45 protein-coding genes and 1 pseudogene (1 of these 46 running past the window's edge) are annotated in these 57,671 nt (G+C 75.4%); 32 read left to right on the top strand and 14 right to left on the bottom strand.

The features are described from left to right. Positions 1 to 1,434, bottom strand: partial view of a tetratricopeptide repeat protein gene (locus tag ACFXAM_RS04685; protein WP_380287539.1) — the beginning only. It extends 4,665 nt beyond the left edge of the window; 1,434 of the gene's 6,099 nt are visible here — the first part of the coding sequence; the start codon lies at positions 1,432 to 1,434; its stop codon lies off the left edge, out of view. A 483-nt stretch (positions 1,435 to 1,917) separates the two neighbouring features. Then, positions 1,918 to 3,786, bottom strand: a complete 1,869-nt coding sequence (locus ACFXAM_RS04680; RefSeq protein ID WP_380287538.1) for a CocE/NonD family hydrolase — start codon at positions 3,784 to 3,786, stop codon at positions 1,918 to 1,920. A gap of 322 nt (positions 3,787 to 4,108) precedes the next feature. On the opposite strand from ACFXAM_RS04680, the gene ACFXAM_RS04675 reads away from it, so the two are divergent. From ACFXAM_RS04675 to ACFXAM_RS04645, 7 genes are all read left to right on the top strand, one after another. Further along, positions 4,109 to 4,972 carry an S-adenosyl-l-methionine hydroxide adenosyltransferase family protein gene (locus ACFXAM_RS04675; protein ID WP_380287537.1) on the top strand — a complete coding sequence of 288 codons (864 nt, stop codon included), beginning with the start codon at positions 4,109 to 4,111 and terminating at the stop codon, positions 4,970 to 4,972. A 7-nt stretch (positions 4,973 to 4,979) separates the two neighbouring features. Continuing rightward, the gene (locus tag ACFXAM_RS04670) at positions 4,980 to 5,999 is read left to right on the top strand and encodes a DMT family transporter (RefSeq protein WP_380287536.1); all 1,020 of its coding nucleotides are present in this window, start codon (positions 4,980 to 4,982) and stop codon (positions 5,997 to 5,999) included. Continuing rightward, positions 5,996 to 6,967, top strand: coding sequence for a quinone oxidoreductase family protein (locus tag ACFXAM_RS04665; RefSeq protein WP_380287535.1), 972 nt, complete (start codon positions 5,996 to 5,998; stop codon positions 6,965 to 6,967). The genes ACFXAM_RS04670 and ACFXAM_RS04665 overlap by 4 nt, the downstream gene beginning before the upstream one ends. A 149-nt stretch (positions 6,968 to 7,116) precedes the next feature. Then, positions 7,117 to 9,129, top strand: coding sequence for an FAD/NAD(P)-binding protein (locus ACFXAM_RS04660; protein ID WP_380287534.1), 2,013 nt, complete (start codon positions 7,117 to 7,119; stop codon positions 9,127 to 9,129). Between the two features lie 347 nt (positions 9,130 to 9,476). Further along, on the top strand, positions 9,477 to 11,345 hold the full coding sequence (locus ACFXAM_RS04655) for an amidohydrolase (protein ID WP_380287557.1): 1,869 nt from the start codon (positions 9,477 to 9,479) through the stop codon (positions 11,343 to 11,345). Between the two features lie 134 nt (positions 11,346 to 11,479). Beyond that, positions 11,480 to 12,004 (top strand): DoxX family protein, encoded by a 525-nt coding sequence (locus ACFXAM_RS04650; protein WP_380287533.1) that lies wholly within the window; start codon positions 11,480 to 11,482, stop codon positions 12,002 to 12,004. Continuing rightward, positions 11,985 to 12,713 carry a YoaK family protein gene (locus tag ACFXAM_RS04645; protein WP_380287532.1) on the top strand — a complete coding sequence of 243 codons (729 nt, stop codon included), beginning with the start codon at positions 11,985 to 11,987 and terminating at the stop codon, positions 12,711 to 12,713. The genes ACFXAM_RS04650 and ACFXAM_RS04645 overlap by 20 nt, the downstream gene beginning before the upstream one ends. A 56-nt stretch (positions 12,714 to 12,769) precedes the next feature. Here the strand turns inward: ACFXAM_RS04645 and ACFXAM_RS04640 are convergent, their stop codons facing one another. From ACFXAM_RS04640 to ACFXAM_RS04630, 3 genes are all read right to left on the bottom strand, one after another. Next, the gene (locus ACFXAM_RS04640; RefSeq protein WP_380287531.1) at positions 12,770 to 13,768 is read right to left on the bottom strand and encodes an alpha/beta hydrolase; all 999 of its coding nucleotides are present in this window, start codon (positions 13,766 to 13,768) and stop codon (positions 12,770 to 12,772) included. A 38-nt stretch (positions 13,769 to 13,806) separates the two neighbouring features. Further along, positions 13,807 to 14,784, bottom strand: coding sequence for a helix-turn-helix domain-containing protein (locus tag ACFXAM_RS04635; RefSeq protein WP_380287530.1), 978 nt, complete (start codon positions 14,782 to 14,784; stop codon positions 13,807 to 13,809). 108 nt (positions 14,785 to 14,892) lie between these two features. Beyond that, positions 14,893 to 17,640 (bottom strand): AAA family ATPase, encoded by a 2,748-nt coding sequence (locus ACFXAM_RS04630; RefSeq protein WP_380287529.1) that lies wholly within the window; start codon positions 17,638 to 17,640, stop codon positions 14,893 to 14,895. A gap of 567 nt (positions 17,641 to 18,207) precedes the next feature. On the opposite strand from ACFXAM_RS04630, the gene ACFXAM_RS04625 reads away from it, so the two are divergent. Further along, positions 18,208 to 18,831 (top strand): hypothetical protein, encoded by a 624-nt coding sequence (locus ACFXAM_RS04625; RefSeq protein WP_380287528.1) that lies wholly within the window; start codon positions 18,208 to 18,210, stop codon positions 18,829 to 18,831. A 422-nt stretch (positions 18,832 to 19,253) separates the two neighbouring features. On the opposite strand, the gene ACFXAM_RS04620 is transcribed toward ACFXAM_RS04625, so the two are convergent. The 3 genes from ACFXAM_RS04620 to ACFXAM_RS04610 form a co-directional block, all read right to left on the bottom strand. Continuing rightward, positions 19,254 to 19,568 carry a cupin domain-containing protein gene (locus tag ACFXAM_RS04620; protein WP_380287527.1) on the bottom strand — a complete coding sequence of 105 codons (315 nt, stop codon included), beginning with the start codon at positions 19,566 to 19,568 and terminating at the stop codon, positions 19,254 to 19,256. 113 nt (positions 19,569 to 19,681) lie between these two features. Beyond that, positions 19,682 to 20,353, bottom strand: coding sequence for a response regulator (locus ACFXAM_RS04615; RefSeq protein WP_380287526.1), 672 nt, complete (start codon positions 20,351 to 20,353; stop codon positions 19,682 to 19,684). Beyond that, positions 20,350 to 21,603, bottom strand: a complete 1,254-nt coding sequence (locus tag ACFXAM_RS04610) for a sensor histidine kinase (protein ID WP_380287525.1) — start codon at positions 21,601 to 21,603, stop codon at positions 20,350 to 20,352. The genes ACFXAM_RS04615 and ACFXAM_RS04610 overlap by 4 nt, the downstream gene beginning before the upstream one ends. Before the next feature lie 131 nt (positions 21,604 to 21,734). Here ACFXAM_RS04610 and ACFXAM_RS04605 point away from each other — a divergent pair, with 131 nt between their 5' ends. Continuing rightward, positions 21,735 to 22,958 (top strand): alpha/beta hydrolase family protein, encoded by a 1,224-nt coding sequence (locus tag ACFXAM_RS04605; RefSeq protein ID WP_380287524.1) that lies wholly within the window; start codon positions 21,735 to 21,737, stop codon positions 22,956 to 22,958. 93 nt (positions 22,959 to 23,051) lie between these two features. Here the strand turns inward: ACFXAM_RS04605 and ACFXAM_RS04600 are convergent, their stop codons facing one another. Then, complete coding sequence (locus ACFXAM_RS04600; RefSeq protein ID WP_380287523.1) at positions 23,052 to 24,551, bottom strand: alpha/beta hydrolase; 1,500 nt, start codon at positions 24,549 to 24,551, stop codon at positions 23,052 to 23,054. 52 nt (positions 24,552 to 24,603) lie between these two features. Next, positions 24,604 to 25,725 (bottom strand): serine hydrolase domain-containing protein, encoded by a 1,122-nt coding sequence (locus tag ACFXAM_RS04595; RefSeq protein WP_380287556.1) that lies wholly within the window; start codon positions 25,723 to 25,725, stop codon positions 24,604 to 24,606. A gap of 499 nt (positions 25,726 to 26,224) precedes the next feature. Between ACFXAM_RS04595 and ACFXAM_RS04590 the strand changes: the two genes are divergently transcribed. The 5 genes from ACFXAM_RS04590 to ACFXAM_RS04570 all read left to right on the top strand — a co-directional run bounded on the left by ACFXAM_RS04590 (position 26,225) and on the right by ACFXAM_RS04570 (position 29,912). After that, positions 26,225 to 26,515 carry a hypothetical protein gene (locus ACFXAM_RS04590; RefSeq protein ID WP_380287522.1) on the top strand — a complete coding sequence of 97 codons (291 nt, stop codon included), beginning with the start codon at positions 26,225 to 26,227 and terminating at the stop codon, positions 26,513 to 26,515. Between the two features lie 275 nt (positions 26,516 to 26,790). Beyond that, the gene (locus ACFXAM_RS04585; RefSeq protein WP_380287521.1) at positions 26,791 to 27,246 is read left to right on the top strand and encodes a septum formation family protein; all 456 of its coding nucleotides are present in this window, start codon (positions 26,791 to 26,793) and stop codon (positions 27,244 to 27,246) included. Next, positions 27,243 to 28,175, top strand: a complete 933-nt coding sequence (locus ACFXAM_RS04580) for an ABC transporter ATP-binding protein (RefSeq protein ID WP_380287520.1) — start codon at positions 27,243 to 27,245, stop codon at positions 28,173 to 28,175. The genes ACFXAM_RS04585 and ACFXAM_RS04580 overlap by 4 nt, the downstream gene beginning before the upstream one ends. 2 nt (positions 28,176 to 28,177) lie before the next feature. Next, positions 28,178 to 29,125 carry a hypothetical protein gene (locus tag ACFXAM_RS04575; RefSeq protein WP_380287519.1) on the top strand — a complete coding sequence of 316 codons (948 nt, stop codon included), beginning with the start codon at positions 28,178 to 28,180 and terminating at the stop codon, positions 29,123 to 29,125. 319 nt (positions 29,126 to 29,444) lie between these two features. Next, positions 29,445 to 29,912, top strand: a complete 468-nt coding sequence (locus ACFXAM_RS04570; protein ID WP_380287518.1) for a hypothetical protein — start codon at positions 29,445 to 29,447, stop codon at positions 29,910 to 29,912. A gap of 122 nt (positions 29,913 to 30,034) precedes the next feature. Here ACFXAM_RS04570 and ACFXAM_RS04565 read toward each other — a convergent pair whose 3' ends face one another. Then, positions 30,035 to 30,652 carry an RICIN domain-containing protein gene (locus ACFXAM_RS04565; protein WP_380287517.1) on the bottom strand — a complete coding sequence of 206 codons (618 nt, stop codon included), beginning with the start codon at positions 30,650 to 30,652 and terminating at the stop codon, positions 30,035 to 30,037. A gap of 35 nt (positions 30,653 to 30,687) precedes the next feature. After that, positions 30,688 to 31,326, bottom strand: coding sequence for a hypothetical protein (locus ACFXAM_RS04560; protein WP_380287516.1), 639 nt, complete (start codon positions 31,324 to 31,326; stop codon positions 30,688 to 30,690). A gap of 329 nt (positions 31,327 to 31,655) precedes the next feature. On the opposite strand from ACFXAM_RS04560, the gene ACFXAM_RS04555 reads away from it, so the two are divergent. The 17 genes from ACFXAM_RS04555 (at position 31,656) to ACFXAM_RS04475 (ending at position 54,030) form a co-directional block, all read left to right on the top strand. Continuing rightward, positions 31,656 to 32,861: a sensor histidine kinase gene (locus ACFXAM_RS04555; protein WP_380287515.1), complete on the top strand. Its 1,206-nt coding sequence runs from the start codon at positions 31,656 to 31,658 to the stop codon at positions 32,859 to 32,861. Beyond that, the gene (locus ACFXAM_RS04550) at positions 32,858 to 33,460 is read left to right on the top strand and encodes a DNA-binding response regulator (protein ID WP_380287514.1); all 603 of its coding nucleotides are present in this window, start codon (positions 32,858 to 32,860) and stop codon (positions 33,458 to 33,460) included. Before ACFXAM_RS04555 ends, ACFXAM_RS04550 begins: the two co-directional genes overlap by 4 nt. A gap of 109 nt (positions 33,461 to 33,569) precedes the next feature. Beyond that, positions 33,570 to 35,552, top strand: coding sequence for a LamG-like jellyroll fold domain-containing protein (locus tag ACFXAM_RS04545; RefSeq protein WP_380287513.1), 1,983 nt, complete (start codon positions 33,570 to 33,572; stop codon positions 35,550 to 35,552). 852 nt (positions 35,553 to 36,404) lie between these two features. Next, the gene (locus ACFXAM_RS04540; RefSeq protein WP_380287512.1) at positions 36,405 to 37,175 is read left to right on the top strand and encodes a hypothetical protein; all 771 of its coding nucleotides are present in this window, start codon (positions 36,405 to 36,407) and stop codon (positions 37,173 to 37,175) included. Then, the gene (locus ACFXAM_RS04535) at positions 37,175 to 38,746 is read left to right on the top strand and encodes a hypothetical protein (protein ID WP_380287511.1); all 1,572 of its coding nucleotides are present in this window, start codon (positions 37,175 to 37,177) and stop codon (positions 38,744 to 38,746) included. The genes ACFXAM_RS04540 and ACFXAM_RS04535 overlap by 1 nt, the downstream gene beginning before the upstream one ends. Then, positions 38,743 to 40,323, top strand: coding sequence for a S41 family peptidase (locus ACFXAM_RS04530; RefSeq protein ID WP_380287510.1), 1,581 nt, complete (start codon positions 38,743 to 38,745; stop codon positions 40,321 to 40,323). Before ACFXAM_RS04535 ends, ACFXAM_RS04530 begins: the two co-directional genes overlap by 4 nt. 183 nt (positions 40,324 to 40,506) lie before the next feature. Beyond that, positions 40,507 to 41,223 (top strand): chitinase, encoded by a 717-nt coding sequence (locus ACFXAM_RS04525; protein ID WP_380287509.1) that lies wholly within the window; start codon positions 40,507 to 40,509, stop codon positions 41,221 to 41,223. 522 nt (positions 41,224 to 41,745) lie between these two features. Continuing rightward, positions 41,746 to 43,278 (top strand): amino acid adenylation domain-containing protein, encoded by a 1,533-nt coding sequence (locus tag ACFXAM_RS04520; protein WP_380287508.1) that lies wholly within the window; start codon positions 41,746 to 41,748, stop codon positions 43,276 to 43,278. Between the two features lie 123 nt (positions 43,279 to 43,401). Continuing rightward, the gene (locus ACFXAM_RS04515) at positions 43,402 to 43,644 is read left to right on the top strand and encodes an acyl carrier protein (RefSeq protein ID WP_380287507.1); all 243 of its coding nucleotides are present in this window, start codon (positions 43,402 to 43,404) and stop codon (positions 43,642 to 43,644) included. Continuing rightward, positions 43,641 to 45,044, top strand: a complete 1,404-nt coding sequence (locus ACFXAM_RS04510; RefSeq protein WP_380287506.1) for a flavin monoamine oxidase family protein — start codon at positions 43,641 to 43,643, stop codon at positions 45,042 to 45,044. Before ACFXAM_RS04515 ends, ACFXAM_RS04510 begins: the two co-directional genes overlap by 4 nt. Positions 45,045 to 45,142: 98 nt before the next feature. Then, the gene (locus ACFXAM_RS04505) at positions 45,143 to 46,879 is read left to right on the top strand and encodes a class I adenylate-forming enzyme family protein (protein ID WP_380287505.1); all 1,737 of its coding nucleotides are present in this window, start codon (positions 45,143 to 45,145) and stop codon (positions 46,877 to 46,879) included. Positions 46,880 to 46,886: 7 nt separating this feature from the next. After that, positions 46,887 to 48,323: a KamA family radical SAM protein gene (locus ACFXAM_RS04500; protein WP_380287504.1), complete on the top strand. Its 1,437-nt coding sequence runs from the start codon at positions 46,887 to 46,889 to the stop codon at positions 48,321 to 48,323. Then, positions 48,320 to 49,351: a RimK family alpha-L-glutamate ligase gene (locus tag ACFXAM_RS04495; protein WP_380287503.1), complete on the top strand. Its 1,032-nt coding sequence runs from the start codon at positions 48,320 to 48,322 to the stop codon at positions 49,349 to 49,351. The genes ACFXAM_RS04500 and ACFXAM_RS04495 overlap by 4 nt, the downstream gene beginning before the upstream one ends. Continuing rightward, a complete protein-coding gene (locus ACFXAM_RS04490) occupies positions 49,348 to 50,598 on the top strand; it encodes a phenylacetate--CoA ligase family protein (protein ID WP_380287502.1) in 1,251 nt (416 codons plus the stop codon). The genes ACFXAM_RS04495 and ACFXAM_RS04490 overlap by 4 nt, the downstream gene beginning before the upstream one ends. Continuing rightward, a complete protein-coding gene (locus ACFXAM_RS04485; RefSeq protein WP_380287501.1) occupies positions 50,595 to 51,890 on the top strand; it encodes an MFS transporter in 1,296 nt (431 codons plus the stop codon). The genes ACFXAM_RS04490 and ACFXAM_RS04485 overlap by 4 nt, the downstream gene beginning before the upstream one ends. Next, positions 51,887 to 52,756: an SDR family NAD(P)-dependent oxidoreductase gene (locus ACFXAM_RS04480; protein WP_380287500.1), complete on the top strand. Its 870-nt coding sequence runs from the start codon at positions 51,887 to 51,889 to the stop codon at positions 52,754 to 52,756. Before ACFXAM_RS04485 ends, ACFXAM_RS04480 begins: the two co-directional genes overlap by 4 nt. Before the next feature lie 20 nt (positions 52,757 to 52,776). After that, positions 52,777 to 54,030, top strand: coding sequence for a phenylacetate--CoA ligase family protein (locus ACFXAM_RS04475; RefSeq protein WP_380287499.1), 1,254 nt, complete (start codon positions 52,777 to 52,779; stop codon positions 54,028 to 54,030). 39 nt (positions 54,031 to 54,069) lie between these two features. Here ACFXAM_RS04475 and paaI read toward each other — a convergent pair whose 3' ends face one another. Further along, on the bottom strand, positions 54,070 to 54,465 hold the full coding sequence (paaI, locus tag ACFXAM_RS04470; protein WP_380287555.1) for a hydroxyphenylacetyl-CoA thioesterase PaaI: 396 nt from the start codon (positions 54,463 to 54,465) through the stop codon (positions 54,070 to 54,072). 202 nt (positions 54,466 to 54,667) lie between these two features. Continuing rightward, positions 54,668 to 56,119: a WGR domain-containing protein gene (locus ACFXAM_RS04465; protein WP_380287498.1), complete on the bottom strand. Its 1,452-nt coding sequence runs from the start codon at positions 56,117 to 56,119 to the stop codon at positions 54,668 to 54,670. 236 nt (positions 56,120 to 56,355) lie between these two features. On the opposite strand from ACFXAM_RS04465, the pseudogene ACFXAM_RS04460 reads away from it, so the two are divergent. After that, a pseudogene (locus tag ACFXAM_RS04460) lies at positions 56,356 to 57,671 on the top strand (hypothetical protein); the annotation flags it as partial.

Here is a 57,671-nt window from a genome sequence, read left to right as displayed (position 1 = left end):
CAGCCGGCGCTGTCCCTCCACCACCGCCGTCACCAGCGGGATCACGAAGACCCGCTGCTCCGGCGCGGCGAGTTCGGCCGCGGCCAGCCGGTAGAGGTCGACCGTCTCCGGGGTGGGGTCCGGCGAGGTGCGGCCGGCCGTCGTCAGCTCCCGCACGTGCGGCAGCAGGGCCCGGCGGACCGCCTGGTCCGCCTGCGGCCAGAGCCGTGCCACCGCGCCGGCGAGGTTGCGTTCCGCCCGCGCCCACACCCTCCGGTCCTCGTCGCCGGCCCGCAGGGTGCTGCGCAGCAGGCGGTGGACGGCCACCGTGCGCGGGCCGAGGGTGACGAGGCTGTAGTCGGCCAGCACCTTCAGGGCGGTGTCCACCTCGTCCGGGCGCCGGGAGCCGAACGGCAGCAGCGCCTCGCGCGGCAGCGCCTCGGGCGCGTACCAGGCCAGCGTGCGCAGCAGCTCGACGGCGAACGGGGCGGTCTCCTGGACGGTGCGCAGCGTGGTGCGCCAGAGCCGGGACACCGTGTCGAGGGCGCTCGGCATGGCGCCGGACGTCGACGGCGCCACGGTGCGCAGCAGCTCCCGGAAGGCGCGGAAGGTGGTTCCGGTCTGCCGGATGTGGGCGCCGGCCTGGGCGAGCGCGATCGGCAGGTGGCCGAGTTCGTCGGCGAGGGCCCGGGCCTCGTCGCACTCGGACGCGTCGATCGCCCCGTCGGTCTCCTCGCCGCGCCCGGCGGCCCGGTGCAGCAGCCGGACGGCGAGCGGGGCGTCGAGCACGTCGATGCGGATCGGCCGCATGCCCTCGTGCCAGCCGTCGGCGCGGCGGCTGGTGACCAGGTGGTGCCCGCGTCCGAGCAGCCTTCCCAGATAGGGCGTCAGGTGGACCGGGTCCTCGACGTTGTCGAACACCAGCAGCCACCGCTCGTGCGCCCGGAGCCAGGCCAGCGCCCAGGCGACCTGCCGGTTGGGCGACTCGGCGAGCGCCCAGTCCCGGTGCAGGTGGACGGCGAGGTCGGCGAAGGCCTCGGCGAGCTGCTCGGGCGACTCGGCGGTGATCCACCACACCAGGTCGTAGTCGTCCAGGTGCGCGTAGGCGTAGTGCAGGGCCAGGGCGGTCTTCCCGACGCCGCCGAGCCCGTGCAGGGTCGTCGCCTGGGTGACGAGTCCTCCGCCGCCGTCCAGTGCGGCGCCGACCGCCGCCAACGCGTCGGTGCGGCCGACCAGTTCGGCGGTCGGGGCGGGCGGGAGGCGGTGCGATCCGGCCGGGGCCGCGGTGCGCCGGGCGGCCGTTTCCTCCTCGGCGGTGAGCACGACCGTCCGCTGCTCGGTGTGCGGGTTGCCTCCGCCGGCCACCGGCGAGGCCTTCTGGGGGCGCTGGGCGAAGGGCTCCTGCTCCGGCATTCCCGCGTCCGGACGGGCGTTCACCGTCATGGACATACTCATGGCCATGTCCCACCCCCCGGGTCGTCCGACTGCCCGACCGACCGTAGCCGCCCGGTGGCGTGTTGTCCCCGTCTTCGGCCGATTGCGGCGATCGGTGTCGCAACGGTGACCTTCCGGCGGCGATGCCCTTCCGGCCGCACGGCCCCGCCGCACGCGTGCGCGACGGGCGAACGGTCGTGCCGCCGGGGGGGGTCGTCCACCGAATGGGGCGGCCGGCGCGGACCCGCCCGCCCCACCCGGCTCGCTGGTCATGCCCGCTCGCAGGCGGGCGGGCGGGCGCCGCCCGTCCCTCCACCGCGAGCGGGTGGCCGTCCGCGAACCCGGCCTCCCGGCCTGCGCGGAAGCCGACCATCGGGCCGCAGCCAATCACGCCGCGGCGCCCACCCGCAACTTGCCGGCCGCGGTGTCGGACGATCTGTCATATGCGTGTCGTTCCTTCGGTGTTCGCCGCCGAGTCGGTGCCTGCCCGCCTCGGGCGCCTCCTCAGCCGACCACGGGGAGGTCGAGGTACGACGCGCTGATGCCGCCGTGGGTGATCAGGTAGGCGGGGGTACCGGTGGCGGGGCGGGTTTCGAAGGAGGACGGGTTGGCGGGGGCGAGGGTGAGGCGGATCCGGTCGCCGGGGCGCAGCAGGACGGAGGTGGGCAGCAGGTCGATGGTGAGGCGCTGGGGGGTGTCCCGGGGGAAGGGGGTGGCGACGGGGGCGGCGTAGCTGCGGGGGGTGCGCAGACGGCGCCAGTCGGGGGCGGTGGAGGCGACGGCGCGGTCGGTGAGGGCGAGTTGGCCCTCGGTGAGGTAGGTGGAGCGGCCGTCCGGGGCGACGTGCTCCAGGTAGGCGTGGAGGGCGCCGTCGGCGGTGCCGGACAGGCCGGTGACGTCGAGGGTGACCCGGCCGAGGCCGGTGATGCGGGTGTCCCGGGTGACGGGCTCGCCCGTGTAGCCGAGCAGGGCGCGGTCGGCGGCGGCCCGGTCGGGGTAGCTGACCGGGTCGCCGGTCAGGTTGGTGTTCCAGCGGTCGAGCGCCCCGGTGCCGGGGACCGTGGCGGGGTCGGCGGACAGGAGGTCGGCGGCGGGGGTGGGCGAGGGCCGGGCGGCGAGGGTGCCGCCGGGGCCGAGGTGGAGGCGCCGGGTCCGGGTGCCGGGGACGGGCCAGCGGGTGGTGGTGCGCCAGGTGCCCTCGTTGAACGTGTAGTAGTGCAGCCGGCGGGTGCCGTCCGGGCGGCCGGGGTGTTTGACGTAGCGGTCGAAGAACGCGTAGGAGCGCTCGGCGAGTTCGCGGCGTTCGTCGCCGGTGAGCGGGCGGCTGGGGAGGAACGGGTCGGCGAGGTGGAGGCGGCCGTGGCTCCACGGGCCGATCCAGTCGTCCTGGGTGTTGGTGAGGCCCGCGAACTGGGAGAGCACGCCGTTCGCCGTGCCCGCGTCGAGCCAGCCGGCCTCGGTGAGGACGGGGACGCCGCCGGCGGAGATCGCGGCGGCGTGGTCGCCGACGCTGCCGGCCGTCCAGCTCTGCGCGCCGTCCGTCCAGTCGCGGTGGACGCCGGCGCGGCCCTGGTCGACCAGGTTGACGTTGGCGTCGTGTTCGGCGCGGGCGGCGGCGAGCAGGGCCGGTCCGTCGGGGCCGTCGACGGGCTTCGGCGAGGCGCCGGTGAGCCCGGCCTCGGCGCACAGCGCCCGGGTCTCCTCGTCGGTGTCGCAGGTGGTGCCGCCGGCCGCGTCGAGGATGCGCAGCAGCTGGGCGTAGGGGGCGAGCCGGGGCTCGATGAGCAGGCCGCCGGGGCGGACCAGGTCCTCGTAGGGGTCGAAGTCGTAGGAGAGCGGGATCGCGGCGGTGATGTGGGGGTTGCGCAGGCCGAGCGCGAGCATCGCGGTGTCGCCGCCGTAGGAGACGCCGGTGGTGCCGATCCGGCCGTTGGACCAGGGGCGGGCGGCGATCCAGTCGGCGAGGGCGCCGCTGTCGGCGATCAGGTCGGCGGCCAACTCGCCGCGCAGGGTGCCGAAGGAGGCGCCGGTGCCGCGCAGGTCGGCGAGGACGAGGGCGTAGCCGTGCTCGTTCCAGGCGGTGGCGCTGCCGTAGCGGGGGTCGTTCTCGATGCCGCCGGAGTGGGCCCGGGAGCGCCAGTAGCGCTCGGTCTCCAGGACGGTGGGCAGCCGGTCGCCGGCCCGGGTGCCGGCCGGGAGCCAGACGTCGACGGCGAGCCGGACGCCGTCGGGCATCGGCACGTACAGCGACTGCAGGCGGGGCAGCACGGGGCCGCGGCCGGCGGCCACCGCGGCCGGCGCCAGGGCGGTGCCGAGGACGGCGAGGACGGTCAGCAGCACGGCGAGCAGGGCGCGCCGGGGACGTGGTGGCATCCGGGACCTCCGGGGGCGGATGGGAGTCGGTGTCCCCATGGCTGCCCCGGCCCCCGACGGTTCATGCCCGGACCATTTCCGCCCGCGGCCCGGCGCGGCACGCCCGCCGGGCATATTCCGGCAAACGGGCGGTATCGTTCCACTTCTTCAAATTGACTTCATACAGCCGCAACAGCACAAGCTTTCTTCGCGGCCGACCGGATGCTAGCCTCACTTCAATCTCGGCCGTTTGAACCGTCCTTTACCCGGGCGATTCACCGCCGCAAAAATCCCGGACCGTCATGCACGCCACCCCGTTTCGGTAATCCTGAAAGGGTTCAGCATGTCCGCTCCCGCCAGCACCCCCGCCCCGTCCACCGGCCCCGGCCTGCTCGCCGCCCGGCCGATCGTCGGGCTGCTCACCGACTTCGGACTCGTCGACGACGCCGTCGGCATCTGCAAGGGCATGGTGCTCAGCATCGCCCCCCACGCCAACATCGTCGACGTCACGCACGACGTCACCCCGTTCGACATCTACGAGGCCGGCCTGTACATCCGCGACTCGTTCCGCTACTTCCCGGCGGACGCGGTCTTCGCCTGCGTCACCTTCCCGCACACCGGCGTCCAGGACAACGCGATCGGGCTGCGCACCCCCCAGGGGCACACCTACTTCGCCCCCAACAACGGCCTGCTGACCCGGATCGTCAAGGAGGCGGGCGTCGCCGAGGTCCGCCGGATCACCGCCGACAAGGTCCGCCGGCCCGTCATCGACCCGACGTTCTACGGGCGCGACATCGTGATTTCGGCGGCCGCGCACATCGCCAACGGAGTACCTTTCAGCGAAATCGGCGAGGAAATCGAGGCGGCCGACATCGTCCTTCTCGACGTCGCCCAGCCGGTCGTCGAGGGCGACTGGATAATCGGCGAGGTGGCGATTCTCGACAAGAACTACGGGAACGTCTGGACGAGCATCACCCGGGAATTCCTGGACGCCCGGGGCATCGCGTTCGACGCCGAGCTGGAGATCGAGATCGGCGGCACCCGGATCACCACCCCGCTGCGCCGCACCTTCGGCGAGACCGGCGAGGGCGAGCCGCTCGCCTACATCGCCAGCCGCGACCAGCTCGGACTCGCCCTCAACCAGGGCGACTTCGCCGCCCGGTACGGGGTCGAGCGCGGGCACGCGGTCCGCGTGAAGGCGCGCTGAGCCCACCGTGCGCACGCAGGGGTACGCGTTCGCGCTGCTGACCGCCGCCTTCTTCGGCGCCGGCGCCGTGCTGGCCAACCGGGTCACCCGCGAGATCGACCCGCTGCTGACCACCGAGCTCAACCTGTCGATCGGCGCCGTGCTGCTGGCCGGACGGCTTGCGGTGCGGCGCCGGCCGCTGGTCCCGTCCGGGCTCGGCGGGCGGGACTGGCTGCGGCTGGGCTTCGTCTCGGTGGTCGGCACCGGTCTCTCGCTCGCCCTGGTGATCAGCGGGCTGAGCCGGACCAGCCCGGTCAACGGCGGCTTCCTCATCCAGCTCCAGGGCCCGACGGCCGTGCTGGCCTCGGTGCTGCTGCTCGGCGACCGGCTGCGCGCACGGCAGTCGGCCGGGCTCGCGGTGACCCTGGCCGGCGGGGTGCTGGTGGTGCTGCGCGACCCCGGTGCGGGCTTCACCGGGGTCGGCAGCGGGGACGCGCTGGTGCTGGCGGGCGCGGTGCTGGCCGGTCTCGCCTTCCTGCCCGCCAAGGCCCTGATGGCCACGGTGCCGGCGCCGCTCCTGGCGCTGTGGCGGCTGGTCCCGGCGGCGGTGGTGCTGCTGCCGGTCCTGCTGCTGGCGCCCGGCCCGCTGCGCTGGCACCCGACGGCCGGCACCCTCGGCCTCCAACTCCTGCTCGCCGTCACCAACTTCTGCCTCGCCTACGTCACCCTGCACCTGGCGCTGGAGCGGCTGCGGCCGTGGGAGACCGCGAGCGTGCTCCAGCTGGAACCGGCCTTCACGGTGCTCGTCGCCCTGCTGGCGCTCGGCCTCGCGCCGACGGCGCTGCAACTGCTGGGCGGGGCACTGATGATCGGCGGCGGCCTGCTCGCCAACCGGCCCGCGCCGGCGACGGCGACGGCAGCACCACCGGCCGCACCACCGGCCGCGGCCCCGGCGCCCGCGCCGGCCCAAGACCCGGGCGGCGGCACCCCGCCGCCGCCCGTTCCCACCCGACCCGCCTACCAGAACAGCCGAGGTACCACCCCATGAAGGCGATCCGCGTCCACGCCCCCGGCGGCCCCGAGCAGCTCCAGGTCGACGACGTGCCGGTGACCGAACCCGCCGCGGGCGAGATCCGCATCCGCACCGAGGTCATCGGCGTCAACTACGTCGACGTCTACCACCGCCAGGGCGTCTTCCCGGTCGCCCTGCCCTTCGTCCCGGGCATGGACGCCGTCGGCACGGTCGACGCGGTCGGCCCCGGCGTCACCGAACTCGCCGTCGGCGACCGCGTCGCCTACGGCGAACTCCCGGGCGCCTACGCCGAGTTCGTCACCGTCCCGGTGCGGCTGGCGACCACCGTGCCGGACGGCCTGGACTCCGGCACGGCCGCCGCCGCGATGCTCCAGGGCCTCACCGCGCACTACCTGGCGCACGACTCGCACCCGGTCGCCAAGGGCCAGGTGGTCGTGGTGCACGCCGCCGCCGGCGGGGTCGGGCAGTTCCTGGTCCAGTTCGCCAAGCGGGCCGGGGCGTACGTCATCGGCACCGTCTCCACCGACGAGAAGGCCGCGCTGGTCCACGAGTTGGGCGCCGACGCGGTCGTCCGCTACGACCGGGAGAACTTCCGCGAGGCGGTCCGCCGGATCACCGACGGCGCGGGCGCCGACGCCGTCTACGACTCGGTCGGCAAGGACACCTTCGCCGACAGCCTCGACTCGCTGCGCCCGCGCGGCACCCTGGTCGTCTACGGCCGCGCCAGCGGCAAGCCCGACCCGATCGACCCGTTCACGCTGGTCCAGAAGGGCTCGCTGAAGCTCACCTGGCCCAGCCTCACCCACCACGTGCTCACCCGCGAGGAGTTCACCGCCCGCACCGGCGCGCTCTTCGCCGGACTGCTCGACGGCACCCTGCGGGCCAGGATCGACCGCACCTACGACTTCGCCGACGCCCCCGCCGCGCACGCCCGGCTGGAGGGCCGGCAGAGCCTCGGCAAGATCCTGCTGCGCCACCCGTAGCGTCCACGACCCGCACCGTCCACGACCCGCAACGCCCCCCGGCCGACGCCCCGCCGGACTCCGCCTTCGTCCGGCGGGGCGTCACTCCGACGAACGGCCCCGACGGCCCGAACGGCCCGCGGGGCCCGAAGCACGGGAGGACATCACCCATGGCTCCCCACTCCCCCGGCCCGACCACCGCCCGCCACCGCCGGATCGCCGTGGTCGGCGCCGGCCCGCGCGGCCTGTCCGTCCTCGAACGGCTGCTGGCCAACGAGCGCTCCCGCCCGTCGGCCGCCGCCCTCACCGTCCACCTCGTCGACCCCTACCCGCCCGGCGCCGGCCGGGTCTGGCGCACCAACCAGTCCCGGCTGCTGCTGATGAACACCGTGGCCTCCCAGGTCACCGTCTACACCGATCCGAGCGTCACCATCGACGGCCCGGTCGAGGAGGGCCCCAGCCTCTACGAATGGGCCAAGTCGGCCGTCCCGCAGGGCGCTCCGGGCGAGTACGACGAGCAGGTGCGGGCCGAGGCCCGCGCGCTCACCCCCGACACCTACCCGACCCGCGCCTTCTACGGCCGCTACCTGCGCGACGTCCACCGCCGGGTGCGCGCCACCGCCCCGGCCCACTGCCGGATCGTCGAGCACCGCACCCGCGCCGTGCGGCTGACCGACACCGACCCGCTGCCCGGCGCCGCCCAGGTGCTGGTCCTCGCCAACGGCCGCCGGATCGCCGACCTGGACGCGGTGGTGCTGGCACTCGGCCACCTGGCGACCGGCCCGACCGCCGCCGAACGCTCCCTGGCCCGCAGCGCCGCCACGCACGGCCTGGTCCACCTGCCGCCCGCCAACCCGGCCGACCTCGACCTCGCCGCCGTGCTGCCCGGCCGCCCGGTCCTGGTCCGCGGCCTCGGCCTCAACTTCTTCGACCACCTCGCCCTGCTCACCCGCGGACGCGGCGGCCGGTTCGCCGAGCGCGGCGGCCGGCTGGTCTACCACCCGTCCGGGCAGGAGCCGCTGATCCTCGCCGGCTCCCGGCGCGGCGTGCCGTACCACGCACGCGGCGAGAACGAGAAGGGCGCGCACGGCCGCCACCACCCCCGGCTGCTCACCGAGTCGTACGCGGCCCGGCTGCGCGAACGGGCCGCCGCCGGCGAGCCGGTGCGCTTCGCCCGCGACCTGTGGCCGCTGGTCGCCCGCGAGGTCGAGGCCGTCTACTACGCCGCCCTGCTCGCCGCCGCCGGCCGCCCGGAGGACGGCGAGCGGCTCGCCGAGGAGTACCTGGCCGCCCCCGGCCCCGGCCGCGCCACCGGCCTCCTCGACCGCTACGGGGTCCGCGCCGCACAGCGCTGGGACTGGAACGCGCTCGCCCACCCCTACGCGGGCCGGCGCTTCACCTCGCGCGCCGAGCACCGGGAGTGGATCGTCGAGCGCCTGGAGCGCGACGTGCGCGACGCCCGGGCCGGGAACGTCAACGGCCCGCTCAAGGCCGCCCTGGACGTGCTGCGCGACCTGCGCAACGAGATCCGGCTCGCCGTCGACCACGGCGGCATCGAGGGCTCCTCCTACCGCGACGACCTGGAGTCCTGGTACACCCCGCTGAACGCCTTCCTGTCCATCGGCCCGCCGGCCTCCCGGATCGACGAACTGCGCGCCCTGATCGAGGCCGGGGTGGTCGACCTGCTCGGCCCGGACGTGCGGATCACCCTCGACCCGCGCGGCGGCCGCCCCGCCTTCACCGCCCACTCCCCCGCGATCGACGCACCGCCGCTGCGCGCCGCCGTCCTGGTCGAGGCCCGGCTGCCCGAGCCCGACCTGCGGCGCACCGGCGACCGTCTGCTGCGCGGGCTGCTGGACGACGGGCAGGCCCGCACCTACCGGATCCCGGACGCCGCCGGTCCCGGGTACGAGACGGGCGGGCTGGCGGTCACCGAGCGCCCCTACCGCCTGCTGGACGCCGCCGGGCGGGCGCACCCGCGCCGCTTCGCCTACGGCGTCCCCACCGAGGCGGTGCACTGGGTCACCGCGGCCGGCATCCGCCCGGGCGTCAACTCGGTGACCCTGGGCGACTCCGACGCCATCGCCCGGGCCGTCCTCGCCCTGCGTCCGCTGCGCCCGGCCGTCACCGTCGTCCCCGCACCGCGCCGCCCCGCCCCCCGCACCCCGGTCCGCCCCGGCTGACCGGGCCGTGCCCCGCCCGGTCCCGGCCGGCGGCACGGCGATCGCGGCCCCGCCCTCCTCCGTCTCCCCCAGAGCGGAGGAGGGCGGGGCTTCGCCGTTCCCGGGCGGGCGCCGCCGGGGTGCGGCGGCGGGAGACGCGGCGACGGGAGACGCACCGGTGGAGGTGCGCTGGCGGGACGGTGACGGTGCGCTGTGGGCCAACTCGGCCCCGGGCGCCCGGCCTACCGTCGGGGAGTCGGTGGGAGGAGCGGGCCCGGCCCCCCGGGCCCGTTCGGCCGCCCACCCCGCCGCCGCCCGCTCCGGACGGCGGCCGCACCCCAGCACAGGAGGCTTTCGAGGTGTCTGTCATGCCGGTCGGCGGGATCGTCCCCCGCACGGGGGAGGACGCGGCCGCGAACGCCGCCGACGTCGTCGTCCGCAACGCGAAGATCCACACCGGGGACGCCCGCCGTCCGCAGGCCGGCGCCCTCGCGATCCGGGACGGCGTGATCACCGCCGTCGGGGACGACGCCGACGTCGCCCGGTTCGTCGGACCGTCCACCACCGTCGTCGACGCGCTCGGCCGGCGCGTGGTGCCCGGCCTCAACGACGCGCACCTGCACGTCATCCGGGGCGGCCTCAGCTACGTGCTGGAGCTGCGCTGGGACGGCGTGCGCTCGCTGCGCCAGGCGCTGGCGATGCTGCGCGAACAGGCCGCCCGCACGCCCCGGGGCCAGTGGGTGCGCGTGGTCGGCGGCTGGTCGGCCGAGCAGTTCGCCGAGCGCCGGCTGCCGACGCCCGCCGAACTGAACGAGGCCGCGCCGGACACCCCGGTGTTCGTCCTCCACCTCTACCAGTCGGCGATCCTCAACCGCGCCGCGCTGAAGGCCGTCGGCTACGACGCCACCACCCCCGACCCCAGGGGCGGCCAGATCGTCCGGGGCCGCAACGGCGAGCCCAACGGCATGCTGCTGGCCGCCCCCAGCGCCCTGGTCCTCTACTCCACCCTCGCCAAGGCCCCCGCCCTGCCGCCCGAGGACCGCAAGTCCTCCACCCGGCACTTCCTGCGCGAGCTGAACCGCTTCGGCCTGACCTCCGCGATCGACGCCGCCGGCGGGTTCCAGAACTTCCCGGAGAACTACGCGACGGTCACCGAACTCGCCCGGGAGGGCCTGCTCTCGCTGCGCATCGCCTACCACCTGTTCCCGCAGACCGGCGGGCAGGAGCTGGACGACCTCAAGCGCTGGATCGAGATGGTCCGCCCCGAGGACGGCGATGCGTGGCTGCGGCTCAACGGCGCCGGCGAGAACCTCACCTGGGCCGCCGCGGACTTCGAGAACTTCGCCGAGCCGCGCCCCGAACTCGGCTCCTACGAGGGCGAGTTCGAGAAGGCCGTCCGGCTGCTCATGGAGAACGGCTGGGGCTTCCGGCTGCACGCCACCTACGACGAGACGATCCGCCGCGACCTCGCCGTCTTCGAGAAGCTCGCCGCCGAGGGGCTCTTCCCGCAGGGCAACCGCTGGCTGTTCGACCACGCCGAGACCGTCTCCGGGGAGAGCCTGGACCGGATCGCCCGGCTCGGCGGCGCGCTCTCCGTGCAGAACCGCCTCTCCTTCCAGGGCGAGACCTTCACCCGCCGCTACGGCGTCGGCGCCGCCGCCGAGGCGCCGCCGATCCGCGCGATGCTGGACCGCGGCCTGAACGTCGCCGCCGGCACCGACGCCACCCGGGTCTCCTCCTACAACCCGTGGGTCGCCCTGCACTGGCTGGTCTCCGGCCGCACGGTCGGCGGCCTGGCGATGCGCCCGCCGCAGAACCGGGTGGACCGGGCGACCGCGCTCGCGATGTACACCTCGGCGGGCGCCGCCCTCACCGGCGAGCAGGACGTCAAGGGCGTGCTGCGGCCCGGGTACTACGGCGACCTCGCGGTGCTGTCCGCCGACTTCCTCACCGTGCCCGAGCCGGAGATCCCGGACATCGAGTCCGTGCTGACCGTCGTCGGCGGCCGGATCGTGCACGCCGCCGCCGAGTACGAGGGCCTGGACGAGGAGCTCCCGCCGGTCAGCCCCGCGTGGAGCCCGGTCGCCCGCTTCGGCGGCTACCAGTCCGCCGGCGCCCGCCAGGCGGAACTGCTCGGCGAGGTCGTCGCCGAGTCCGAGCTGCACCGCGCCTGGCGCGTCTCGCGCGGCCGGGACGTCGAGCGGGAGCTGCCGTTCGACCCCTGCTTCGTCCTCTGACGCCCCGCCGGCCCCGGCCCGCACACCGCGGGCCGGGGCCGGGGCCGGGGCCGGGGCGCCTTCGACCGACCACGGGCCGGCCACGCACCGGCCACGGACACCATGACCACGACCAGGGACAGGAACAGAACACGATGGATACCGGACTGCTGATCATCCGGGTGGTGGTGGGCCTGCTCATCGCCGGGCACGGCGTGCAGAAGGTGAGCCACCGCCTCGGCGGCAACGGCCTCGCCGGCGGGACCGCGGAGTTCCGGCACGACGGGTTCCGGGGCGGGACGCTCACCGCGCTCGCCGCGGGCGCCGGGCAGATCGGCTCGGGCCTGTTCCTGGCGCTGGGCGCGCTCACCCCGCTGGCGGCCATGGTCGCCATGGGCGTGATGACGGTGGCGATCACCGTCAAGGTGCCGCACGGGCTCTGGGTGCAGAACGACGGCTACGAGTACCCGCTGGTGCTGGTCGTGGTCACCGGCTCGCTCGCGCTCACCGGCGCGGGCCGCTGGTCCGTCGACCACGCCGTCGGACTGACCTCCTGGCCGCTCTGGCTGGTGCTCGCCGCCGTGGCGTCCGGGCCGGTCAGCGGCCTGCTCACGTGGGCCGTCCTGCACCGCGAGGATCCCACGGCGGGAGCGGCGGCCGGTGCGCGCGCTGCTGGCTGACGCCCTGCGGACGCTGGCCCCGCCGCGCACCGACCGGCACGGACCGCTGCCGCCGCTGATGCTGCTGCTGACGGTCACCACCGGGGTGGTCGACGCGGTCAGCTACCTCGCGCTCGGGCACGTGTTCGTGGCGAACATGACCGGCAACGTGGTCTTCCTGGGGTTCGCCCTCGCGGGCGCCCCGGGCCTGTCCGCCACCGCCTCGCTGGTGTCGCTGGCGGCCTTCCTGGCCGGCGCGCTCGCCGGCGGACGGCTGGCGGCCCGCCCGGCGGCCCACCGCGGGCGGCTGCTGGCCCTGGCCACCGGCGTCCAGAGCGTCCTCACGGCCGCGGCGGCGGTCACCGCCGCGGCCGTCGACGGCGGCGCCGCCCGGTACCCGCTGATCGTGCTGCTGGGCCTGGGCATGGGCCTGCAGAACGCCGTGGCCCGCCGGCTCGGCGTGCCCGACCTCACCACCACCGTGCTCACCCTCACCCTGACCGGCCTGGCCGCCGACTCCCCGGCGGCCGGGGGCACCGGGCCCCGCCCGGGCCGCCGGATCCTGTCGGCGCTCGCGATGCTGCTCGGCGGCCTGGCCGGGGCGGTCCTGGTCCTTCACGGCCGGCCGGCCCCCGCCCTGGCCCTGGCCACGCTGCTCCTGCTGGTCACCGCCCTGGCCGCCCGCCGGCTCTCCGCCCCGGACGCCCCCTGGGCGCCGCCGACGGCCTGAGCGGACGCCCCGACGCGGGCGCCCCGACGCGGGCGCCCGGGCCGGGGCGCCCGACGTCACCAGGCCCGGCGGTGCAGGGCGACGTGCACGGTGTCGACGACCTGGATCAGCGCGGCGCGCGCCGTCCCGGTCGGGCAGCACGCGTCGAGCAGCAGGAAGCCGTGCACGGTGCCCTGGTAGCGCGTCGCCACCACCGGCACCCCGGCCGCCCGCAGCCGCCCCGCGTAGGCCTCGCCCTCGTCGCGCAGCACATCGGCCTCGGCGGTGACCACCAGCGCCGGGGGCAGCCCGGCGAGCTGCTCCGGGGTGGCGCGCAGCGGTGCGGCGGTGGCCTCCCGGCGCCGCCGCTCGTCCGGCAGGTAGGCGTCCCAGTACCGGCGCATGTGGTCGCGGTGCAGGAAGTACCCGGTGGCGAAGCGGTGGTAGGACGGGGTGTCGAAGTCGGCGTCGGTCACCGGGCAGACCAGCACCTGCTGGACCAGCCGGACGTCCCCGCGCTCGCGGGCCAGCAGGGTCAGGGCCGCCACCAGATTGGCCCCCGCGGAGTCGCCGACGGCGGCCATCCGGTCCCCCGCCAGCCCGACCTCGTGGCCGTGCACCTGGATCCACCGCGCCACGGCGTGGCACTGCTCGACCGCCACCGGGTAGCGCGCGGCGGGCGCCCGCGCGTAGTCGACGAACACCACGGCGGCGTCGGCGCCCAGGGCGAACTCCCGGACCAGCCGGCGGTAGCCGGCGGCCTCGCCGGGCGACCAGCCGAGGCCGGGCAGGAACAGCACCACGGGGCACGGCTCGGCGGCGCCGGCCGGTCTGGTCACCTGGACGGACACCCGGCCGGTGGGGCCGCAGGGCAGGGCGAGCCACTCGGTGGTGGTCGCGTAGGGGTCGTCCGGGTCCGGGTCGCCCCCGCCGTCGGGCTCCCCGTCGGCGGCCAGCAGCGCGAGCAGCTCCGTCGGCTCCCCCGCCGGGCGGTCGGCCGCCCGGGCGGCCAGGAACTCCCGGAGCGCCCGGTCGAGCACCGGTCCGCGGTCGGGAAAGGGGGTGGGGTCGGACACTCTTCGCTCCTGGCTTCCGTTCGGTGGTGCGCGCCGGCTCATCGGCCGGTCCCTCCTCCTAACCCCCGCGCCCGCCATTCGCGCGGCGGCACGCCGTAGGCGGCGCGGAAGGCCCGGCTGAAGTGTGCCGGGTTGACGAAGCCCCAGCGCTGGGCGACGGCCGAGACCGTCGGTGCCGTGGGGCCGCGCCGGGTCAGCTCCCGGGCGCACGCCTCCAGACGGCGCTGCTGGATCAGCCTGCTCACCGTCACCCCTTCGCCCTCGAACAACCGGTGAAGGTACCGCACCGAGATGTGGTGGGCCTTCGCGATCGGCTCGGGCGCGAGCGCCGGATCGCCCAGGTGCCGTTCGATGTACTCCCGGATCCGGCGGACCAGGTGCGCGTTCGGGGTGTCCGGCCCGTCCGCCGCGCGGGTCAGGGTGAGCTGGGCGACCAGCGCGCTGAGCAGGTCGGCGACGCTGCCGGCCAGCCGGTCGCCGACCTGCGCGGGGTAGGAGTCCGCCGAGGCGGCGAGACCGCCGAGGAAGGACAGCAGGACCGGCCCGCAGCCGTCCGCGGGGCCGACGGCCGTCGCCGAGGCCCGCCGCAGGTCGCGCTCCGGCACGCCCAGCAGCCGGCGCGGCAGGTGGAAGAGGTGGGTGCGGAAGCGCTCGGGGTAGTCGAAGGCGTACGGGCGGGCGGTGTCGTACAGCACGAGCCCGCCGGCCGCCACCTCCGCCCGGCGCCCGTCCTGCTCCAGCACCGCCCGGCCCGACACCTGCAAACCGACCCCGACCTGCGGTTCACCGCGCGGGGCCCGGGCGATCAGCGCCGCCGTACGGGAGAACCGGGCGGCGTCCGCCTCCAGCGTGGAGACCCGCACGTAGCCGAGCCGGTGCGAGACCAGCTGCCCGTCGAACGGCCGCCCGGTGAGCGGGCGCAGCTCCACCGGCACCAGCGTCCGGGACACCGCCCCGCCCAGGTAGGCCGCCTTCTCGCCGTCCGGCACCACCGCGGTCGTCACCCGTACGCCCATCTGACCGCCCTTCCTCGAATCCCTGCCCGATCAGCCTGACCGAAGGGGCAGGCGGCGGGTTAGGTCATCTGACTGCCGTCCTCGACGGCGGCCCGGGCGACGGGCGGGTCAGCGCGGTGCGGCGCTCTGGGCGAGGGCGTGGGCGAGGGCGGCCCGGGAGGTGATGCCGAGCTTGGGGAAGATCTTGTAGAGGTGCGCGGCGACCGTGCGCGGCGACAGCTGGAGGCGCTGGCCGATCTCCTTGTTGGTGAGGCCGGTCGCGGCGAGCCGGGCGATCCGCAGCTCCTGGCCGGTCAGCAGGGCGGGGGCGGACGGGGCGGTGGACGGACCGCGCTGCGGCGGGACCACCTGGTCGCCCGCGGCGCGCAGCTCCGCCTCGCACTGGGCCGCCCAGGGTCCGGCCTGCAGCCGGCGGAACACGTGGTGGGCCACCCGCAGCGCCTCGCGGGCCCCCGGGCGGTGGCGACGGCGCAGCCAGGAGCCGTGGGCGAGCCGCAGCCGGGCGAGGTCGAAGGCCCACCGCTCGGCGCCGGGCACCTCGAACGCGGCGCGGTAGGCGTCCTCGGCGTCGTCGTCCTCGGCGGCCACCGCGGCGGCGGCCGCGACCAGGAAGGCGTGCCGGCCGGAGAGATCGGCGGAGCGGGCCGCCCGGGCGGCCGCGAGGTGGGCCGCCGCCTCGTCGCGGCGGCCGGTGTGCACGGCGGCGGCGACCAGGTCGAAGACCAGGGCGTGGTGCCAGGGCCGGCCGCCGGGCAGACGGCCCGGCGGGAGGAGCTCGCAGAAGTGCGTGTACGCCTCCTCGTGGCGCTGGTGGGCGAGCGCGGCCAGCCCGCGCAGATGGGTCATCCGGTCGAGCACGGAGCGCATCCGGGCGCGGGTGGCGGTGGGCCGCACGGCCCGGTCGAGTGCCTCCAGCCCGGCCTCGTCGCCGCGGCCGGCCAGGAAGGCGGCGTGGTACTGGCGGAACAGCAGGGCGTTGGTGCGGTAGCCGAGCTCGTCGGCGATCTCCGCCTCGCGCCGGCAGTCCTCGGCCCGGTCCCAGTCGCCGAGCAGGAAGTCCTGGTGGCACTTGGCCTTCGCGACCGAACCCTCGCTGGCGTAGCCGTGCAGCCCGGTGAAGCGCCGCCACAGGTCGATCTCGGGGCAGTCGAGGGCGGAGCTGGTCCAGAGCAGCAGCCAGGCCGCGCCGGCCTCCTGCTCCTCGGTCAGGTCCGCGGCCACCGCGCGCAGCTCGTCGGCGATGCCCGGGCCCGGCTCGGTCCAGGCCCGCAGGCAGATCCGGCCCACCTCGGAGACGGCGTCGCGGTGCCGGTGCAGCGCCTGCCAGGCCCAGGGGTCGTCGGTGTAGGTGGCGGCCAGCAGGAGCTTGAAGAAGACCTGCTCGGTCAGCCCGCCGGAGGTGTCGGCCTCCGGGGCGGTCAGGGTGTCGAGGGCGCCCGGCAGCAGGGCGGCCGAGGACGCGAAGTCGACGTGGTGGCTCTGGTCGGCGTAGACCACCGCGTAGGCGAACAGCGGAGCGACGTCCGGCGGGACGGCCGCGGTCTTGAGCTCCTCCACCAGGGCGGCGGTGTGGCGCAGCTGCCCGCCGTGGGCGGCCATCACGGCGGCCCGGGTGAGCCGGTGGACGCGGTCGCGGGGGTCGGGACTGAGCACGGCGGCGCGTTCGACCAGCAGTGCGCCCTCGGCGTGGCCGCCGCGCCGGGCGAGGTCGAGGCCGGCCGTCTCCAGGCGGTGCGCGAGGTCGCCGTCGGGCAGCAGCGCGGCGGCGGCCTCGTGGGTCAGCCGCCGGGGGTCGCCCGGCGCGAGGGTGCCGGCCAGCACCCGGTGGGCCTCGCGGCGGGCGGTGTCGGAGGCCGCGGAGAGCACGGCGGTGCGGGCCAGGGGGTGGCGGAACACCAGCTGCCCGGTGGCGTCGAGCCGGGCCAGGCCGTCCGCCTCGATCCGCTCCAGGGTCTCCCCCGCCGTGCCGTCCGGGAGGGCACGCAGCCAGCTGCCGCTGCTGAGGTCCGGGCCGGTGGCCAGGGCGCCGAGCAGCAGCAGCCGGCCGACCTCCGGGGTCATCGCGTCCAGCCGCTCGGCGAACATCCGCTCCAGCCGGCGCCCCAGCGGCAGCCGGTCGGGCAGCGGGGCGACCCCGCGCTGCTGGGCGGCGGCGAGCTGGCGGGGCAGCTCCACCAGGGCCAGCGGGTTGCCGTCCGCCTCCGCGAGCACCCGGTCGCGGGTGCCGACGGCCAGCTCGGGGTAGCGGCTGCCGAGCAGCGCGGCGGCGTCCGCCCGGGGCAGCGCCCGGACGTCGACGGGCTCGGCGGCCCAGGCCTGGGCGGCCTGGCCGTCCGGGCGGGTGGCGCCGAGGATCACCACCGGCAGTTCGGCGCAGCGCCGGTGCAGGAAGCCGAAGACGGTGGCGCTGGAGGAGTCGATCCAGTGCAGGTCGTCCAGGACCAGCAGGACCGGGGCGGTGCGGACCGCGTCGTCGAGCAGGGCGAGGGCGGCGGCGCCGACGGCGAAGCCGCTCGGGGTGCCGGAGCGGGCGCCGAACGCGCTCTCCAGGGCGTCCCGCTGGTGGGCGGAGAGCGCGCCGGAGCGCTGGAGCAGCGACCAGAGGGCCTGGTGCAGGGCGCCGAAGGCGAGGTCGGTCTCGGCCTCCGTGCCGGTGGCGCGCAGCACGGTGAAGCCGCGATCGCGTGCGGCGCGTTCGGTCCAGGCGAGCAGGGTGCTCTTGCCGACGCCCGCGTCGCCGCGCAGCAGCACCGTGGCCCCGCCCGCGCGGGTGCCGGCCCGGTCCAGGGCAGCGGCCAGCAGGCCGGTCTCGCGCTGCCGTCCGATCAGGGCGGGGTCCTGCCTGTCGTGCGCCACGCTGCTTTCCTCTTGGGTCGGTCGGCCCGCCTCCGGGCACCCAAGGTTATCCCCTGTCGCGGCCCGTTCCGCCCGTCGCCGCTGCTCCGGGCGCCGGGGCGGACCATCCGCCACCGGCCTCCTTCACCGGTTCGTGGGGGAACCGACGCTCGGCGTACTCCTTCTCGCCGGCCGGGCGGACGGCGGGGCAGCAGGCCGCCCTGCGGCCCGGCTCGAAGGCGAGGCTCGGCCCCATCGGGGCGTTCCCGGCGCCGGTGGCCCGGCCGCGGAAGCCGGCCATGCACCCGCGGTCGCTCGGCGCCCGTGGACGGCCTCCGCGTGCTTGTCGGTTCGCTTGTCGAACCAGCCCGGCGGTCGGTCCACGCACGGGGAGTTCGCAACCAGGACCGACCTGTCGGGACCCTTGTTCGGCCCACCGGGACCAACGGCCCGCAGACCCGCCCGGCGTGGGCGCGGCAGGCTGTACCGCAGATGAACCGCACCGCCGCTCCGCCGCACGGCCGGCCCGACGCCCGTCGGACCGCACCGGTCCCGCCCGAGGACCCACCCCCACCGAGGAGCCCCGCCATGGCCGTTCAGCACGCCTCCGCCGCCCGCAGCGCCCGCGCCCCCCGCACCCACCTGCACCGCACCGCCTCCGCGTCCGCCTCCGCCTCCGCCGTCCCGACCCGGGTCACCGCGGGCGGCGCCGCGCTCGCCACCGCCCGGATCGCCCTCGGCGCCGTGTTCCTCTGGGCCTTCGCCGACAAGACCTTCGGCCTCGGCTACTCCACCACCGACGGCCGCGCCTGGATCGACGGCGCGTCGCCGGCCAAGGGCTTCCTCTCCCACGTCGCCGCCGGCCCGCTCCGCGGGACCTTCCACGCCATGGCCGGCCAGGCCTGGGCGGACTGGCTGTTCATGCTCGGCCTGCTGGGCATCGGGCTCGCCCTGGCCGGCGGCGTCGCCCTGCGGATCGCCGCCGCCGGCGGGACCGTCCTGCTCGCCCTGATGTGGGCCGCCGAGTGGCCGCCCGCCCGGCACCTCGCCGACGGCACCGCGAGCGGGTCGACCAACCCACTGCTCGACTACCACGTCGTCTACGCCCTGCTGCTCATCGCCCTCGCCGTCACCGGTGCCGGCCGCACCTGGGGCCTCGCCCGCCGCTGGGCCGCCCTCCCGGTCGTCCGCGACCACGCCTGGCTCCGCTGAGCCCGCCCGTCTCCCCCGACAGCCGGGGCCGGTCGCGATCTCCCCCCGCGACCGACCCCGACCCGTGTCCGCCCCGGCGCGCCCGGTGAAGCCGAGCCCCCTGCCGAAGCGGCGCCCGCACACCGCCACCCCGGCCGGGGCCCGCCTTCAAGCCCCCGCCGTCCAGCCCGTGCAACGCAAGACGGAGGCGAGGGCACCTCCCGACCGCAGGGCCGGCGGCTCGCCACCCGGCAGGCCGGGGCTCGAAGGCCGGTCCTAAGCCCCGGTGACGGCCGCCAGGACCGGCTTCACACCCCCGCCGTCCGCCCCGAGGACAGGCCGAGCGGCATCCGAGCGCGCGCACCGCAAGGCGAAGCCGGGGACACCTCCCGACCGCAGGGCCGACGGCTCGCCACCCGGCAGGCCGGGGCTTGAAGGCGGTCCTAAGCCTCGGCCCGGTCGGACTCCTCCACCACGACCAGGGTCCCCGTGCTGCCCGGCCGCACGGCGTGCCGGGCCCCTGCGGCCACCCGGTGGAGCTCGCCCGGGCCGACCGTCAGCTCGACACCCTCGACGAGCAGTTCGAGCTTCCCGTCGAGGACGAGCAACAGCTCCGCCGCCTCGTGCACCTCGGCCGGCAGCGGCCGCCCGTCCATCCGCAGGACCTTCACGACGGCCGTCCCCACCCGCCCCAGCGCACGGGAGTTCCACGGCGTCGGCAGCGCGGACGCCGCCTCGTACAGATCGACCGGGTTCATGGCACACCTCTCGGCGGTTTCGACGGGGAACGGAGCTGGACGCTACCCGGGTCCGCGGGCCGATTGGTCGACCGTTCGGCAAAATCTCACGGCCGCGGCCGCGCCCGCGGCGGTCAGCGGGAGAGACCCGCGTGGTGGGCGAGGACGGCCAGGCGCACGCGGTCGCGGGCGGCGAGCTTGTGGAGCAGGCGGCCGATGTGGGTCTTGGCGGTCCCCTCGGTGATGCGCAGAACGGCGGCGATCTCCGGATTGGTGAGGCCGTCGCCGACCAGGGCGAGGACCTCGCGCTCCCGGGGGGTGAGGACGGCGACGGCCTCGCGGGCCCGGGAGCGGGCCGGGTCCGCCGGGGCGGCGGCCGGTGCGCCGGCGAGCAGTCCGGTGATCAGCCGGCGGGTGATGCTGGGCGCGAGCGCCGCCTCCCCGGCCGCCACCGCCCGGGTGGCGGCGAGGAGTTCGGCCGGTTCCGCGTCCTTGAGCAGGAAGCCGCCGGCCCCGGCGTGCAGCGCTGCGCGCACGTAGTCGTCGAGTTCGAAGGTGCTGAGGATCAGCACCCGGCTGCCGGACGGCCCGGCGGTGATCCGGCGGGTGGCCTCGATGCCGTCCAGGTTCGGCATCCGGATGTCCATCAGGACGACGTCCGGCCGCTCCCGCCGGGCGAGTTCGACGGCCTGGGCGCCGTCGGCCGCCTCGCCCGCCACCGCGAAGCCGGGCGCCAGGCGCAGGATCCCGGCGAACCCGGCCCGCACCAGGGCCTGGTCGTCGGCGACCACCACGCGGATCGTCACGAGCGGACCGCCGCGTCGTCCAGCGGCAGGACCGCCGTGACGCGGAACCCTCCGGCCGGCGTCGGTCCGGCCTCGCACCAGCCGCCGTACGGGGCGACCCGCTCGCGCATCCCGGCCAGGCCGGTGCCGCCGGACGGCGCCGGCACGACGGCGCGGGGGCGGCCGTCGGCGGGGCCGTCGTCCGTGACCTCCAGCCACAACCCGCCGTCCCGGTACTCCACTTCCACCCGGGCCAGGGCCGCGCCCGAGTGGCGGACCACATTGGCGAGCGCCTCCTGCACCACCCGGTGGCCGCACAGGCCGACCCCGGGCGGCAGGGCGCGTTCCCGGCCGCGGATCCGCAGCCGCACGGCGACGCCCGCGGCGCCCGTCCGCTCCGCCAGCCGCCTCAGGTCCGCCGCCGTCAGACCGGGCACGGGGGCGGGCGGCGCCCCCGGCCCGGTGTCCTCGCGCAGCACGGCCAGCAGCGCCCGGGTCTCGCGCAGCGCCTCCGCACTCACCGCCCGGATCGCCGCGAGCGCGGTGCCGGCCGGGCCGTCCTGCTGCGCGGCGCGCTCCAGCGCGTACCGCCCGAAGCCCGCCTGGACGCTCACCACGCCCAGGCTGTGCGCCACCACATCGTGCAACTCCCTTGCCAGGCGCAGCCGTTCCTCCGAGCGGGCGGCACGCTCCAGGGCCGCCGCCCGGGCGGCGAGCGCGGCGCTGTGCGCACGGTGGCGGCGCACCGCGTCCCCCGCCGCCCAGCCGGCCGTCTGCCCGATCACCGCGAGCAGCAGGTTGCCGCCCACCTCGCCGGGCGCGGCCAGGGTGACCGCCCAGCCGAGGACGGCCGCGCCGAGCGCCGTCCGCGCGGTCCGCCGGTCCCGGGCCGCCGCCGTGTACGCCACCAGCACCCCGGCCGTCACCGCCCAGAACCCGACGACCAGCCCGATCGCCGGCTGCCGGCAGCCCGCCACCGTGCCCGCCCAGGCGAGCGCGGCGAGCCCGCACGCCCCGGCCGGGTGCCGCCGCCGGGCGGCCAGGGCCAGGCCGAGCAGCGCGGTGGCGAGCAGCGCCACGGCCACCGCGGCGGGGCCGTCCGGCGGCGGGTTGCCGCGCCCGTGCGGGTCGAAGTCCCGGGCGGCGCCGAGCACCCGGGCGGCGGTCACGGCCGTGCCGGCCAGTGCGGCGAGCGGGTCCGTCCACGCCCGGTGCACCGGCGCCAGCCGTTTCGTCCACGGGACGGGCGCGAGCCACTGGTCGTTCTGCACCCGGCCAGGCTAGCCACGGGCGGACGGACCGGCATCCGACCACGGTCGTACGCCCGCGGCGGGACGCGCCGGGCCCGGTCCGGGCACCACGGTGGGCGGGAGACCACCCCCTGACGCGAAGGAACTCCCGGATGCCGCACCACCGTCACCGGCCGGCCGCCGCCGCGCTCGCCGTCCTGCTCGCCACCGGCGCCCTCGCCGCGACCGCCCCCACCGCCGCGGCGGCCACCACCGTGAGCAGCACCAGCACCGCCCCGGTCCCGCTCACCCTCCCGGCGCCGACCGGCCCGCTGCCGGTCGGCACCACCAGCCTCCATCTCGTCGACCCGCAGCGCCCCGACCGCTGGGCGCCCACCCCGCGTCCGCGCGAACTGATGGCGCAGCTCTGGTACCCGGCCGCCGCCTGCGGCGCGCCCGCCCACCGGCTCGCGCCCTGGACGGGACCGGCCGAACAGGCCCACCTGGAGGCCGACTACCTCGGCGTCGCCCCCGGGCAACTCGTCTGGCCCACCACCCGTTCCCGCCTCGACGCGCCCGCCGACCGCACCTCCCGCCACCCGGTGGTCCTCTACTCCCCCGGCTCGCGCGCCGACCGTTCCTTCGCCACCCTCGCCGCCGAGGACCTCGCCTCCCGCGGCTATGCGGTGGCCGTCCTCGACCACACCTTCGACGCGGGCGAAGTCGCCTTCCCGGACGGCCGGTTGGAGGTGCGCAACAAGCCCGCCGTGTTCGCCATGACGGACGAGGAGATCGTCGCCCACCGGACGGCGGACACCCGCTTCGTGCTCGACCGCCTCACCGAACTCGCCGCGGGCGGCAACCCCGACGCCGAGCGACGCCCCCTCCCGCCCGGCCTCGGCGCGGCCCTCGACCTGACCGCCGTCGGCGTGGCCGGCCACTCGATGGGCGGCGCGACGGCCGTCCAGACGCTGCACGACGACCCGCGCGTGCTGGCCGGCGCCTCCCTCGACGGCCCGGTGTTCGGCACCGTGGCCACCGACGGCCTGGACCGGCCGCTGCTGCTGTTCGGCGCCGCGGACGTCCGCCCGGTGCGCGACGCCATGTGGGACGCGCTGTGGCCGCGCCTGTCCTCCTGGCGCCGCCAGATCCGGCTGGAGGGCTCCGGGCACGGCAGCTTCGCCGACCTGGAGGTGCTGCTGACCGCCGCCCGGCCCGTCCTGCCCTGGCCCGCCGACGAGGTCGACCACCTGCTCGGCACGATCGACCCGGCCCGCGCCGTCGCCGCCCAACGCGCCTATCTGGCCGCCTTCTTCGACCTCCACCTGCGCCACCGCCCGACGCCCCTGTTCACCGCGCCCTCCCCCGCCCACCCGGAGGTCCGGCTGATCCGCTGACCCCCGGCGGCCCGCCCCCGCGACGGTCGGCGCGACGGATGCCCGCCGGTACGGACGTCTCCGTACCGGCGGGCCCCGGCGGGCCTCCGGCGCTTACGCGCGGCAGGACAGGTCGCGGGCCGGCAGCACCCCGGTCGCCAGGAACCGGTCGGCGGCGTCGACCGCGCAGGACGGGACCGACCGGTCGTACGCGCCGTGGTTGCCACCGTCCACGGTGACCATCCGGGCCCGCTTGCCGAGCGCCGCCCGCATGCCCAGCGCGCCGACCAGCGGGGTGGCCGGGTCCCGTTCGGTCTGCAGCAGCAGGATGTTGGCGGGACCCCGGTCGGTGACCCGGACCGCGGGCTCCACCGGGGCCGGCCAGAAGGCGCAGGGCCAGACGTTGGCGCCCATGCCGTTCAGGACCGGGTTGCGCTGCCGGCTCGCGGTGACGTTCCGCTGGTACCGGCCGAGGTCGCGCGGCGCCGGGGTGTCGCCGCAGAGCACCGCGACCAGTGCGGCCACGTCGTTGTCGTCCGGGATGCCCGGGGTGCCCTTCGCCAGCCACCAGTACGGCACCGGCCCGGCGCCGTCGTCGGCGAGGTAGCGCCACCAGTCGGCGATCTCCTGGAACAGCGCGGTGTGGTAGGAGTCCAGGCGGTAGAGCGTGCGCCAGAGGTTGCCGTTGACCGGCCCGGCCACCGGGTGGTTCACCGGCGCGCGGTCCAGCTTCGCCGCCAGGGCGAAGTAGTTGGCGCGCACGGCCGCCGGGGTGGCGCCGAACCGCAGGGTGGCGTCGCGCTCGGCCGCCCAGGCGGCGAAGTCCGCGAAGCGCAGCTCGCTCGCCGCGTCCCAGGTGGCCAGCCGGTCCTGCCAGGTGACGTTGGGGCTGACGTTGCCGTCCAGCACGAAGCGGTCCGTGCGGCCGGGGAACAGCTCGGCGTAGACCGCGCCCAGGTAGGTGCCGTACGACGCGGCGCGGTAGGAGATCCGCGGCTCGCCGAGGGCCGCCCGGATGCGGTCCATGTCCCGTGCCGTGTTGGCGGTGGTGAGGTGACGGATCCACTCGCCGTTGCGGGCCAGGCAGTCGCGCGCCAGGTCACGGGCGAAGCGCACGTTCGGGGCGATCGAGCCGTCGGGGGCCGGGAACGGGAAGACCAGTTCGTAGGGCACCTCGGCGGCCGTCCGGCCGCAGCTCACCGGCGCGCTGCGGCCGACCCCGCGCGGGTCGAAGCTCACCAGGTCGTACTGGTCCAGCACGTCCTTGGGGTAGCCGGGCTCCTGGGCGGTGGGCAGGTGCAGGCTGGCCATCCCGGGCCCGCCGGCGTTGTGCACCAGGATGCCGCGCCGTGACCCCGGCGCGGCGGTCGCGAGCTTCGAGACGGCGATCTCGATGGTCCGCCCGCCGGGGTCCCGGTAGTCCAGCGGCACCCGCACGGTGGTGCACCGCAGCCGCGGGTCCACCGGCGCCCCGGACGGGTCGGCGGGGCAGTCCGTCCAGACCGGCGGCCGGGGCCGCTCCTGCGGGGCGGCCTCCGCCACCCCGGTACCGGCCGCGGCGAGCAGCAGGACGAGGGCGGCGCCGGCGGTTCTCAGTGGTCCTCGTAATCTCATAGGTCTGGACCATAGGGACGACCCCGCAGGGTGTCGTCCTCCTTCGGGGGTACTACTCCGCCTGCCCGGCCGCGCACAGGGCGGCGTCCACGGCGGCCTCCAGGTGCCGCGCCGTCGCCACGTCGCCCGGCTGCACGGTGATGGTGATGTTCGCGGCGCGCCCGTCCGCGGTGGCGCCGCCGCGCGTCTCGTACCCCGGGATGCTGCCGCCGTGGCCCCAGTGGACGCCCCCGCAGGACAGCGGCGTCCTCACCAGACCCAGCCCGTACCCGGTGCCCGGGGCGAAGGGCTCCCCGGCGTCGACGGTCCGCTGCATCTCGGCGAGCTGCCCGGGCCGGAGCAGCTCGCCGTCCACCAGGGCGCCGAAGAACCGGTTGAGGTCCGCGGCCGTGGACACCAACTGCCCGGCCGCCCAGGCCCAGGACGGGTCCATCTCCGTGATGTCGGTCAGCGGCCCGTCCGCCGTCTCCCGGTAGTAGCCGTGCGGGTGGGCCTCGCGGATCGTCGCGTCGCCGGGCGCCGGGAAGTAGGTGTGCCGCAGGCCGAGGCGGCGGACGACGCGCCGGTCGATCTCGTCCGCGAGGGGGCGGTGGGTGACCTCCTGGACGATCAGGCCGGCCAGCACGTAGTTGGTGTTGCTGTACGCCCACGACTCGCCGGGCGCGAAGTCGGCCGGGTGGCGCAGCGCGATGTCGACCAGCTCGCGCGGGCGGTAGCGGCGGACGTCGTCGCCGAGGTAGCGGGTGTAGTTGGGCAACCCGCTGGTGTGCTGGAGGAGTTGGCGAACGGTGATGGCGTTGCCGTCGATGCGCTCGCCGCGCACGACGCCCGGCAGGTACCGCTCCACCGGCGCGTCGAGCTCGATCCTTCCCTCGCCGACGAGCTGGAGCACGACGACGGCGGTGAACGTCTTGGTGTTGCTGCCGATCCGCACCTGCCCGTCCCGGGGCACCCGCTCGCCCGTGCGCACATCGCCCACCCCGGCGGTGTAGCTGCGGGTCCGGCCGTCCGCGGACCGGACGGTCCCGAGCGCCCCCGGCGCGCCGTCCTCCGCCACCAGCGCGTCGAGCCTCTGCCGGACGGCGTCCGGCCGGGGGGCGCCCGCGGCGGACGGGGCGGCGACGGCGGACGGTGCGGTGACGGCCAGGGTCCCGGCGACGACGGCGATCGTCATCAGGCGGAAGGGCTGCGGCTTCACGGGGTTCCTCTCGGTTCGGCGTCCTCCCACGACATCACCGGGCCCGGCGCACCGTCGTCAGCTCCCCGGACGAGCGCGGCCCCCCGGGCATGATCCCCAGGGCCCGCACCGCGTCGTCCTGCGGGCGTACGCGGTCCGGGCCGCAGGCCGGCGCGGGCCGGGTCGTGGCGGACTCCGTGCCCGCGCGTCACCGCCGGGCCCACCACCGAAAGTCCGGAAACCGTCGCCGTGGCCGATTGTCTCCGCTCGGCGGGTGACACCAGGGACCGGTGGGACGGCTGACCGTTTTGTCACGTCCGATACGTGCGGTCTGGTAATGATTGGTCAAACAGTTCCGGATTCTTCGGATAAATCTGATCGTGATCGAAATTCCAGAGTTGGTAATCGCTTTACTTTCCCCGACATCGATAGTTAACGTTCCGACCATCGCGATCGCGATACGAGTTCCGAGTCAATTCGAGGGGAAACTATGGGAATGAAGCTCAAGGCCTCGGGCGTGCTCCTGGCGGTCGGCATGGCGGCCGGCGGCGTCCTCGTCGCGGCCCCCACCGCGTCGGCGAGCACCGCCTGCAACGCGACCACCATCACGATCAACAAGGGCGCCGGCGCCGAGCCTCCGAGCCAGGCCCAGGGCCACAGCCACAACACCGGGCGGCACTACGTCGGCGCGATCGACTCCAGCAAGATCTGGTACTGGTACGCCGACAACGACGGCGGCAGCGACGGCGACACCTGGGACACCTTCTACGGCATCAAGCAGTGCTAGTCGCTTCCGATGGAGCGTGAACGATTCGGGATATGACGGCGAAACGCCTGCCGGCAGACCCCGAATCACCTAGGGTGTGAAAGGTTCGGGGCGCAGGGGCGAAACGACCACCCTGCGCCCCGGACCTTCTTCCGGTGCGGCCAGGTCGTCAAGTGGGGTGAGTTGTGAATCTTTTGAAAAAGAGCCACCGTGGAGTTCTCGTCTGTGCATCGGGGCTCCTCGTGGCGGCGCTGTCCGCCTGCTCGGGAGGGGACTCGGAGCAGGCCGCGGCACCGGTGGCCGACACGATGCCCTACGCCACCGCCACCGCCACCGCGGAACCGCAGATCGTCGCCTGGTACGACCTCAAGCCCGGCCAGTGCTTCTCGGGCGAGGAGCTCAAGGACGGCAAGGACGTCGCCACCGTGCCGTGCGACACCCCCCACATGTACGAGGTCCTCTCCCCCGCCCTCACCTACCTGCCGCCCGGCGGGGCCTACCCGGGCAAGCAGGACACGATGGTCAAGACGCTGGTGCCCTTCTGCGGCGACAAGCTCGCCAAGGCCGCCTTCAAGGACAAGCGCCCCACCGGACGCCTGAGCCTGTTCCCGGTCACGCCGGTGGGAGAGGAGGCCTGGAACTCCGGCGAACGGCGGGTGGTGTGCGCGGTCTTCAGCGGGGACCGCCGGCTCCTCGGCGCCCCGCTCTTCGACGCGCAGGCGCAGACCGCGGGCGCCGGAGCGACTGGATGACGGTCGAACTCCACGGGCTCACCAAGTTCTACGGCCGCGGCAGGCGCCGACGGGCGGCCCTCGACGGCCTCGGCATGACGGCGCGGGCGGGCGAGGTCCTGGGCCTGCTCGGCCCGAACGGCAGCGGCAAGACCACGGCCCTGCGCTGCCTGCTCGGCATGACCCGCGCCGACAGCGGGACGATCACGGTGCTCGGCCGGACGGTGCCGCACCAACTGCCGGAGATCTCCTGCTCGGTGGGAGCGCTGATCGAGGCCTCGCCGGTACCGCGGGGGCTGACCGCCCGCCACTTCCTGCACCAGGTGACCGCGCTGGCGGGCCTGCCCCGGAGCCGGGTGGACGCCACCCTGGAGCTCGTGGGCCTGGCCGGCCGGGCGGACGAGGCCGTCACGGGCTACTCCCTGGGAATGCGCCAGCGGCTGGGCATCGCCCTCGCCCTGGTGCACGACCCCGCCCTGGTCGTCCTCGACGAGCCCGCCAACGGCCTCGACCCCCAGGGCATCCGCTGGCTCCGCTCCCTGCTCGGGCAGCTCAGGGACGAGGGGCGCACCGTGATCCTCTCCTCCCATCTGCTCTCCGAGGCGCAGCTGGTGTGCGACAGCGTCGTCGTCGTGGAGGCCGGCCGGACCCTCCTGGCGGGCCGCGTCGACGAGCTCATCACCCCGCAGGCCGACCGGGCGCTGATCACCTGCTCCGACCCGGACTCCGGAGCGGGCGTCCTGCGGAATTCCGGCGCGACCGCCGAGGCCGTCGAGGCCGGCGAGGCCGGTGTCCTGGACGTCCGGGGCATTCCCGTGGAGAAGGCCGTCGAGGCCCTCGTCCACGCCGGGCAGACGCCGCTGGAAGTCCGGCGGCACCGCCCGAGTCTCGAAGAACTGTTCCTCGCCAGCGTTTCCGGTGACGGGACGAAGCCGGAAAGCGGAGCATGACGATGACCCACCCGAGCCCCCCCTCCCCGGCGGTCGTCCGCGGCGCGCCGTCGGCCGGCCGACTCCTCTCGGTTTCCGTCCAATGGCTGCGCAGCGCCAGGGTCTTCGGAATCACCGCCGTGATCGCGCCGTTGCTGGCCCTCTGCTACGGCTGCTTCCTGTGGCTCACGCACAACACGGACCTGGCGGCCGCGCACGCGGCGGCCGAGCGCCGGCGCGGTGATCTGATAGCCCGGATGGGCGTGGACGCGTCCCTGGTCGACCCGGACCAGTTCTTCACCGACCCGCGCTACCTGCTGACCGACGCGCTGCCCGACGACCTGACCGTCGCCACCTCGGTGACCGCCTGCATCCTGTTCATCCTGGGGGCCTCCCTCGGCGGCGCGGACTGGCAGAGCCGCTCGGCGAACGTCTGGATCTTCGCCGAACCGCGCCGGCACCGGCTGCTGGTCGCCCGGGTGGCCGTCATCGCCCTGGCCGGTGTGCTGCTGTCCGTGGTGGTGCTGGCGATCGTGGGCGCCGCCGCACTCGTGACCGCGGCCACCCGTGGAACCACCGACGGCGTCACCGCCGCCTGGCTCGCGGACATCCTCCAGGCCGCGCTGCGCGGAACCCTGGTCGTGGCCGCCCTCGGCGCGCTCGGCACCTCGTTCGGATGGGCGGCACGCAGCGCCGTCGTCCCCTTCGCCACGGTCTTCGTCTACGTCCTGTTCGCGGAGGCCGTCGTCCGCAACAGCCTGACGGCCCTGCGGCCCTGGACGCTGACCGTGCTGATCCCCTCCGCGACCGAGCTGAAGCCGCCCGCTCCGGCGACGTGCACCGCCGACGGCCTGTGCGAGGACGCCTCGGCGGTCCTCGCGCCCTGGCCGGCCGCGCTCGCCGTCACGGCCCTCGCCGTGGTGCTGCTGGCCGTGGCCTGGCTCCTGGTCCGCAGACGCGAGGTCCGCTGAGCGCCTGAACGCCCGAGCGCCCCGCGCCGCGGGCGTCCGCCGCCCCGATGCACCGCCCCGGCTCCGGGCGGTGCACCGGGGCCGGCGCCCGTCGGCCGACGTCCCCCTCGCCGGGCTCCGACCGACACGATGCGATCTAGCCATCCAAGGTCATTTTCCAGCCTGACACACCATTCCAAATGCCAAGAATCCATCTGACATTCGAAGCTCATACACACTCATGCCATTGCACACGTGAGGTTTCACATGTGAAATGGCACTACCGCCCCGAGAGCACACCCCCGGGCGGACACCACACCGAGTGAAGGAGTACCTCGCCATGAACCGTTCGCTGAAGGGTCTGACCCTGCTCGCGGCCACCACGGCCGCCGCCGGCACGCTGATGGCCGCGCCCGCCCAGGCCGCGACCACCAGTACCTCGACCACGACCGCGACCTTCGAGACCTGTAGCGCCTGGTCGCTGCAGGCCGGTCTGATGACCCAGGTCTGTGCCGCCGTCAACGGCACCAACGTCCAGTTCCTCGGCCGCGTCGCCCTGGCCGGCCCGCCGTCCCCCGACTTCCCGCCGCAGCCGCAGCAGCTCTCCACCACGATCTCCGGCCAGGTCGTCGGCGGCGCCTCGCTCGGCACCGTCAACCAGGGCGTGAACTTCCTCGCGAGCACGGTCACCGTCAACGGCCCGAGCAGCACCGTCCCGTGCAACAACGTCGTCAGCGGCACCTTCAGCGTGTCCAAGTTCGGCTGGTACCCGTCGCCGGTCTCCGTGAGCACCCCCATCCCCTGCTGAACCGGGCACCCGTGAACCCGGGGCCGGGAGCCGCACGGCTCCCGGCCCCGGGCCGCTGCGCCCCGGCCGCGGCCCCGCACACGGGCGCGGGGCGCCTGCCCCGGCCCGGCGGCCCGCCGTCGTCACGCGGCGAGGTGCTCCAGCGTGAACAGGCTCGCCCGGTAGGTGTACTGCGCCACGGCCGAACCCGTGGAGCCGGCCGGGTCGGCGACGGCGGCGAAGCTGCCGCTGTGCCGCAGGATGATCAGCACCTCGTTGGAGCCGGGCGTGGGGAACAGGAACTGGAAGGCCTGGTTGGCGTGGATGTACCCCGAGCAGTCGAAGACGTTCAGGTTGACGCCGTCGGCCAGCCCTTCGGACGCGTCGTTCGGGTTCTGCTTCCAGACGCCCAGGCAGGTGTTCTCGTTCGACCGGTTGCGCAGGATCAGGTACTGGTTGTCGGCGTTGTAGTGGCACAGCTTCCACTGCTGGTTGTAGCCGCCGGTGTCGGAGTTCTGGACGGCCTGCCCCCAGGGGCTGTTCGGGTTCCGCTCCACCAGCTTCCCGAACGGCGTCCTGATCCGGTAGAAGCCGTCGTCGCAGACGTAGCCGTGCCACTCGGTCGACGCGAGCCCCTGGGGTGCGGCCGACGCGGGGCCCGCGAGCAGGGTGAGGCCGGCCAGCGGGGCGAGGGCGGCGGCGCCGAGGGCGCGCAGCGCCGTGCCCCGGCGGGAGGCGGTGCGGTGCGTCTGGTTCGTCACGGTGTCCTCCGTGGTCATGGGTTCGGTGGGGGCGGTCAGCAGCTGCTGATGAGGAGCTGGGCGGCCCGGCGCACGGTGCCGGCCGGCTGGACGGGAGCGCAGCCGACGGAGCCGATCTCCGGGGACTCGTAGGTGGTGAAGCTCCCGGGGCTCGCCGACGTGGTGACCCAGATGCCGGTGGTGGCGCCGGTCTGGGCACAGACGCGGTTGACGTACTGGCCGGTGACGACCCTGGTGCCGCGGTAGAGGCCGTACCGCCCGGGCGTGTTGAGCGTCCAGGTGTCGCTGACGGTCTGGCTGGTGGTGCTGGAGGTGGTCTTCTGGACCGAGAAGCCGACCTTGACCTCGACCTTGGCGAACAACGCGCTCGCACTGGCGCTGATCTCGGTCCTGTTGTCGACCGTGGTGCTCACCGAGGTGACCCGGCTCAGGGTGTCGGTGTGCTGTCCGACGGTGCCCGGGGTGACGTTGTAGATCAGGAAGTCGGTGACGACGGGCGTGATCTGCAGGTTGAAGGGCTCCGTGGTGGTGCGGTCCACGGCGGGGTTGCAGAGGGCCGGGAGGGTGTCGGCGTGGGCGGCCGGGGCCGCGGCGAAGGCCGACAGACCCACGGCCACGGCGGTGCCGACCGAGGCGGCCAGGGTGCGCCGGCGGGTCCTGCGGGTGGTGTTCACGTGTTCCTCCAGCGGTTGCGGATGCAGGGAGGAGGCGCGCGTCGACGGATGCGCGCACGCCTCGTGCAGGTGGGACGGGGTTCGACGCCGGCCGACGGCCGGTACGCGCCCGGAGCGCGGTGGCCGCCGCGGTCCGGGCGGACCGCGGGGCTTCCCGGGACCGGTGCGGTCCGGGTGGTGAAGAGTCTCGCCGGGGCGCGGCACCCGCCAGTAGTGGCCGGTGCCACCGGCCGGCCGGGCCGAGTCACGGACGGCGTATGACAGTTGTCATGCGTTTGGCTGGTTCGGCAACAGACAACGGGCCGCGGCGGACCCTAGGGTGGCGTTCGATGATCACCTCAATCATGGGGTCCGGGGCGGCCGATCCGGGGCGTCTGGGCCGCCTGACCTCCTGGCTGCTGCTCGCCCTGGGCCCCGCGTGGCTGGTCCTGGCCGCGCACGATCTCGCGGTCAACCCGTATCCCGGACGCATGGTCCTGGCCGCCCCTCCGGTGTTCGTGGCCATCGCGGTCCAGCACACCCGGCTGATCCGCCAGGCGGTCCGGGACGGCCGCGCGGGCCGGGCCCCGCTCCACGGCTCCGCCGTCGCCGGCGGGCGGTGGAACCACCTGCTGCTGGTCGCGGCGATCGCGGTGTGGGGCGACATGGCGGACCGTCCGCATACCGCGATCGACTGGGCCATGCTGCCGGGGGCCACGGTGGCGGCGATGGCCCTGTCGCTGTCCTCCCGGGCGCGCCGGCGGCTGGTGGCGGCGGTCGCGGTGGGCTGCGGAGTGCTGGGTGAGGCGGTGACGCAGTGGCGTCACCAGCTCCCCGGCCTGCTGCCCGGGCAGCAGGGGGTGATCGGCGCGGGAATGGTGCTGTTCATCGCCGGCGGGGAGTTGATGCTGGTCCGGCTCTGGTGGGCGGTGCGCGAGGCCGAACAGGTCCGCGAGACCGCGGCCTCGCTGGCCGTGGCCGAGGAGCGGCTGCGGTTCGCCGCCGATCTGCACGACGTCCAGGGCCACCGGCTCCAGGTCATCACGCTCAAGGGCGAACTGGCCGAGAAGCTGATCGGCCGCAGCGACCACGAGGCGCGCACGCACGTGCGGGAGATGACCGACCTGGCCCGCGCCGCGCTCGACGAGTCCCGGGCCGTGGTCCACGGCTACCGGCGCGCCAGCCTGAGTACCGAACTGGCCAACGCCGTGGAGATCCTGGAGGCCGCCGGGATCCGGACCACCGTCGACGGCGAGGCCGCCGGCATCCCCCACCAGCTCCAGCCGGCCTTCGCCGCCCTGGTCCGCGAGGGCGTCACCAACATCCTGCGCCACAGCCGGGCCCGCCACTGCCGGATCACCATCACCACCGGCGCGGGTGAGGCCCGCGTCCTGCTGCGCAACGACGGCGCCCCGTCGGGCCCCGCGGAACCCGGCAGCGGCCTGGCCGGACTGCGGGAACGCTTCCACACCCTCGGCGGGCACGTCCGCGCCGCCACCCGTCCGGGCGGTCACTTCGAACTGACCGGCCACGCCCGCGGGAAGGTCCCCTCGTGATCCGCATCCTGCTCGCCGACGACGAGGACCTCACCCGCGGCGCCCTCGCCGCGCTCCTCGGCCTCGAACCCGACCTGACCGTCGTCGCCCAGGCCCGCGACGGCTCCGCCGCGGTCGAGGCCGCCGCCCGGCACCCGGTCGACATCGCCCTGCTGGACCTGGAGATGCCCCGCCTCGACGGCATCTCGGCCGCCCAGGCGATCCGCCGTCACCGCCCCGTCCCCACCGTCCTGGTCACCCGCCACGCCCGGCCCGGCGTGCTGCGCCGCGCGCTGGCCGCGGGCGTCCAGGGCTTCGTCCCCAAGACCACTCCCGCCGACCGGCTGGCCGAGATCCTGCGCGACGTGCACGCCGGCGGGCGCTACATCGACCACCGGCTCGCCACCTACGCCCTCACCGAGACCTCCTGTCCGCTCACCCCGCGCGAGCTCGACGTCCTGCGCGGCGTCCACCGCGGCCAGGCCATCGGCGACCTCGCCACCCAGCACCACCTCGCCCCCGGCACCGTCCGCAACTACCTCTCCGGTGCCATCACCAAGCTCGCCGTCCGCACCCGCCACGAGGCGGCGCGCCGGGCCTGGGAAGAGGGGTGGATCTGATCCTCGCCGCGCCGGGTTCGGCCGCTGTTCAGCGGCGCGTGGCTCCGACGATGATCTCCGACCAGACCCGCTCCCTACCGTCGGGGCCCACACCACTTCGGGAGCGAACATGCACGACATCCACGAGTCCGGGCACGCCTGCGAGTGCCCGCGGACCGCCGATCTCGACGGGGACGGTCCGGCCGCGGCCGGCCGGCGACGGTTCCTGCGCGGGGCCGGCCTGCTGGGCGCCGGGATCGGGACGGCGGGGCTCGGACTGCTCGGCGCGGAGCCCGCGCAGGCGGCCGGTTCCGCCCCGGCCGAGGGCGGCGGCGGTGCGGCGCGCGGGAAGGCGAAGAAGGGGCGCTGGCAGCCGGACCCGGACGCCCGGCGGTTCACCGTCGTCGTCATGCCGGACACCCAGTACCTCTTCGACCAGGACCGGATCCACCCGGCGCCCGTGGAGGCCTCGATCCGCTACGTGCTCGACGGCGGCGTCAACCGGGAGGACGGCACGGACGACAACATCGTCTTCCTGGCCCACCTCGGCGACGTCACCGAGAACGGGCTGGCCGTCGAGTACGCCGCCGTCAGCAAGGTGTTCGGACTGCTGGACGACGCCGGCGCGGCCTACGGCGTGCTCGCCGGCAACCACGACGTCCGCTCCTCGACCGACGACCGGCGCGGCAGCACCCCGTACCTGGAGACCTTCGGCAAGGCCCGGGCCGCCCGCACCTCCGGCTACCACAGCTCCAGCCCGGACGGGTACAACACCTGCCACGTCTTCACGGCGGGCGGCCGCCCGTGGATGCTGCTCTCGCTGGACTGGCGGCTCTCGGACGCCGGCTTCGCGTGGGCCAACGCGGTGATCGCCGCCAACCCGAAGGTCCCGGTGATCCTGACCACCCACGAGCTGGCGTACGCCGACGCCGCCGGGCGGGCCGAGCTGTCCGACTACGGCCGCAAGCTCTGGGACCGGCTGATCAGCGGCAACGACCAGATCTTCCTCACCGTCAACGGCCACTACTGGCCGCCCGGGCGCACCGTGCTGAAGAACCGGGCCGGCCACGACGTCCACGTCCACATCACCAACTACCAGGACCGCTACTACGGCGGCGCCGCGATGATCCGGGCGTACCGCTTCGACCTCGACCGCAACACCGTCGACGTCTCCACCTTCTCCCCGTGGATCCAGGAGATCGCGGCCGAGGAGCGCAACACGCTGGCGGCGCAGCAGGTCGAGCTCACCTCGGAGGTGGACCGCTTCTCGCTCGCGATCGACTTCGACCGGCGCTTCGCCGGCTTCGCGCCCGTCCCCCCGCGCCCGGCCCGCCGCCCCGCCGAGCTGCTGGTGCGGGACACCGTGGCGTACTGGCGCTTCGACGACGGCGGCCGCGACGGCACGGCGGTCCCGCCGCAGCAGGTCGTCAAGGACCTCACGGGCCAGGGCAACGACCTGCTCCGGCGCAGCGCCCCCGGCACCCCCGACGACGCGCTCACCTGGTCCGCCGACCACCACCCCGACCAGCCGGGACACGGCAGCCTGCTGTTCAGGGGCGCCCGCTCACCGCTGCGCGGCACCTATCTGGAGACCGTGCCCACCGCTCCGCTGAACCGCGAGACCTTCGAACGCGGCTTCACCGTCGAGGCGTTCTGCAAGCTGCCCGCCGACTGGGACTCCGGACAGAGCCGCTGGTCCGCTCTGCTCAGCCGCTGGGGCATGGCGGGCGAGGCCGGCCGGAGCGGCCCCGGCACGGACCCCGAGGAGCCCGTGGTGACGCTCAGCCTCTCCGAGGCCCCCGCCCTGCAGTGGTGCGTCTACCCCCTCAACCAGACCGGCGCCTCCACCTGCTGGGGCCACCAGCTGCCCCTGGACACCTGGTGGCACGTCGCGGTGGTCAACGACGGCAAGCTCAGCCGGATGTACGTGGACGGCTGCGAGGTCGCCCGCAACCCGTCCACCCCCGCCGTGGGCCTCACCACCCTCGGCCGCCCGTGGATGCTGGGCGGCTACTCCTACGCGGGGCTGCTGGACAAGGTCTTCCACGGCCACATCGGCGACGTCCGCATCACGAGGCGCCCCCTGCGCCCCCGCGAGTTCATGACCACCTGACCCCACCGCCCCGCCCCCGGGAGGTGCCGGACCCGCGCACCACCCCGGGGGCGGCTCACGGGGACCGCCGGCCCGCACACCGCCCAGGAGCCGACGGCCTCCGCCTCGCCAGACGGCCCCTGCGTCGCATCGGCGAGTTCATGACCACCCGACGCCCCTGCGCGCCCTCGGGAAGCCCTGAACCCACTCGCCCGCCCACAGCGCGAGACGGCGCGGCGCAGCGGGACCGCCGCCCCGGAACCGATGCCATCGGCCCGCCCCAGCGGTACCGGGCCACACACCCGCCCACAGCGCGGGTCAACGCGCAGCGGAACCACCGCCCCGGAGCCGACGGCCTCCACCTCACCAGGCGGCCCCCGCGTCGCATCGGCGAGTTCATGACCGCCCGACGCCCCTGCGCGCCCTCGGAGGCCCCGAACCCGCACGCCCGCCCACGACACGGGACGGCGCGCAGCGGAACCACCGCCCCGGGACCGACGGCCTCCGCCTCACCAGGCGGCCCCTGCGCACCCGTGCGTTCATGACCGCCCGACGCCACCACCCGCCCCCCGGGAAGCCCCGAACCCGCACACCCGCCCACAGCGCGGGACGGCGGGACCGCCGCCCCGGGGCCGACGGCCTCCGCCTGGCCCGGCGGTGCTGGGCGGCCGGGGCCGGAGCGTGGGAAGCGGCGGGTGCGTTCGGGGTGGCGATCACGGGGCGGCTCGCCGGTGGCGAGGGCCGGCCCCGGGCGGGTCGTCCTCGCGCCCGCCGGGGGGCGGGCGGGCCCGTTTGCGGGGCCGGGGGCGGTGTGGTGCATTGGGAGGGACACCACAACGGCCCGTGAGGCCGTCGCTGAGGAGGTGGTGGGCGGTGGCCGAGTTCGACCGGGGGCCGGCGGACGCGTTCGCGGAGCTGTTCGCGCGAGTGCCCGATCCGCCCGACGAGCAGGCGTTCTGGTTCGACTGGGGGCCGGTCTTCTACCGGGGGCGGCTGGACGGCTCGGCCCGGGTGCTGGTGGTGGCCTCGGATCCGGGGCCGACCGAGCGGATCGCCGGCCGCACCCTGGTCGGCGACGCCGGGCAGCGGGTGCAGGGCTTCCTGGGGAAGCTGGGACTGACCCGCTCCTACGTCTGCCTCAACGGCTGGGCGTACGCGGTGCACCCCGCACAGGCCGAGGCGATGAAGGAGCGGCTCGGCGACGACGCCCAACTCCAGTGGCGCAACGAGGTGTTCAGCACGGCCGTGGGCCTCGCCCTGCAAGCCGTCGTCGCGATGGGGTTCATGGCGCAGGAGGCCGTGCGGCTCTGGGACGGCCGCCCACAGCAGGCGGTGCTGGTGAAGGTGCCGCACCCGTCGAGCCACGACCCGGTGGCGCTGCTGGACGGCTGGCGCGCGGCCGTCACGACGCTGCGCGTCGTGGTCGGGCCGGACGAGGACGGCGACAACACCGGGCCCAACTACGGTGACACGTTCGAGGAGAGCGACTACCGCCCGATCCCGCGCCGCGATCTGCCGTTCGGCGTGCCGGCGTTCCTGGGGGACGACGCCTGGGTGCGCGCCAAGGGGACGGGCCAGCCGAGCTCGGTGAGCCGCCCGTCGCCCGACGACGGGCACACGCTGGTCTGGAAGGCGCGGGACTGATGGCCCTCGTCCTGCGCGGCACCGTGGTCACCTTCGACGCCGGGCACACCGTCCTCGACCCCGGCGCGGTGTACGTCGGCGACGACGGCCGGCTGGACGCGGTGCTGCCGGCCGACCGGCCGCCGCCCGTCGGGTTCGCCGCCGCCCCGGTCGTCGACCTCACGGCCACCGGCGCCCTCGTGCTGCCCGGCCTGGTCGACCTGCACGGCCACCTCCAGTACCACACCCTGCCGCTCTGGGAGGCGGTCGGCGTGCCGTACCTGCACCACGACCGCTGGGTCGACGAGCGGCACGCGCCCGACTACGCGACCACCGTCACCTGGCCCGCCAAGGTGCTCGGCCACGCCGCGCCCGAGGCGCTGCTCGCGTACGTCGAGGTGAAGGCGCTGGTCGGCGGCACCACCTCGGTCCAGGGCGCGCCGCGCTCCACCCGCCCGCTCGACGGCGGGCTGCTGCGGATCGTCGACACCGAGAAGCTCCCGGCGGGGCGGGACACGGTGCTGACCTCCGCGCTCCAGCAGGACGCCGACGTGCTGCGCGAGGAGACGGCGCCGAAGCTCGACGGCACCCGGGTGCTGATCTACCACGTCGCGGAGGGGCGGCGCGCCGCGGAGCCGGACCCGGCGAAGCCGGTCTCGCACGTCCACCGCGAGTTCGCCGACCTCACGCCGTGCCTGAAGCCGGGCCTGGTCTGCGTGCACGGCACCGCGCTCACCGCCGCCGAGTTCGCGGCCTGGCAGGGCGCCGTGGCGGCGGCCGACCCCGCCGAGCGGGGCACCGTCGTGTGGTCGCCGTTCTCCAACCTCTGGCTCTACCGCGAGACGACGGACGTCGTCGCGGCGCGGGCGCAGGGCCTGCGGATCGCGCTCGGCTCCGACTGGTCGCCGTCGGGGACCAAGCACGTGCTGGGCGAGCTCAAGGTGGCCGACGGCCTCAACCAGCACGAGCTGGCCGGCCACTTCGACGACCGGAGCCTGTGCGACCTGGTCACCGCGAACCCCGGCGACGCGCTGGCGACCGCCTGGGGACCGCAGGTGGGGCGGCTTGCGGCCGGCAGCGCCGCCGACCTGCTGGTGCTCGACCGCCCCGACCCCGGCAAGGACGTCTACCGCACCCTCGTCGACGCGACCGAGCGTCACGTCCTGCTGGTGGTCGCCCGCGGCCGGCCGCGCTACGGCACAGCGGCGCTGATGACCGCCGCGGGGGCGGGCACCGGCAGCGCGATCGAGCCCGCGCCCGGGCTGCGCCGCCGGGTGGCCCTGGACGGGCTCGACTGGCCGGCCGTCGGGCGGGCGCTGGCGAAGGTCCGCCGGGACCCGCAGGCCGCCTGGCGCGACGCCCAGGACGCGCTGGCGGCGTGGGGCGGCCCGCTCGACGACCCCGACGCGCCGCTCGCGCTCTTCGGCGACATGCCCGAGGGCGAGGCGGCCGCCCTGGCCGGCACCGACGACGTCCCGGCCGGCCTGGTCGTCCCGGAGCCGGACGCGCTGACCCACGACGCCGCCTTCTTCGCGGCCGTCGACCGCAGCGGGATCCCGGAGCTGCAGCGCCTGAAGGCCCGCTACCCGTGAGCCCGCGGCTCACCGCCCCGCCCCGCGCGCTGCCGGACTCCACCGGGCTCGACGCCTTCCTCGCCGGGGCCGCCGCCGACCCGCTGCCGCTCGCCGACCGCTACCGCCTGCTGACCGCCGCCCGCGTCCTGGTCGAGGAGCTGTACGTCCACCTCCCGCTCAAACGGGCCCGCTACGCCACCGACCCGGTGCAGCGGCTGCGGCTGCTGGAGCGCCGGGTGCCCGCCCTCAGCGAGCTGCAGTTCCACGCCGAACTGGCCGCCGTCTTCCGGGACCTGCGCGATCTGCACACCGTCTACCAGCTGCCCTCCCCGTACCGGGGACAGGTCGCCGTGCTCGGCTTCCTGGTGGAGTGCTACCACGACGAGGACGGCACGCCGCACTACCCGGTCTCCCGGATCGACGACTCGCTGCGGCACGCGGACTTCGACGCGGGCGTCGAGCTGGAGCTGTGGAACGGGGTCCCGGTGGAGCGGGCCGTCGAACGCAGCGCGGCCGCCCAGGTGGGCTGCAGCCCCGACGCCCGGCTGGCGCGCGGGCTGGAGTCGCTGACACTGCGCCCGCTGCGGACCGCTCCCCCGCCGGACGAGCGCTGGGTCCTGCTCACCTACCGCACCCCCGACGGGCGGCAGCGCGAGACCCGGGTGCCGTGGCGGGTGCGCTCCGCCGACCGGCACAACGGGCGGGACCAGGACCCGGTGCCCACGCTCGTCACCCACCTCGGCATCGATGCCGGCAACGAGGCCGCCCGCCAGGCCAAACGCGCGCTGTTCGCCCCGGCCCCGGCCCGCCGCTCGGCCGCCCGGGCGCCCCGGGACGTCCTCGCGTACCGCAGGACGCGCGGCCGCCGCCCGTACGGCTACCTGCGGATCTACTCGTTCAACGTGGCGAGCGCGCGGCGGTTCGCCGAGCGGGTGGCGGCGCTCGCGGCGGGCGCGCCGGCCGACGGCCTGGTCGTCGACGTCCGCGGCAATCCGGGCGGCAACATCCTGGCCGCCGAGGCCGCCCTGCGGGTGCTGGGCACGGGCCCGGTCGCGCCGGTCCGGTTCTCCCTGCCGACCACCCGCACCGCGCTGGCGCTGGCCCGCGCCAACCCGGCCTTCCGTCCGTGGGCGCCGTCGATCCGCGACGCGGTGGAGAGCGGCGAGCCGTACTCGCAGGGGTTCCCGCTCACCGACCCGGACGCGGTCGCCGAGGGACTGCCGCGCTACCCGGGGCCCACGGTGCTGATCGTCGACGCCCTCACCTACTCGGCGGCGGACATCTTCGCCGCCGGCTTCGCGGACAACGGGCTGGGACCGGTCCTCGGCACCGCCGCGACCACCGGCGCGGGCGGCGCCAACGTGTGGACGTACGAGCTGCTCGGCGTATGGCTGCCCGAGCTGCTGGTGCCGCTGCCGCGCGGAGCCGGGTTCCGGGTCGCCCTGCGCCGGGCCACCCGGGCCGGCGGCAACACCGGTGTCCCGCTGGAGGACTTCGGTGTGGCCGCGGACCCGCTGCACCGGCTGACCCGGCGCGACGTCCTCGGCCACAACCAGGACCTGCTGGCGGCTGCCGCGCTGCTGCTCAAGCACTGAACCGGCAATCTCTGCCGTCTGTTTGAGGCATCGTCAGGTCCGCGTGACGCATTCGCCCCGAAGGGGTGGTTTGACGCCGCGCGCCGCACGGATTCCGGGAATCGGGCACCACGATGATTCCGGCGCTTCGCTCCCGAAGCACCGCATCACCGAACCGGTTCCCGGATTCCCCTGCGAGGAACGATGAAGCTTCTGCGTGCCCTGTCGACGACGGCCTCGGTCGCCGTGCTGAGCACCCTCTCCCTGGCCGGACAGACGGCGCCGGCGTCCGCCGCCGGCTCCTTCGTGGTCAGCGAGTCCCAGTTCAACCAGCTGTTCCCGGCCAGGAACGCCTTCTACACCTACCGCGGCCTGGTCGACGCGCTGGGCGCCTACCCGAAGTTCGCGACCAGCGGCGACACCGCCACCCGCAAGCGCGAGGCGGCGGCCCTCCTCGCCAACGTCAGCCACGAGACCGCCGGGCTGAAGTACGTCGTCGAGCAGAACACCGCGAACTACCCGCACTACTGCGACAGTTCGCAGCCGTACGGATGCCCGGCCGGACAGGCCGCGTACTACGGGCGCGGCCCGCTGCAGCTGAGCTGGAACTTCAACTACAAGGCCGCGGGCGACGCCCTGCACCTCGACCTGCTGCACAACCCCAACCTGGTGCAGAACGACCCGGCGGTGTCCTGGAAGACCGCGCTGTGGTTCTGGAACACCCAGACCGGCGCCGGCCGGATGACCTCCCACGACGCCATCGTCAACAACAAGGGCTTCGGCGAGACCATCCGCACCATCAACGGCGCCCTGGAGTGCGACGGCAGGAACCCCGCCCAGCGCGACGACCGGATCAGCCTGTACCGGAAGTTCACCGCCGCCCTGGGCACCGACGTCGGCGGCGGCAACCTGTCCTGCTGACACGAGGACCCCCCGTCGGGGCCGGCCCCGCCCGGCTCCGACGGGGAGCGCGGGGCCGGGCCGGGGGAGGCCGTATTCCGTTGACGGACGGACGATCCGTCGGCGTCCGATCGTGGCTCCGGCGGCGGGCCGGGCGTCAATTCCCGGGCGAATGAAAGCCCTTGCCCGCCGGGCCCGCGAGCAGCGGGAACGCCCGGACGGCCGCGGCCCCGGGCCGCGGAACGGCGGCGGGCGGGCCGGCGGATTCCCGAACGGCGGGAAACAGCCCAGCAGTTGGATGGTGTGCGATCTGCGCGGAAATCGGCACCGCCGGGCCGGTGCGGCGCGTGACCGCAGCGCCACCGTCCGCAGTCACTCGGACCCCAGGAGCCCGCCCAGATAGAGCCAGTCCCGTTCACATGTCAACCACACGTCCTTGAAGCGACATCCTCAACAACCATTGTGGCCGCGCAGCCCCGGCGGGTAGAGTCCCGGTCCGCCGAGCACCGAACACGTGCTCGCACGGCATTCTTTGGGGCGGGCATGACAAATAACCGCAACATCAACGGGGCCACTTCCGATCTGATTGACGCGTTCACGGAAACCGTGCGCCGATATCCCGGACGACCGGCGATCGTCCACCACGGACAGCACATCAGTTATCGCCAACTGCACCGATCGGCCATGGATTTGGCCGACCGTCTCGGCACCGGTCCGGGCGTGGTGGCGGTGTCGGCGGTGCACACGCCGGACACCGTCGTCGGGCTGCTCGGCGTCCTGGCGGCCGGCGGCGCGTACTGCCCGGTCGACCCGGCGTTCCCACCGCAACGGCAGCGGGACATGCTCGCGGCGGCCGGCTGCCGGACGACCCTCGGCCTGGACCACCGGCCCGGCCCGCAGGGCGCCGGGTCACCGCGATTAGCCGCGGCACCCGAGGACGACGCGCAGCGTCCCGCCTATCTGCTCTTCACGTCGGGTTCGACCGGGCAGCCGAAACCCGTCGTCACCCCGCGCGGGGCGATCTCCGCCGCCGTGGACTCGCTGCGCACCCTGTTCGGCCTCACCGCCGAGGACCGCGTGCTCCAGTTCGCCTCGCTGAACTGGGACACCTGCTTCGAGGAGATCCTCCCGGCGCTGACCGGCGGCGCCGCGCTCGTCCTGGACCGCGAGGCCCACTGCGGGTCGTTCCCGCGCTTCCTGCGGATGGTCGAGCGCGAGCGGATCACCGTGCTCGACCTGCCCACCGCCTTCTGGCACGAACTGGTCCTCCACCTCGCCGAGGAGGGCACCGCACTGCCCGGCTGCGTCCGGCTGACGGTGATCGGCGGCGAGGCCGCCAACCCGGCGCGGCTCGCCGACTGGGCCGCCCTCGACACCGGCCGGATCCGGCTGCTCAACACCTACGGGTCCACCGAGACCACCCTGATCACCCATGCCGTGGACCTGCACGGGCCGCTGGCCGCCGACCGGGCGACGCCCTGGGCGGCCGGCGACCGGGTGCCGATCGGCCGGGCACTGCCGCATGTCCGCGAACGGATCGACGACCGGGGCGAGTTGCTGATCGGCGGGCCGGCCGTGGCGCTCGGCTACCTCGGCCTGCCGGAGGCCACCGCGGCCCGCTTCGGCGCGGACGGCCTGGGTGTGCGCTGGTTCCGCACCGGTGACCGGGTGAGCCGCGCACCGGACGGCGTGCTGACCCACCAGGGCCGGATGGACGGCGAGTTCAAGATCCGCGGGATCCGGGTCGACCCGGCCGAGGTGGAGGCGCACCTCGGCGCCCACCCCGGGGTGCAGGCCGTGGCGGTGACGGGGGTGACCGAGGCCGGCCGCTCCGTCCTGGTCGCGTACGTGGTCCCGCGCGCCGGGGTCGCGACGGGAACGCTGGCCGCCGAGGTCCGCGCGTACCTGCGCGACCGGGTGCCCGGCCACCTCGTGCCCGGCCGGATCACCGTCGTGCCCGGGCTGGTGCTCACCGCCAGCGGCAAGGTCGACCGGGCCGCCACGCACCGCCGCCACGGCGCACCGGCCAGCGCCCCCGCGCCCGCCCAGGCCGCACCGGCCCCGGCCCACCCGTAGCCCCGATCCACCCGTAGCCCGCTCCCCCGTGGCGCCCGCGCGCCCGGGCCCGCGCGGACGAACGGCCCCCTCACCCGGCGCCGCCCCTGCGACGCCGCACCCCCGACGGTCCTAGGAGCCACGTTGAGCAGCACAGACACCACCCCCGCCGACACCGAGGGCGTGACGGCGATCTTCCGTCGCGTCCTGGAGACGGACGACGTCGCCGCGGACTCGGACTTCTTCCTCCTGGGCGGCGACTCCCTCGTCGCCACCCGCGTGCTGAGCGCCCTCGCCCGGACGTACGGCGTCGAGCTGTCCTTCGAGGACTTCGTGCTCGCGCCCACCCCGGCGGGCCTCGTCGAGCTGATCGCGAACGCCGGATGAGAGGCCGCAGAGTGCGCTCCGCCGTCGTCGTCGGCGCCGGAGCGGCGGGGCTGACCGCCGCCGAGGGGCTGGCCGCCCGCGGGGTGGACGTCACCGTGCTGGAGGCGCGCGAACGGGTCGGCGGACGGACCCACGGGATCGAGGTCGCCCCCGGCGCCTGGGTCGACGCGGGAGCCGCCTACCTCGGCGCCCGGCACACCGCGCTCCTGGACCTCATCAAGGAGCTGGACCTCCGCACCACTCCCACCACCATGCTCGGCGCGAGCCGCTTCGCCCTCGGGATCGAGGAGGACGGCGCGGAGGGCGCGGACGGCGGCACCGGCGAGCCGTGCGAACACGCCACCCGGGACGGCCGGTTCCCGCCGCTCAACGCGGTGGCGCTCGGCGACCTCTTCGACCACCTCGCCGAACTGACCGCCGCCATCCGGCCGGAGGCGCCCTGGCTCACCCCGGACGCCGCGCGGCTGGACACCGTCACCGCCGCCGAGTGGGCGGAGCAGTACCTCACCCACCCGCACGCCCGGCTGTTCTTCCCGCTCTTCCTGGGCGAGATGATGGCCGCCGACCCGGCCGACGTCTCGGTCCTGCACATGGCCTTCTACCTGCGGTCGGGCGGCGGCCTGCGCTACCTCAACGCCTTCGAGGGCGGCGCCCAGCAGGACCGGATCGCGGGCGGCGCCCACCTGCTCTGCGAGCGGCTGGCGGCCCGGCTGACCGGACGCCACCACGGCACCCTGCGGCTCGGCGAGGCGGTGCGGTCCGTCGAGCAGGACGCCGACGGGGTCACCGTGCGCACCGGAGGGGGCACGGCGTACCGGGCCGACGTCGCGGTGGTGGCGCTGCCGCCGCTGCTCGCCGACGCCCTCGACCTGGGGCCCGAGCCCCCGGCCCGCCGGGCGGGCGCGCGCACCGGACGCGGCTGCGCGGTCAAGGTCAACCTCGTCTACCCGTCGCCGGTCTGGCGCGAGCACGGCCTGTCCGGCTGGTCGGTCAACGCGGAGGGCCCGCTGCTCTCCACGGTGGACGACTCCCCGGCCGGCTCGGCGGTCGGGGTGCTCACCGGTTTCGTCACCGGCGCCGAGGCGCACCGCTACGGCGCACTGGGGCCGCGTGAGCAGCGCGCGGCCGCGGTCGCGCAGGCCGCCCGGCTCTTCCCGATGCTCCCCGAACCGGTCGGCTTCCACGTCACCGACTGGGTCGGCGACCCCTACAGCAAGGGCTGTTACGCGGCGCTCTTCGGGCCCGGCGACTGGCTGCGGCTCGGTCCGGCGCTGACCGCGCCGCACGGCCGGCTGCACTGGGCCGGCACCGAGACCAGCACGGAGTTCTTCGGCCTGCTGGAGGGCGCGATCCGCTCCGGCCACCGGGTCGTCGCGGAGATCCTCGACGGCGCGGCCTGATCCGCCGCCCCGGCGGCAGCACCACCCGGCACCGTTCCCCCCTTCAGCCCGTGCTCCCGTTCCACAAGAACCGCGGGCCACCCCCCTCAGGAGACGCCATGAGCGACCCGAGTTCCCCCCTGAGCAGCACCGCGCCGACCCCGGTCGCGCCGCTCGCCGCCCGCGAGCGGCTGATGGCCGAGCCCGGCCTGGGGGCCGGCAACTTCCTCGACCACGCGATCGCCGTGAACCCCAACCGCGCGGTCCCGTTCGCCTACAGCCACCACACCGACCACCGCGGCGCCGTCGTGCTGCGCGGCCACAGCCTGCTCGACCTGGCCGCGCTGCGCGACCGCTACGCCGCCTGGTACCACGCCAACGGGGTGCGCCCCGGCGAGCCGGTGGCGGTGGTGATCGCCGAGGGCCTGGAGCCGCTGCTGCACTTCCTCGCGCTCACCGCGCTGGGCGCCGTCCCGGCGCTGGTCAACGACGCCATGCGGCACGACGTGATGGTCCGCTACCTCCATCACGTCGGCGTGGTCGGCGTGGTCGCCGACGACACCACCCGGCTCGCCGCCGCCTACCGCCAGGACCCGCAGCGCCGGCCCCGCTTCCTCGCGCTCGCCGCCGAGGTCCAGGCCTTCGACGCGGAGGCCTCCGGCGCCCTGCCCGCCGGCTACCCGTACCGGCACGCGCCGGACGACGTGGTCGCGCTGATCCACTCCTCCGGGACCACCGGCACGCCGAAGTCCACCATGCTGGGGCACCGCCAGTTCTGGGACGGCAAGCAGCCGCGCATGGTGCGCTTCCCGGCCGAGCCGTACGACCGGCTGATGTCCCTGATGCCGCACACCCACGCGGGCGGCCTGAGCTACTTCCTCACCGCCACCCTGCTCGGCCTGCCGACCGTGGTGATGGCCGACTGGCGCCGGCCGGTGGTCGAGCCGGTCATGGAGGCCTTCCAGCCGACCATGGTCGCCTCCTTCCCCCGCACCTTCGTCGAACTCGCCACCGGCGAGGCGCCGGTGAGGGCCGCCGCCAGGGTGCACTCCTGGTTCAACACCGGCGACAGCGCGCACTACGGCCACATCCGCCGCCTGGTGCGCCTCGGCGAGCGCCCGGCCGGGCTGATCCGGCCCTGGCTGCTGCCGCAGGAGCGCGCCGAGCAACCCGCCCTGCCCGGTTCGCAGTTCGTCGACGGCCTGGGCTCCTCCGAGATGGGCATGGCGCTGTTCGGGCAGGTCACCACGCCGGAGTCGGAGCGCGACGACCGCTGCGTCGGCAAGCCGCTGGAGGTGGTGCGCCGGGCCGCGGTGCTGGACCAGGACGGCCACGAGGTGCCGGACGGCACGGTCGGGCTGCTGGCGATCGACTCGCCGTCGCGCACCCCGGGCTACTGGAACAACGAGCGGCTGACCAGCAGCTTCGAACTGGCCGGGTACTGGCTGACGGGGGACGTCGCCCAGCGGGACGCCGAGGGCCGGTTCTACCACCTGGACCGGACCGTGGACGTCATCGACACCGCGGCCGGCCCCGTCTACAGCCTGCCGATCGAGGAGGTGCTGCTGGCCGACTGCGCCGACCTGGTCCGGGACTGCTCGGTGGTCGGCGTCCCGGGAGTCGCCGGGGAGGGCCAACGCCCCATCGCCGTCGTCCAGTTGCAGCAGGAGGCGGCGCACGCCACGGAGGCGGACGTGCAGGAGGCCGCCAACAAGGCGCTCGCCGGGGCGGGCCTGGCCGCGCTCGCCGCCGTCCGGATCGCCCGCACGGCGGAGGAGTTCCCGCTCGGGCCCACCGGCAAGGTGCTCAAGCGCGAACTGCGCACCCGCTTCGCCACCCTCTTCACCGGCCAGTAGCCCCCGGATGGCCGACCACCGCGCGACCGCCGCCCACCCCGCGCCGTCGCAGCCCTACCAGTACGTCCGCACCCCCCTGGTGGAACCGGACTGGCGCCGGCTGCCCGGCTGGCGCGACGTGACCGAGGCCCAATGGCGCGACGCCCAGTGGCAGCGCGCCCACTGCGTCAAGAACACCCGTCAACTGCGCTCCGTCGCGGGCGACCTGCTCTCCGCCGAGGTCTATGCCCAACTCGACGCCGACCAGGCCGAGTTCGCGACGATGCCCCTACTGGTGCCGCCGCAGCTGCTCAACACCGTGGCCTCGCACGCCCCGGTCACCCCCGCGGCGTACACCGCCGCTTTCCTGACCGACCCGCTGCGCCGCTACCTGCTGCCGATGCACGCCGACCGGCTCCCGCACTGGCCCAGCCACCCCAAGGCCGAGCGCGACTCGCTGCACGAGGCCGAGATGTGGGTGACCGAGGGCCTCACCCACCGCTACCCCACCAAGGTGCTGGCCGAACTGACCGCCACCTGCCCGCAGTACTGCGGCCACTGCACCCGGATGGACCTGGTCGGCACCTCCACCCCGCAGGTCGCCAAGACCCGGCTCGCCCTGCGCCCGGAACACCGCCAGGAGCAGATGCTCGACTACCTCAAGCGCACCCCGGCCGTGCGCGACGTGGTGGTCTCCGGCGGCGACCTCGCCAATGTGCCCTGGCCGCAGCTGGAGACCTTCCTGCGCCGGCTGCTGGAACTGGAGTCGGTGCGCGACATCCGGCTCGCCAGCAAGGCCGTGGTGGGCCTGCCGCAGCACTGGCTGCAGCCCCGGGTGCTGGAGGGGGTGCACCGGGTGGCCGCGCTCGCCGCGAGCCGGGCCGTCAACCTCGCCGTGCACACCCACGCCAACCACGTCCGCTCGGTGACCCCGCTGGTCGCCGAGGCGGCCCGGGCGCTGCTCGACGCGGGCGTGCGGGACGTGCGCAACCAGGGCGTGCTGCTTCGGCGGGTCAACGACACCCCCGAGGACCTGCTGGACCTCTGTTTCGCCCTCCAGGGCGAGGCCAACATCCTGCCGTACTACTTCTACCTCTGCGACATGATCCCCAACGCCGAGCACTGGCGCACCAGCCTCCACCAGGCGCAGCGCCTCCAGGAGGCGATCATGGGCTACCTGCCCGGCTACGCCACCCCGCGCCTGGTCTGCGACGTGCCGCGGCTCGGCAAGCGCTGGGTGCACCAAGTGGTGGCCTACGACCGCGAGCGCGGCATCTCGTACTGGTCGAAGAACTACCGCACCGGCCCGGAGGCCCGCGAGTCCGGCGCCGGACCGGCCGGACGCGACGCGCTGGACCGCCTCCACCCCTACTACGACCCGGTGGACACCCTCCCCGAAGCCGGCCGCCGCTGGTGGGCGGAGCGGGCCGGGCACCCCGCACCCCAGGAAGGAGCAGCACGGTGAACCCCGCCACGCCAGACGACCCCGGCCCGCTGCGCCGGATGTGCTGGATCTTCCCCGACCGCGAGTCCACCCGGACCACCGCGACCTGGCGCCACTACTTCTGGGACCTCTACGCCGAGGTCGCCGAGGAGCTGGGCCTCACCTGGTGCCGGCACGCGCCGGACGCGGTCACCGTGGACGCCACCGACCCCGCGCACCCGCGGGTCTACGTCGACGAGGAGCCGGTCACCCCGCAGGACACCCTGTTCATCACCGCGCTCTACTCGCTGCCGTACCAGTCGATGGACGTGTTCAACCAGTACGCGCTGTACGCGGTGCTGGAGCAGGCCGGCTTCTACCTGCCGTTCCCGCCGCACGTCTCGCTGATCGGCAACGACAAGCTGGCCACCGTGCTCCACCTGGCCGACTCGCCGGTGCCGCCGATCCCCTCGATCCGGATCGGCACCGGCCGCGACGTCGCCAAGCACCACTACGAGGTGGCGCTCGGCGCCCTGACCTACCCGGCGATCGTCAAGCCGGCCGGCTGGTGCGGCGGCGGCGGGATCAACCTGGCGCGCGGACCGGAGGACGTCCGGGGCCTGGCCAGCCTCGCCCAGGGCGGCGACACCACGCTCGTCGCCCAGCCCTACCTCGGCGACGGCACGGTGGACTACCGCGTCTACGTGATCGACGGCAAGCCGTACGCGGCGCTGCGGCGGGTGCCCGAGCCCGGCTCGCCGGTGGCCAACGCCAGCCGCGGCGGCTCGATGGAGTTCCCGCCGGTGCCGCCCGAACTGGCCGAGGCCACCGCGTACTTCGCCGAGAAGCTGGCGATCCCGTTCTTCTGCGTGGACTTCCTGTACGACGGCGAGCGGTACTGGTTCTCCGAGCTGGAGCCGGACGGCGTGATCGCCCCGGACTTCGACGACCCGGGGCGCACGCTGCAACGGGACATCACCCGGGCCCGGTTCGCCGCCTACCGGAACGCCCACGCCACGTGGCTCGCGAACCGCCCCCTGACCGCCACCCCCCGATCGGACCTCCGATGACCGACGCCTTCTCCCTGCCGCCCGACGCGGCCGGGCCGCGCCTGCACGTCCCCGCCAGGACGCTGGAGCTGCTGCGGACGGTGCCCGCGCTCGCCCCGCGCTACGCCGCCCACCCGGGCGCCGTGCGCACCCTCGACGACCTGGCCGCCCTGCCGCCGCTGCTCAAGGACGACCTCAACACCGCCCTCGCCCATCTGGAGCCGCGCTCGGACACCGCCGCCACCTGGCTGTTCCAGAGCGGCGGCTCCACCGGCGCCCCCAAGGTCGGCTACGCGCCCACCGGGTTCTACATGGCCGGTGTGCACGCCCACTGGCAGGCGCTGGACCGTGACGACGTGTTCGCCAACGCCTGGGGCGCCGGCCGGATGTGGGGCGCGCACTTCCTGGCCGCCGCGCTCGCCGACCGGGCGGGCTGCCGGGTGATCGCGCTGGGCTCGATCACCCGGGAGGAGTACCCGGACTGGCTGGCCTTCCTCGCCGGCCGCGGCGTCACCGCGATCGGCGGCACCCCGAGCGTGCTGAGGCTGTGGTTCGCGCACGCCCGCGCCGCCGGGATCAAGCTGCCGACGCTGCGCAAGGTGCTCTGGCTCGGCGAGGCCTGGCAGCCGCAGCTGGAGGAGGACCTCGCGGCGGTCGCGCCGCAGGCCCGCCGCTGGGGCATGTTCGGCTCCACCGAGACCTGGGTGGTCGGCACCAACACGCCCGACTGCCCCGCCGACACCTTCCACCCGCTGCCCGCGCAGCTGGTGCACGCCGGCCCGGACGGGCTGCTGGACTTCACCACCCTCGACCCGGAGGTGCTCAACCCGGTGCTGCGCTACCGCACCGGCGACGCGGGCGAGTTGACCACCTGCCCGTGCGGCCGGGCGGGCCGCTCGTTCCGGGTGCTGGGGCGGCGCGACAACGTCGTCCAGGTGCGCGGCCTGGGCCTGCACGTGGACGAGCTGGTCGCCCGGGCGGAGCGGCAGCCCGGCGTCTCCCGGGCCCAGGTGGTGATCACCGAGGACGGCGGACGGGCCACCGGCGTGGACGTCCTGCTGCTGGCCGGACCGGGCGCCGCGGTGGACGCGGCGGCGCTGCGCGCCGAACTGCTGTCCGCCACCTTCACCCTGAGCACCGCCTTCCAGCACGACCCGGAGCACGTCACGGTGCGGGTCACGGACGCGCTGGTCAGCAACGGGCGCACCGGCAAGACCGCCTCCTTCGTGGTCCGCGAGGCCGGCGCGGCCGCCGGGGAGGCCTCGTGAGGCTGCGGCGCCCCGAGGACCTGGGGCGCGGCTTCAACCTGTTCTGGGCCGGCCAGACGGTCAGCGTGGTCGGCGACCGGATCACCGTGTTCGTCGTCCCCACCCTGATGATCTTCGTGCTGCATGCCTCCGCCCTCCAGGTCGGCGTGGTGGCGATGGCCCAGTACCTCGGCATCCCGCTGCTCGGCCCGGTCGCGGGCGTGCTGGTCGACCGCTGGGACAAGCGCCGCACGATGCTCGTCTGCGACCTGCTGCGGCTGGCCGCCGTGCTGGTGATCCCGCTCGCGTACTGGCTGGACTTCCTCTCCACCGCGCTGCTGTTCGGCTGCGTCGCGGTGATCAGCGGCGCGACCATCTTCTTCAACGTCGGCTACCTGATCGCCGTGCCCGCCGTGGTGCCGGAGGACCGGATGGTGCGCGCCTACTCCCGGCTGGAGGGCAGCAACTCGGTCTCCGAGGTGGCCGGGCCGTCGATCGCCGCCGGGCTGTACAGCGCGCTCGGGGTGGGCGCGCTGCTGGTGGACGCGGCCAGCTACCTGGTGTCCGCCGCCTGCTTCCGCTCCATGCCGCGGTGGGGCGAGCGCACGGTCGTCGAGGGCACCGTGTGGGAGCGGCTGACCGCGGGCTTCCGGATGAACTGGGCCGACCCGGTGCTGCGCCGGGTGGTGCTGGCGGCCGTCACGCTCAACTCCGGCGGGCCGGTCTTCGTCACGGTGCTGCCGGTGCTCGCCTACCGGGGGCTCGGCGTGTCGGTCGGCGTGCTGGGCGCGGCCATGTCGGTCGGCGCGGTCGGCGCGCTGATCGGCGCCGTGGTCGCCCCGCGGATCAGCGGGCGGCTCGGCCTGGGCCGGACGCTGGCCTGGTCGCTGCTGCTGCACTGCCTGGTCGGACTGGGCGTGCTGGCCGCGCCCGCGCTGCCCGCCGGGCCGGTGATCGCGGTGACCATGGGCTGCTACGGCTTCTTCATGTCCTGCATCAACGTGTGCAGCGCGCCCACCCGCCAGTCGCGGATGTCCGCCGAGCACCAGGGCGTGATGCACGCGGCGTTCCGCACCGTCACCTGGGGCGTGATCCCGCTCGCCGCGCTGGTCGGCGGCCTGGCCGTGTCGGCGCTCACCGAGCCGCTGGGCATCCGGGACGCGGCGCGCTGGGTGATGGCCGGCGGCACCCTGCTGGCCGCCTGCTCCTTCCTGCCGGCGCTCGGCATCCAGGCCCGGCTGGACGCCGCCGCCCGCGAACAGCGGCCGGAGCCCGCCGACGCCGCGCCGGAGCTGTCGGAGAGCGCGTCATGACGGCGGACGACGTCCTGCTGGTCACCGGCTGCTCCTCCGGCATCGGCCTGGCCACCGCCGTGGCCGCCGCCCGCGCCGGGTTCACCACCGTCGCCACCCTGCGCGACCCGGCCCGCGCCGACGCCCTGCGCAAGGCCGCCGAGCAGGCCGGCGTCACCCTGGACGTCCGGCGGCTGGACGTCACCGACGCCGCGTCCGTCACCGCCTGCGTCGACGGCGTGGCCGAGGCGTACGGGCGGCTGGACGCGGTGGTCAACAACGCCGGCGTCTCCAACTCCGATCCCACCCTGGAGATGTCCACCGACGCCGCGCTGCGGGCGAACCTGGAGGTGAACTTCTTCGGCGTGATCGCCGTCAGCCGGGCCGCGCTGCCGCTGCTGCGCGCCGCCGGCGGCCGGCTGCTGACCGTCGGCAGCGTGCACGGCGTGGTCGGCCAGCCGTTCAACGAGGCCTACTGCGCCGCCAAGTTCGCGGTCGAGGGCTTCATGGAGGGCCTGGCCCCGGTGGCCGCCGCGCACGGCGTACGGGTCTCCGTCGTAGTGCCCGGCTTCGTGCCCGACACCGCCTTCGGGGTCTTCCCCGACATCGACCGCCGCACCATCGAGGCCGCCTCCGGCCCGTACGCGCCGACCTTCGCCGACTACCTGGCCTGGGTCGGCGGGCAGGGCTGGGAGGCCGCCGGCCAGCCGGCCCGCGAGGTGGCCGAGGTGGTGGTGCGCACGCTGCGCGCCGAGCGGCCCGCCTTCCGCGTCCCCACCAACGCCTGGGCCGCCCGCTACCTGGAGCAGAAGCTCGCCGACCCGGACGGCTCGGCCGTCCAGACCCTCGCCCGCACCTGGATCGGCCGCTCCGGCCGACCGGACTGATCGATCGTCAGGAGCCACCCGTGCCCGCCAAGCCACTTCCCGAGCTGGTCGACTTCGCCCGCCGCAACTCCCCCTTCTACGCCGAGCTCTACCGGGACCTCCCGCCGCGCGTCGACCACCTCGGCCAGCTGCCGCTGATCGAGCAGAGCGCCTTCTGGGCCGCCAACTCCTGGCCGGACAACCGCCTGCTCACCGGCCCGCTGACGGACGCCGGCGTCTACAAGACCGGCGGCACCACCGGCGTGCCCAAGTTCTCGCCCTGGACCCGCACCGAGCACGCCGACTCGGTGACCGCCTTCGGCGCGGGCCTGGTCCAGGCCGGCCTCAGGCCCGGGCACCGGGTCGCCAACCTGTTCTGGGCCGGCCAGCTGTACGGCGGCTTCCTCTACATCGAGAACGCCCTGCACCACGCGCCGGTCGACAACGTCCGGCTGCCGGTCGGCGCCGCGCCCGAGGCGTACATCGCCGACCTGATCGACGACTTCGGCGTGGACGTGCTGGCCGGCGAGCCGATGAAGCTCAGCTCCGTCGCCGAGCACCTGGTCAAGGAGGGCAGGACCGCCGAGCGGATCGAACTGCTGCTGTTCGGCGGGGACCTGCTCTTCGCCGACCTGCGCCCGATCCTCTCCCGGGCCTTCCCCAACGCCGCCGTCGCCTCGATCGGCTACGCCTCGGTGGACGCCGGCCTGGTCGGCGCGCCGGTGCCCGGCGACGACGTCCGGGTGCACGAGGCGTTCCCCCACCGGACCGTGGTGGAGCTGGTCGACGACACCACCGGCGAGCCGATCACCGAACCGGGGGTGCCCGGGCGGGTCGTGGTCACCAACCTGTTCCGCACCCTGATGCCGATCCTGCGCTACCCGACCGGCGACCGCGCCGAATGGGTCGACGTGGAGCGCGGGCGGTTCCGCCTGGTCGGCCGGTCCGCCGAGGGCGCCCGGGTCGGCACGGTGGCGATGCCGACCGAGGAGATCCGCGCCGTGCTGCTCGCCCACGATCCGGAGCGGATCATCTCCGGCCTGCAGATGGTGCAGCGGCGCTGGGACGGCAAGGACGGGCTCACCCTGCGCCTCGGCTGCACCGAGCAGCCGCCGGCCGGCCTCACCGAGCGGCTGATCGAGGCGGTGTACGACGCGCGCCCGCTCTACCCGGACGACGTGGCGGCCGGGGTGATCCACGACCTGGTGATCGAGTGGGTGCCGCGCTCGGAGCTGGTCACCAACCCGCGCACCGGCAAGCTCCAGCAGGTCATCGACGAACGCCCGCCGGCCTGACCGGGTCCGGGGGCGCCCGCCCGGGCGGGCGCCCCCGGCTCAGTCGGTGTGCGGCGCTCCGGCCAGCATCACGCTCTGGCCGCGGAACTCCGCGATCACCTTCCCCGTCGTGTTCCGCACCGTCACGTCGTAGACGCCGGTGCGCCCGGAGCGGGTGCGCTCCACCGCCTCGGCGGTCAGCTCGTCGCCCACCGCCGCCGGCGCCAGGAACGTCACCTGCGCGCCCTGGGCGACCGTCACCGGGCCGTAGCTGTTGCAGGCGTAGGAGAACGCCGCGTCGGCCAGCAGGAACAGGAAGCCGCCGTGGGCGATGCCGTGCCCGTTCACCATCGCCGGGCCGACCGTCATCCGCATCACCGCGTGCCCGGTGGACACCCGGTCGAGCGCGATGCCGAGCCCCTGGCAGGTCCGGTCGCGCTGGTAGAGGGCGGCCATCCGGGACTGCGGCACGGCCGTCTCCGCCGACGTCCCGGAATCCGCGACGGCCTCGGTGTCCACGCTCATGACGCCCTGCTTCCCCGGGAACAGCCCGAAACGATCGGTGTGCCGTACGTGCGAATCGCACCCGCATTACACCGAGGCCCGCTCCGGGCTGTCAACGGACATCCGGCGGGAGGGGGAAGTCCGTCGGGGGAACTCAGAGCAGCCGCTTGATGTCCCCGCGGGCGCGGTAGAACGAGCCGCTGCCGGACTCCAGCACCTCCGCCACCAGGTACCGCGCGCCCGGCACCCGGATGTCCTTGGGGAACTGCACCCGGCGGGCCGGGTCGAAGCCCGGCGACACCACCCGCACCCGCAGCCGGGTGCCGTCCTGCACGCATTCCACCTCGATGCCGCCCGTCGCGCCCGCCGAACCGACGGCCACCGACTCGATCGCGGCGCCGGCCACCGCCGCCGTCCAGCCGCTGCCGTCCACCTCGGCGGCCTGCGGCAGCCGGCCGTCCTCGGCCGCGCGCACCGCCTCCTCGCTCGCGTCCAGGCAGACCAGCGAACCGTCCGTGGTCACCAGGTAGAGCCGGCCGTCGCGGTACTGCATGCTGTACGCCGAGCCGCAGCCGGTGCCCAGCTTCCACAGCCGGGTGCCGTCGGCCGCGAAGCAGTACACCGAGGAGTGGTTGTCGCCCGCGAACACGTACCGGCCGTCGGGCGAGGCCGCGCAGGAGAACACCGAGGCGTCGCAGCGGTAGCGGGCCACCTCGGAGCCGTCCGCCTTGCGCAGCCGGTGCACCGAGCCGCGCGAGGTGCCGGCGAACACCTCGTCCCGCTCCTGCCAGCCGAACAGCACCGCGCCGTCGGTGGCGGTGTGCCAGACCGGCGCGCCGCCGCGCGCCGCGAACCGGGCCACGCCGCGGGAGTGGCCGTGGTAGACGCCGTCGTCGTCGCAGCGCACCATCCAGCCGTGGCTGCCCTCGGCCGAGCGGCGCCACTGGAACTCGTCCTCGTGGTCGACGGTGGTGATCCCGCCGCGCGCGTCGGCCACGCCGAGCACGCCGTCGTGGATGTCCAGCCAGTAGATGTCGACGTCCTCGGCTATCTCGTACGCCACCCGCGGCACCTTGCCGCCCAGGTCGTACACCTTGCCGTCGTCGCAGCCGGCGTAGATCCACCAGTCGTCGGCGACGATGCACTTGACGCCGTCCGGCAGGCCGTAGCGGCCGGTCACCTCGCCGTCGTGGGTGAGGGTGTAGACGTCGCCGCGCTCGTTGCCGACCCAGGCGTGCTCCTCGCCGACGAAGATGCCGAACGCCGCCGCCCCGGAGCGGAACCGCCACAGCACCGGCGCCTGGCGGGCCGTCGAGCGGCTGCTGACGATCGCCCGGCGGGTCACCGCGCGCCGCTGGCGCACCCCGCGCACCGCCGGGGCGTAGCCCTTGCGGACCTTCTCGCCGATCTTCTTGGCGGCCGCCGAGGCGGCCTTCTCCGGCGAGGGGTAGCAGGTGGTCTTGGTCTGGCCGCTCTCGCCGATCCGCCCGTAGGTGATGGTGACGTCCGCCCCGTTGACCAGGACCTCGTAGAACTTGTGCGCGCTGCCGCTGTCCTCGGACAGCTCCAGGTAGGTCGACTGGGCGTCGGTGGCGGTGGCTGACATGGCGTGGGCCCCTTCCGGGCACGGCGTACGTGAGCTTCGGGCCGCTGCGGGCGCGGTGCCCGGCGACACCTCAGAACCTAGCCTCCGGCACCGACAACGACGCGCCCGGGCCCGGCGCGCGGCCGGCCCGGCGGGCCCGCGGTCTGCCCGAACGGACCTTCCGCTCCGCGCACCCGCTCTGGGAGCATCGTCCGCCATCCGGTCAGCAGGCACCGGCGACCGGGGGGAGCAGCCGGATGCAGGACCTCGCGCCGCCCGTCCGCTCCGCCGGGCACCCCGGCGGCCGGCCCGCGCGGTGGGTGCGCACCCGGCTGCGCGCCGCGCCGTTCACGGCGCTGCTGAACGCGGTGCTGGTGTTCACGGTGGTGCTGCTCTCGGCCGGTCTGCCGCGCGCCGTCGACCGGGGCGAGGACGCCGCGCTGCGCGACTTCCTGCACGACCGGGGCGTCGGCGCGACCAGCCTGGTCACCGACGGCACGCTCCGCCGGGGCGACACCTCCGCCGAACTGGACGCCGTCGCACGGACGTTGACGGCCCACACCGGCGGGGAGTTCCGGATCTCGGCGAGCGGGCCGGTGTACGGCGTACGCGGCAGCCGGGCCCGCACCCTCACCGGCCCGCAGCTGTCCCGGCCCGACGGCCTCCCCCCGACCCTGGGCCTGCGCCACCTCGCCCGGCTCCCCGAGCACGCCGCCCTCGTCGACGGCCGGTGGCCCGCCGCCGCCCCCGCCGACCGGCCGCTGCAGATCGTGGTGTCGCAGACCACCGCCGAGAAGCTCGGCATCCGGGTCGGCGACGTCCTGACGGACGAACCCCTCCCGCGCGCGGCGCCGTCCCCGGGGACCGAGGTGGTCGGCACCTTCCGCCCGCACGACGAGGCCGACCCGTACTGGACCGACATCCTCTGCCTCGTCCGGCCCTGCCTCCGGATCCCCGACACCTTCGAACGGCGGCGCTGGTGGGAGGCCACCGGCCTGACCGGCGGCGAGGACCTGCCCCGGCTGCTCGACTGGGCGGACGGCGCACAGCTCTCCTGGCGGCTGCCCGTCGACCCCGGCTCGCTGCGCGCCGACCGGCTGACGGCCGCCGGGCGCGAGCTCGCGAGCTACCTGACCGGCCCCACCGCCGCCCGGATCGCCGCCGAGACCGGCCGCCCCGAGCTGCGCACCTTCTCCTCCCTGCCCGAGCTGTTCGCTCTGGCCACCGCCCGCCGGGACGCCGCCGCCCCGCTGGCGGCCCTCGGCCCGGCCGGGCTGGCCGGGGTCGTCGTGGTCGTCCTCGGCCTGGCCGCCGCCCTGGCCGCCGACCGGCGCGGCCCCGAACTCCTGCTGCTCCAGGCCCGCGGCGGCTCCCGCCGGGGCGTGCTGCGACGGCTGCTCGGCGAGGGCGCGACGACCGTGCTGCCCGGGGCGGCGGCCGGCGCGCTGCTCGCCCTCCTGCTGCTGCCCGCCCCGCGCTGGGGCGCCGCCCTGCTCGCCGCCGCGGCGGCCACCGGCTTCGCCCTGTTCGCCTTCGCGGCCCGCGCGCTCGTGCTGCTCGCCGCGCGCTCCCG

Source organism: Kitasatospora sp. NPDC059462, from assembly GCF_042749955.1.
GTDB lineage: Bacteria > Actinomycetota > Actinomycetes > Streptomycetales > Streptomycetaceae > Kitasatospora.
The sequence above is the reverse complement of the archived record's forward strand: the minus strand, read 5'-3'. Positions and strand labels throughout refer to the sequence as shown.

What these genes read in the sequence shown, in the direction of transcription:
- ACFXAM_RS04680 (WP_380287538.1), bottom strand. Translation starts at nt 3,786, where the DNA reads ATGCCACCACGTCCCCGGCGCGCCCTGCTCGCCGTGCTGCTGACCGTC.
- ACFXAM_RS04675 (WP_380287537.1), top strand. Translation starts at nt 4,109, where the DNA reads ATGTCCGCTCCCGCCAGCACCCCCGCCCCGTCCACCGGCCCCGGCCTG.
- ACFXAM_RS04665 (WP_380287535.1), top strand. Translation starts at nt 5,996, where the DNA reads ATGAAGGCGATCCGCGTCCACGCCCCCGGCGGCCCCGAGCAGCTCCAG.
- ACFXAM_RS04660 (WP_380287534.1), top strand. Translation starts at nt 7,117, where the DNA reads ATGGCTCCCCACTCCCCCGGCCCGACCACCGCCCGCCACCGCCGGATC.
- ACFXAM_RS04655 (WP_380287557.1), top strand. Translation starts at nt 9,477, where the DNA reads ATGCCGGTCGGCGGGATCGTCCCCCGCACGGGGGAGGACGCGGCCGCG.
- ACFXAM_RS04650 (WP_380287533.1), top strand. Translation starts at nt 11,480, where the DNA reads ATGGATACCGGACTGCTGATCATCCGGGTGGTGGTGGGCCTGCTCATC.
- ACFXAM_RS04635 (WP_380287530.1), bottom strand. Translation starts at nt 14,784, where the DNA reads ATGGGCGTACGGGTGACGACCGCGGTGGTGCCGGACGGCGAGAAGGCG.
- ACFXAM_RS04625 (WP_380287528.1), top strand. Translation starts at nt 18,208, where the DNA reads ATGGCCGTTCAGCACGCCTCCGCCGCCCGCAGCGCCCGCGCCCCCCGC.
- ACFXAM_RS04620 (WP_380287527.1), bottom strand. Translation starts at nt 19,568, where the DNA reads ATGAACCCGGTCGATCTGTACGAGGCGGCGTCCGCGCTGCCGACGCCG.
- ACFXAM_RS04605 (WP_380287524.1), top strand. Translation starts at nt 21,735, where the DNA reads ATGCCGCACCACCGTCACCGGCCGGCCGCCGCCGCGCTCGCCGTCCTG.
- ACFXAM_RS04600 (WP_380287523.1), bottom strand. Translation starts at nt 24,551, where the DNA reads ATGAGATTACGAGGACCACTGAGAACCGCCGGCGCCGCCCTCGTCCTG.
- ACFXAM_RS04595 (WP_380287556.1), bottom strand. Translation starts at nt 25,725, where the DNA reads ATGACGATCGCCGTCGTCGCCGGGACCCTGGCCGTCACCGCACCGTCC.
- ACFXAM_RS04590 (WP_380287522.1), top strand. Translation starts at nt 26,225, where the DNA reads ATGAAGCTCAAGGCCTCGGGCGTGCTCCTGGCGGTCGGCATGGCGGCC.
- ACFXAM_RS04580 (WP_380287520.1), top strand. Translation starts at nt 27,243, where the DNA reads ATGACGGTCGAACTCCACGGGCTCACCAAGTTCTACGGCCGCGGCAGG.
- ACFXAM_RS04575 (WP_380287519.1), top strand. Translation starts at nt 28,178, where the DNA reads ATGACCCACCCGAGCCCCCCCTCCCCGGCGGTCGTCCGCGGCGCGCCG.
- ACFXAM_RS04570 (WP_380287518.1), top strand. Translation starts at nt 29,445, where the DNA reads ATGAACCGTTCGCTGAAGGGTCTGACCCTGCTCGCGGCCACCACGGCC.
- ACFXAM_RS04555 (WP_380287515.1), top strand. Translation starts at nt 31,656, where the DNA reads ATGATCACCTCAATCATGGGGTCCGGGGCGGCCGATCCGGGGCGTCTG.
- ACFXAM_RS04545 (WP_380287513.1), top strand. Translation starts at nt 33,570, where the DNA reads ATGCACGACATCCACGAGTCCGGGCACGCCTGCGAGTGCCCGCGGACC.
- ACFXAM_RS04535 (WP_380287511.1), top strand. Translation starts at nt 37,175, where the DNA reads ATGGCCCTCGTCCTGCGCGGCACCGTGGTCACCTTCGACGCCGGGCAC.
- ACFXAM_RS04525 (WP_380287509.1), top strand. Translation starts at nt 40,507, where the DNA reads ATGAAGCTTCTGCGTGCCCTGTCGACGACGGCCTCGGTCGCCGTGCTG.
- ACFXAM_RS04520 (WP_380287508.1), top strand. Translation starts at nt 41,746, where the DNA reads ATGACAAATAACCGCAACATCAACGGGGCCACTTCCGATCTGATTGAC.
- ACFXAM_RS04510 (WP_380287506.1), top strand. Translation starts at nt 43,641, where the DNA reads ATGAGAGGCCGCAGAGTGCGCTCCGCCGTCGTCGTCGGCGCCGGAGCG.
- ACFXAM_RS04505 (WP_380287505.1), top strand. Translation starts at nt 45,143, where the DNA reads ATGAGCGACCCGAGTTCCCCCCTGAGCAGCACCGCGCCGACCCCGGTC.
- ACFXAM_RS04500 (WP_380287504.1), top strand. Translation starts at nt 46,887, where the DNA reads ATGGCCGACCACCGCGCGACCGCCGCCCACCCCGCGCCGTCGCAGCCC.
- ACFXAM_RS04490 (WP_380287502.1), top strand. Translation starts at nt 49,348, where the DNA reads ATGACCGACGCCTTCTCCCTGCCGCCCGACGCGGCCGGGCCGCGCCTG.
- ACFXAM_RS04480 (WP_380287500.1), top strand. Translation starts at nt 51,887, where the DNA reads ATGACGGCGGACGACGTCCTGCTGGTCACCGGCTGCTCCTCCGGCATC.
- paaI (WP_380287555.1), bottom strand. Translation starts at nt 54,465, where the DNA reads ATGGCCGCCCTCTACCAGCGCGACCGGACCTGCCAGGGGCTCGGCATC.
- ACFXAM_RS04465 (WP_380287498.1), bottom strand. Translation starts at nt 56,119, where the DNA reads ATGTCAGCCACCGCCACCGACGCCCAGTCGACCTACCTGGAGCTGTCC.